The sequence below is a fragment of the Enterococcus timonensis genome (genome assembly GCF_900104595.1).
In the GTDB taxonomy this organism is placed as follows: domain Bacteria; phylum Bacillota; class Bacilli; order Lactobacillales; family Enterococcaceae; genus Enterococcus_J; species Enterococcus_J timonensis.
Genome location: NZ_FNVY01000001.1, coordinates 1 through 57671 on the forward strand (window position 1 = coordinate 1; position 57671 = coordinate 57671).

57 protein-coding genes and 5 pseudogenes (1 of these 62 running past the window's edge) are annotated in these 57671 nt (G+C 36.1%); 42 read left to right on the forward strand and 20 right to left on the reverse strand.

Going from position 1 to position 57671, the window contains the following annotated elements; all coding sequences use genetic code 11:
- Positions 1 to 27: 27 nt before the first annotated feature.
- Positions 28 to 708 (forward strand): IS6-like element IS1216 family transposase, encoded by a 681-nt coding sequence (locus tag BQ5341_RS00005; RefSeq protein ID WP_071130086.1) that lies wholly within the window; start codon positions 28 to 30, stop codon positions 706 to 708.
- Between the two features lie 423 nt (positions 709 to 1131).
- Here BQ5341_RS00005 and BQ5341_RS00010 read toward each other — a convergent pair whose 3' ends face one another.
- Positions 1132 to 2169 (reverse strand): YeiH family protein, encoded by a 1038-nt coding sequence (locus BQ5341_RS00010; protein WP_048729019.1) that lies wholly within the window; start codon positions 2167 to 2169, stop codon positions 1132 to 1134.
- Positions 2170 to 2280: 111 nt separating this feature from the next.
- Between BQ5341_RS00010 and BQ5341_RS00015 the strand changes: the two genes are divergently transcribed.
- Positions 2281 to 3183, forward strand: coding sequence for a LysR substrate-binding domain-containing protein (locus tag BQ5341_RS00015; protein WP_082148264.1), 903 nt, complete (start codon positions 2281 to 2283; stop codon positions 3181 to 3183).
- Here the strand turns inward: BQ5341_RS00015 and BQ5341_RS10230 are convergent.
- From BQ5341_RS10230 to BQ5341_RS00025, 3 genes are all read right to left on the reverse strand, one after another.
- A complete protein-coding gene (locus BQ5341_RS10230; protein ID WP_232222910.1) occupies positions 3097 to 4236 on the reverse strand; it encodes an IS3 family transposase in 1140 nt (379 codons plus the stop codon). The two genes, BQ5341_RS00015 and BQ5341_RS10230, sit on opposite strands and share 87 nt — an antisense overlap.
- A 145-nt stretch (positions 4237 to 4381) precedes the next feature.
- A complete protein-coding gene (locus tag BQ5341_RS10555) occupies positions 4382 to 4552 on the reverse strand; it encodes a hypothetical protein (protein WP_162840221.1) in 171 nt (56 codons plus the stop codon).
- Positions 4553 to 4654: 102 nt separating this feature from the next.
- Positions 4655 to 5284 carry a recombinase family protein gene (locus tag BQ5341_RS00025; protein ID WP_071130047.1) on the reverse strand — a complete coding sequence of 210 codons (630 nt, stop codon included), beginning with the start codon at positions 5282 to 5284 and terminating at the stop codon, positions 4655 to 4657.
- A 156-nt stretch (positions 5285 to 5440) separates the two neighbouring features.
- Here BQ5341_RS00025 and BQ5341_RS00030 point away from each other — a divergent pair, with 156 nt between their 5' ends.
- Together BQ5341_RS00030 and BQ5341_RS00035 are read left to right on the forward strand one after the other, a co-directional pair.
- Complete coding sequence (locus BQ5341_RS00030) at positions 5441 to 5641, forward strand: hypothetical protein (protein ID WP_014748757.1); 201 nt, start codon at positions 5441 to 5443, stop codon at positions 5639 to 5641.
- A gap of 32 nt (positions 5642 to 5673) precedes the next feature.
- Positions 5674 to 5895, forward strand: coding sequence for a hypothetical protein (locus tag BQ5341_RS00035; protein WP_014748756.1), 222 nt, complete (start codon positions 5674 to 5676; stop codon positions 5893 to 5895).
- Positions 5896 to 5910: 15 nt separating this feature from the next.
- On the opposite strand, the gene BQ5341_RS00040 is transcribed toward BQ5341_RS00035, so the two are convergent.
- The 5 genes from BQ5341_RS00040 to BQ5341_RS00060 all read right to left on the reverse strand — a co-directional run bounded on the left by BQ5341_RS00040 (position 5911) and on the right by BQ5341_RS00060 (position 10163).
- The gene (locus tag BQ5341_RS00040) at positions 5911 to 6501 is read right to left on the reverse strand and encodes an SOS response-associated peptidase (protein WP_071130048.1); all 591 of its coding nucleotides are present in this window, start codon (positions 6499 to 6501) and stop codon (positions 5911 to 5913) included.
- A gap of 91 nt (positions 6502 to 6592) precedes the next feature.
- Positions 6593 to 7099 (reverse strand): hypothetical protein, encoded by a 507-nt coding sequence (locus BQ5341_RS00045; protein WP_071130049.1) that lies wholly within the window; start codon positions 7097 to 7099, stop codon positions 6593 to 6595.
- Positions 7083 to 8462 carry a Y-family DNA polymerase gene (locus tag BQ5341_RS00050; protein ID WP_106396141.1) on the reverse strand — a complete coding sequence of 460 codons (1380 nt, stop codon included), beginning with the start codon at positions 8460 to 8462 and terminating at the stop codon, positions 7083 to 7085. Before BQ5341_RS00050 ends, BQ5341_RS00045 begins: the two co-directional genes overlap by 17 nt.
- Before the next feature lie 485 nt (positions 8463 to 8947).
- Positions 8948 to 9304, reverse strand: a complete 357-nt coding sequence (locus tag BQ5341_RS00055; RefSeq protein ID WP_005230882.1) for a hypothetical protein — start codon at positions 9302 to 9304, stop codon at positions 8948 to 8950.
- Between the two features lies 1 nt (position 9305).
- Positions 9306 to 10163 (reverse strand): ParA family protein, encoded by an 858-nt coding sequence (locus tag BQ5341_RS00060; protein ID WP_083378535.1) that lies wholly within the window; start codon positions 10161 to 10163, stop codon positions 9306 to 9308.
- Positions 10164 to 10466: 303 nt separating this feature from the next.
- On the opposite strand from BQ5341_RS00060, the gene BQ5341_RS10445 reads away from it, so the two are divergent.
- From BQ5341_RS10445 to BQ5341_RS00090, 7 genes are all read left to right on the forward strand, one after another.
- A complete protein-coding gene (locus BQ5341_RS10445) occupies positions 10467 to 10643 on the forward strand; it encodes a hypothetical protein (RefSeq protein ID WP_158661715.1) in 177 nt (58 codons plus the stop codon).
- Between the two features lie 181 nt (positions 10644 to 10824).
- Positions 10825 to 12324: a primase C-terminal domain-containing protein gene (locus BQ5341_RS00065; protein ID WP_071130050.1), complete on the forward strand. Its 1500-nt coding sequence runs from the start codon at positions 10825 to 10827 to the stop codon at positions 12322 to 12324.
- Between the two features lie 797 nt (positions 12325 to 13121).
- On the forward strand, positions 13122 to 16781 hold the full coding sequence (locus BQ5341_RS00070; protein ID WP_071130051.1) for a SpaA isopeptide-forming pilin-related protein: 3660 nt from the start codon (positions 13122 to 13124) through the stop codon (positions 16779 to 16781).
- A gap of 1 nt (position 16782) precedes the next feature.
- Positions 16783 to 17514 (forward strand): pilin N-terminal domain-containing protein, encoded by a 732-nt coding sequence (locus BQ5341_RS00075; RefSeq protein WP_071130052.1) that lies wholly within the window; start codon positions 16783 to 16785, stop codon positions 17512 to 17514.
- A 64-nt stretch (positions 17515 to 17578) separates the two neighbouring features.
- Positions 17579 to 19066 (forward strand): SpaH/EbpB family LPXTG-anchored major pilin, encoded by a 1488-nt coding sequence (locus BQ5341_RS00080; protein ID WP_071130053.1) that lies wholly within the window; start codon positions 17579 to 17581, stop codon positions 19064 to 19066.
- Between the two features lie 85 nt (positions 19067 to 19151).
- On the forward strand, positions 19152 to 20348 hold the full coding sequence (locus BQ5341_RS00085) for a class C sortase (RefSeq protein WP_071130054.1): 1197 nt from the start codon (positions 19152 to 19154) through the stop codon (positions 20346 to 20348).
- The gene (locus tag BQ5341_RS00090) at positions 20345 to 21466 is read left to right on the forward strand and encodes a class C sortase (RefSeq protein ID WP_071130055.1); all 1122 of its coding nucleotides are present in this window, start codon (positions 20345 to 20347) and stop codon (positions 21464 to 21466) included. The genes BQ5341_RS00085 and BQ5341_RS00090 overlap by 4 nt, the downstream gene beginning before the upstream one ends.
- Before the next feature lie 2 nt (positions 21467 to 21468).
- On the opposite strand, the pseudogene BQ5341_RS10615 reads toward BQ5341_RS00090, so the two are convergent.
- Positions 21469 to 21816 (reverse strand): annotated as a pseudogene (locus BQ5341_RS10615) (transposase); the annotation flags it as partial.
- Between the two features lie 270 nt (positions 21817 to 22086).
- On the opposite strand from BQ5341_RS10615, the pseudogene BQ5341_RS10240 reads away from it, so the two are divergent.
- From BQ5341_RS10240 to BQ5341_RS00105, 5 genes and pseudogenes are all read left to right on the forward strand, one after another.
- Positions 22087 to 22303: pseudogene (locus BQ5341_RS10240) on the forward strand (PadR family transcriptional regulator); the annotation flags it as partial.
- Between the two features lie 354 nt (positions 22304 to 22657).
- A complete protein-coding gene (locus BQ5341_RS10560; protein WP_000713595.1) occupies positions 22658 to 22828 on the forward strand; it encodes a hypothetical protein in 171 nt (56 codons plus the stop codon).
- A 13-nt stretch (positions 22829 to 22841) separates the two neighbouring features.
- On the forward strand, positions 22842 to 23459 hold the full coding sequence (locus BQ5341_RS00095) for a recombinase family protein (RefSeq protein ID WP_001062588.1): 618 nt from the start codon (positions 22842 to 22844) through the stop codon (positions 23457 to 23459).
- Positions 23459 to 23815, forward strand: a complete 357-nt coding sequence (locus BQ5341_RS00100) for a toprim domain-containing protein (RefSeq protein WP_071130056.1) — start codon at positions 23459 to 23461, stop codon at positions 23813 to 23815. Before BQ5341_RS00095 ends, BQ5341_RS00100 begins: the two co-directional genes overlap by 1 nt.
- Before the next feature lie 146 nt (positions 23816 to 23961).
- Complete coding sequence (locus BQ5341_RS00105; protein WP_003728481.1) at positions 23962 to 25326, forward strand: FAD-dependent oxidoreductase; 1365 nt, start codon at positions 23962 to 23964, stop codon at positions 25324 to 25326.
- Positions 25327 to 25571: 245 nt separating this feature from the next.
- Here BQ5341_RS00105 and BQ5341_RS00110 read toward each other — a convergent pair whose 3' ends face one another.
- The 4 genes and pseudogenes from BQ5341_RS00110 to BQ5341_RS00125 all read right to left on the reverse strand — a co-directional run bounded on the left by BQ5341_RS00110 (position 25572) and on the right by BQ5341_RS00125 (position 29407).
- Positions 25572 to 26441 carry a glycine betaine ABC transporter substrate-binding protein gene (locus BQ5341_RS00110; RefSeq protein ID WP_003728480.1) on the reverse strand — a complete coding sequence of 290 codons (870 nt, stop codon included), beginning with the start codon at positions 26439 to 26441 and terminating at the stop codon, positions 25572 to 25574.
- Between the two features lie 439 nt (positions 26442 to 26880).
- Complete coding sequence (locus tag BQ5341_RS00115) at positions 26881 to 27819, reverse strand: Rossmann-fold NAD(P)-binding domain-containing protein (RefSeq protein WP_071130057.1); 939 nt, start codon at positions 27817 to 27819, stop codon at positions 26881 to 26883.
- Between the two features lie 151 nt (positions 27820 to 27970).
- Positions 27971 to 28201, reverse strand: a pseudogene (locus BQ5341_RS10245) (integrase core domain-containing protein); the annotation flags it as partial.
- A gap of 525 nt (positions 28202 to 28726) precedes the next feature.
- A complete protein-coding gene (locus BQ5341_RS00125; RefSeq protein WP_071130059.1) occupies positions 28727 to 29407 on the reverse strand; it encodes an IS6 family transposase in 681 nt (226 codons plus the stop codon).
- A gap of 70 nt (positions 29408 to 29477) precedes the next feature.
- Here BQ5341_RS00125 and BQ5341_RS00130 point away from each other — a divergent pair.
- From BQ5341_RS00130 to BQ5341_RS00150, 5 genes and pseudogenes are all read left to right on the forward strand, one after another.
- A pseudogene (locus tag BQ5341_RS00130) lies at positions 29478 to 30161 on the forward strand (ParA family protein); the annotation flags it as partial.
- Positions 30162 to 30259: 98 nt separating this feature from the next.
- Positions 30260 to 30475, forward strand: a complete 216-nt coding sequence (locus tag BQ5341_RS00135; protein ID WP_071130060.1) for a peptide-binding protein — start codon at positions 30260 to 30262, stop codon at positions 30473 to 30475.
- A gap of 16 nt (positions 30476 to 30491) precedes the next feature.
- Complete coding sequence (locus BQ5341_RS00140; protein WP_000301765.1) at positions 30492 to 30764, forward strand: antitoxin; 273 nt, start codon at positions 30492 to 30494, stop codon at positions 30762 to 30764.
- A 1-nt stretch (position 30765) separates the two neighbouring features.
- Entirely contained in the window at positions 30766 to 31629 is an 864-nt protein-coding gene (locus BQ5341_RS00145) for a zeta toxin family protein (protein WP_083378538.1), read from the forward strand.
- A gap of 109 nt (positions 31630 to 31738) precedes the next feature.
- Positions 31739 to 32287: a GNAT family N-acetyltransferase gene (locus BQ5341_RS00150; RefSeq protein WP_071130061.1), complete on the forward strand. Its 549-nt coding sequence runs from the start codon at positions 31739 to 31741 to the stop codon at positions 32285 to 32287.
- A gap of 62 nt (positions 32288 to 32349) precedes the next feature.
- Here the strand turns inward: BQ5341_RS00150 and BQ5341_RS00155 are convergent, their stop codons facing one another.
- Positions 32350 to 33030: an IS6-like element IS1216 family transposase gene (locus tag BQ5341_RS00155; RefSeq protein WP_071130062.1), complete on the reverse strand. Its 681-nt coding sequence runs from the start codon at positions 33028 to 33030 to the stop codon at positions 32350 to 32352.
- Positions 33031 to 33034: 4 nt separating this feature from the next.
- Here BQ5341_RS00155 and BQ5341_RS10705 point away from each other — a divergent pair, with 4 nt between their 5' ends.
- From BQ5341_RS10705 to BQ5341_RS00200, 11 genes and pseudogenes are all read left to right on the forward strand, one after another.
- Positions 33035 to 33232 carry an IS3 family transposase gene (locus BQ5341_RS10705; protein ID WP_407920119.1) on the forward strand — a complete coding sequence of 66 codons (198 nt, stop codon included), beginning with the start codon at positions 33035 to 33037 and terminating at the stop codon, positions 33230 to 33232.
- 139 nt (positions 33233 to 33371) lie between these two features.
- Positions 33372 to 36449 carry a type I restriction endonuclease subunit R gene (locus BQ5341_RS00160; protein WP_071130063.1) on the forward strand — a complete coding sequence of 1026 codons (3078 nt, stop codon included), beginning with the start codon at positions 33372 to 33374 and terminating at the stop codon, positions 36447 to 36449.
- Positions 36449 to 38044: a type I restriction-modification system subunit M gene (locus tag BQ5341_RS00165; RefSeq protein WP_071130064.1), complete on the forward strand. Its 1596-nt coding sequence runs from the start codon at positions 36449 to 36451 to the stop codon at positions 38042 to 38044. The genes BQ5341_RS00160 and BQ5341_RS00165 overlap by 1 nt, the downstream gene beginning before the upstream one ends.
- Positions 38034 to 39254 carry a restriction endonuclease subunit S gene (locus tag BQ5341_RS10620; protein ID WP_071130065.1) on the forward strand — a complete coding sequence of 407 codons (1221 nt, stop codon included), beginning with the start codon at positions 38034 to 38036 and terminating at the stop codon, positions 39252 to 39254. The genes BQ5341_RS00165 and BQ5341_RS10620 overlap by 11 nt, the downstream gene beginning before the upstream one ends.
- Before the next feature lie 122 nt (positions 39255 to 39376).
- Positions 39377 to 39538: a hypothetical protein gene (locus BQ5341_RS10625; RefSeq protein WP_235836345.1), complete on the forward strand. Its 162-nt coding sequence runs from the start codon at positions 39377 to 39379 to the stop codon at positions 39536 to 39538.
- 10 nt (positions 39539 to 39548) lie between these two features.
- Positions 39549 to 40208: a GIY-YIG nuclease family protein gene (locus BQ5341_RS00175; RefSeq protein WP_235836346.1), complete on the forward strand. Its 660-nt coding sequence runs from the start codon at positions 39549 to 39551 to the stop codon at positions 40206 to 40208.
- A gap of 5 nt (positions 40209 to 40213) precedes the next feature.
- Complete coding sequence (locus BQ5341_RS00180; RefSeq protein WP_071130066.1) at positions 40214 to 40804, forward strand: site-specific integrase; 591 nt, start codon at positions 40214 to 40216, stop codon at positions 40802 to 40804.
- A gap of 76 nt (positions 40805 to 40880) precedes the next feature.
- Positions 40881 to 41912, forward strand: a complete 1032-nt coding sequence (locus tag BQ5341_RS00185) for a hypothetical protein (RefSeq protein ID WP_071130067.1) — start codon at positions 40881 to 40883, stop codon at positions 41910 to 41912.
- A 1365-nt stretch (positions 41913 to 43277) separates the two neighbouring features.
- Positions 43278 to 43586, forward strand: a pseudogene (locus BQ5341_RS10630) (zeta toxin family protein); the annotation flags it as partial.
- 147 nt (positions 43587 to 43733) lie between these two features.
- A complete protein-coding gene (locus BQ5341_RS00195; protein WP_071130069.1) occupies positions 43734 to 44231 on the forward strand; it encodes a molecular chaperone DnaJ in 498 nt (165 codons plus the stop codon).
- A gap of 34 nt (positions 44232 to 44265) precedes the next feature.
- The gene (locus BQ5341_RS00200) at positions 44266 to 44589 is read left to right on the forward strand and encodes a DpnD/PcfM family protein (protein ID WP_071130070.1); all 324 of its coding nucleotides are present in this window, start codon (positions 44266 to 44268) and stop codon (positions 44587 to 44589) included.
- 28 nt (positions 44590 to 44617) lie between these two features.
- Here BQ5341_RS00200 and BQ5341_RS00205 read toward each other — a convergent pair whose 3' ends face one another.
- Entirely contained in the window at positions 44618 to 44875 is a 258-nt protein-coding gene (locus tag BQ5341_RS00205; RefSeq protein ID WP_071130071.1) for a hypothetical protein, read from the reverse strand.
- 2 nt (positions 44876 to 44877) lie between these two features.
- The gene (locus BQ5341_RS00210) at positions 44878 to 45177 is read right to left on the reverse strand and encodes a hypothetical protein (RefSeq protein ID WP_071130072.1); all 300 of its coding nucleotides are present in this window, start codon (positions 45175 to 45177) and stop codon (positions 44878 to 44880) included.
- Positions 45178 to 45468: 291 nt separating this feature from the next.
- Between BQ5341_RS00210 and mobQ the strand changes: the two genes are divergently transcribed.
- The 4 genes from mobQ to BQ5341_RS00230 all read left to right on the forward strand — a co-directional run bounded on the left by mobQ (position 45469) and on the right by BQ5341_RS00230 (position 49478).
- Positions 45469 to 47454: a MobQ family relaxase gene (gene mobQ / locus BQ5341_RS00215; protein ID WP_071130073.1), complete on the forward strand. Its 1986-nt coding sequence runs from the start codon at positions 45469 to 45471 to the stop codon at positions 47452 to 47454.
- 178 nt (positions 47455 to 47632) lie between these two features.
- Positions 47633 to 48313 carry an IS6-like element IS1216 family transposase gene (locus BQ5341_RS00220; protein ID WP_001015311.1) on the forward strand — a complete coding sequence of 227 codons (681 nt, stop codon included), beginning with the start codon at positions 47633 to 47635 and terminating at the stop codon, positions 48311 to 48313.
- A gap of 171 nt (positions 48314 to 48484) precedes the next feature.
- The gene (locus tag BQ5341_RS00225) at positions 48485 to 48847 is read left to right on the forward strand and encodes an ArsR/SmtB family transcription factor (protein ID WP_071130074.1); all 363 of its coding nucleotides are present in this window, start codon (positions 48485 to 48487) and stop codon (positions 48845 to 48847) included.
- 16 nt (positions 48848 to 48863) lie between these two features.
- Positions 48864 to 49478: a CadD family cadmium resistance transporter gene (locus BQ5341_RS00230; RefSeq protein ID WP_071130075.1), complete on the forward strand. Its 615-nt coding sequence runs from the start codon at positions 48864 to 48866 to the stop codon at positions 49476 to 49478.
- Positions 49479 to 49589: 111 nt separating this feature from the next.
- Here BQ5341_RS00230 and BQ5341_RS00235 read toward each other — a convergent pair whose 3' ends face one another.
- On the reverse strand, positions 49590 to 49910 hold the full coding sequence (locus tag BQ5341_RS00235; protein WP_002301366.1) for an ArsR/SmtB family transcription factor: 321 nt from the start codon (positions 49908 to 49910) through the stop codon (positions 49590 to 49592).
- A gap of 111 nt (positions 49911 to 50021) precedes the next feature.
- On the opposite strand from BQ5341_RS00235, the gene BQ5341_RS00245 reads away from it, so the two are divergent.
- The 4 genes from BQ5341_RS00245 to BQ5341_RS00260 all read left to right on the forward strand — a co-directional run bounded on the left by BQ5341_RS00245 (position 50022) and on the right by BQ5341_RS00260 (position 54047).
- A protein-coding gene (locus BQ5341_RS00245; RefSeq protein ID WP_106396145.1) for an IS3 family transposase occupies positions 50022 to 51193 on the forward strand; the annotation gives its coding sequence in 2 pieces (ribosomal slippage) (positions 50022 to 50298 and positions 50298 to 51193; 1173 coding nt in all).
- Between the two features lie 358 nt (positions 51194 to 51551).
- Positions 51552 to 53459 (forward strand): heavy metal translocating P-type ATPase, encoded by a 1908-nt coding sequence (locus BQ5341_RS00250; protein ID WP_071130078.1) that lies wholly within the window; start codon positions 51552 to 51554, stop codon positions 53457 to 53459.
- A 93-nt stretch (positions 53460 to 53552) separates the two neighbouring features.
- Entirely contained in the window at positions 53553 to 53774 is a 222-nt protein-coding gene (gene relB, locus BQ5341_RS00255; protein WP_002307624.1) for a type II toxin-antitoxin system RelB family antitoxin, read from the forward strand.
- Positions 53775 to 54047, forward strand: coding sequence for a type II toxin-antitoxin system RelE family toxin (locus BQ5341_RS00260; RefSeq protein ID WP_002301363.1), 273 nt, complete (start codon positions 53775 to 53777; stop codon positions 54045 to 54047).
- A gap of 325 nt (positions 54048 to 54372) precedes the next feature.
- On the opposite strand, the gene merA is transcribed toward BQ5341_RS00260, so the two are convergent.
- Positions 54373 to 56013, reverse strand: coding sequence for a mercury(II) reductase (gene merA / locus BQ5341_RS00265; RefSeq protein WP_002316044.1), 1641 nt, complete (start codon positions 56011 to 56013; stop codon positions 54373 to 54375).
- A 13-nt stretch (positions 56014 to 56026) separates the two neighbouring features.
- Positions 56027 to 56425, reverse strand: a complete 399-nt coding sequence (merR, locus tag BQ5341_RS00270) for a mercury resistance transcriptional regulator MerR (protein ID WP_002301360.1) — start codon at positions 56423 to 56425, stop codon at positions 56027 to 56029.
- Positions 56426 to 56747: 322 nt separating this feature from the next.
- On the opposite strand from merR, the gene arsD reads away from it, so the two are divergent.
- On the forward strand, positions 56748 to 57113 hold the full coding sequence (arsD, locus tag BQ5341_RS00275; protein ID WP_071130079.1) for an arsenite efflux transporter metallochaperone ArsD: 366 nt from the start codon (positions 56748 to 56750) through the stop codon (positions 57111 to 57113).
- A gap of 14 nt (positions 57114 to 57127) precedes the next feature.
- Positions 57128 to 57671, forward strand: partial view of an arsenical pump-driving ATPase gene (arsA, locus tag BQ5341_RS00280; protein ID WP_071130080.1) — the 5' end (the start) only. 1193 nt of this gene lie beyond the right edge of the window; 544 of the gene's 1737 nt are visible here — the first part of the coding sequence; the start codon lies at positions 57128 to 57130; the stop codon falls past the right edge of the window.

Genomic DNA, 57671 nt, shown 5'->3' on the forward strand with positions numbered 1-57671 from the left:
TAGAAAAAGATAGCAGGAGGAATGACGATGAATCATTTTAAAGGAAAGCAATTTCAGCAGGATGTGATTATTGTAGCCGTGGGCTACTATCTTCGTTATAACCTTAGCTATCGTGAAGTTCAAGAAATCTTATATGATCGTGGCATTAACGTTTCTCATACGATGATTTATCGTTGGGTGCAAGAATATGGCAAACTACTCTATCAAATTTGGAAAAAGAAAAATAAAAAATCCTTTTATTCATGGAAAATGGATGAAACGTACATCAAAATTAAAGGAAAATGGCATTATTTGTATCGAGCCATCGATGCAGATGGTTTAACCTTGGATATTTGGTTACGTAAAAAACGGGACACACAAGCAGCCTATGCTTTTCTTAAGCGGTTAGTGAAGCAGTTTGATGAACCGAAGGTTGTAGTCACAGATAAAGCCCCCTCTATTACAAGTGCCTTTAAGAAACTAAAAGAATACGGCTTTTATCAAGGGACAGAACATCGTACCATTAAATACCTGAATAATTTGATTGAACAAGACCATCGTCCAGTAAAGAGACGCAATAAATTCTATCGAAGTTTACGCACTGCCTCTACCACGATTAAAGGCATGGAAGCCATTCGAGGATTATATAAGAAAACCCGAAAAGAAGGCACTCTCTTCGGGTTTTCGGTCTGTACTGAAATCAAGGTATTATTGGGAATCCCAGCTTAAATCATAGATACCGTAAGGGATTTTATTCTTTATTTAAAACTTTGCAACAGAACCTATGATTCAATGAAGAATGTAAAATTACATATTGAGATATTAAAAAAATAATTTATTTGGATATTTTGATGGGGTTTAGTTGATATCAAAAAGAGAATAGTTTCATTCTGTTTTTTTATGCCTAAAAATGATTGAGTATACTTTTAAAATAAGAATACTTAGGAAAAGCAGTTCCCTCAAATGTACTGACGGATCTTTTAAGGTAATCAGTCCTGAAAAACAATTGTATTATTATGTTAATTAGCTCTGTTATTTCATTCGCTGAGAGTGTTTAGTTTCACATCAATAGGGTGGTAAAAAAAGTGAATTCAAAAGAAAGAGCAGCGGCTGATATCAGTCGCTGCTTATTTTGAATTATTGTTACCTAAACTAGAACAGCCAAAAAATCAAACCAATTGCTAGAATAATTTGGAAGCAGCCGATCAGTAAGCCATATAACATGGTACGAGGCCCTTCTTTCAAGATATCAGAGAACTTGACCTGAAGACCAATTGCAGCTAAAGCAGTAATCTCAAATTGATTACTGATGACTTCGGAACTGTGAATCATGAAAGAAGGTAAGGGTAGAAAACTTCTAAGCAAGAATAAAATGAAAAATCCTACAATAAACCAGGGAATAGTCAATAGGTTTGTATTTTTTTTCAAATCAGCAGATGTGGAATCAACTGCTGATTTAGAAAATAGCGGTTCTTCCTCTTTAGTGTTTAGTTTACTGAAGGATAAGGCTACTCCGATGATAAGGAGTACTCTCATAAGTTTGAATACTATAGACAGATTAGTGACGTCCATACTCACCAATTTAGCTGAAGCAACGACTTGTCCTATGGATTGGATCGTACCTCCAATCAAAGCTGATGTTTGAACGACTTCGTTGTGGTACAGAACAGAAGCGAGAATAGGCAGTGAGACCATCAATATGGTTCCTGTTACATTAACTATAGTGATGGACATGGCTTTATCTTTCTTATCGGCACCAATTATCGGAGAGACAGTACCAATAGCAGAAGAGCCGCAGACTGCATTGCCGGCACCCATCAACAAAGACATTTTTTTATTGAACTTCATAGTTCGACCGATCCAATAAGCGAATAAAATCGTCAAAACCATTTGAAGAATAACAAAAATAAATCCAGTAAAACCAACTTGCTTGATGATTTGAAAATCTAAGATTATTCCATTTAACACGATCGACCATTCTAAGAGGGATTTTTCAGAAAATTTAGTTCCTCTTTTAAAATAAGGCTTGTTTAAAAAAGTATTTCCCAACAAAATTCCTAAAAAAATTGCGATCAGTGCTGCTCCTAAATTTGGCAGAAGGGCAGATAGATATTGGCTGATTAACGAGATCAAAACACTGATTAGAAGACCGGGTAAAATAGAATAGCTTCTTTTGAATTTTGCGCGCATGTTAAACCTCCTTCAAATATTTATAGTATTATGGTATACCGAAGATTGTATAAAATAAAATAATCATTTATTATATATTTATAAGAAATTGTTATTGAGGAGTGGCATTAGATGTTAGATTACCGGTACCAAACGTTCCTTACTTTGACAGAAGAAATGAATTACACGACCACAGCCAAAAGATTGCACATTACCCAACCGGCTGTCACCCAGCATATTCAGTCTTTGCAACAGGAGTTAGGGGTTGAACTGATTCATTATGAAAAGAGACAATCATCATTAACGGCTAAGGGAAAGCAGCTGCAAAAAGATCTTTATTTGCTCCAAAGAGAGATCGCTAAGGTGGAAGAGCAACTAACTTCTACTGTAGAGCACACTACCCTTTCATTTGGGGCTTCCTTGACGATTGGGGAATACATGATGCCTGGACTAATTGAGTCGTATTTGAACCAATATCCAGTGCACGATATCTCGATGGTAACAGACAATACCCAACATTTGATCGAATTGATGGAACATGGGAAAATTGATTTTGCGGTTGTGGAAGGAGAATTCAATCAATCTGTATTTGAATTCCAGAAAATCGCTGAAGAACCGTTTATCGCTGTCTGTTCAGAAAAAAGTTCTTTATGGAAACAAGAACAGAGCATTAACGACTTATTTTCTACACCTCTTCTAGTCCGTGAAGAAGGATCGGGATCACGCCTGATTTTCGAGACAGCTATAAAAAGTAAAGGAATCCACTTAGACAGCTTTTCGAAAGTTATGACGATTGGGAGCATTGGTGCAACTAAAAAATTGGTCGAAAAAGATTTAGGAATCAGTTTTATTTATCAGATGGCTGTTGAAGAGGAACTCAACAAAGGAATATTGAAAAAGATACCTTTAAGCGATTTTAATGTAATTCATCCGTTTCATTTGATTTATCTAAAAAGAATCCAAGTGAGAGGGATGGAGACGATAAAGAACTTTTTCCTGGAAAACAGGGTAGGTATAATGAACCCCTTGATCTGAGTGGATATACCTTTCCATTACTGGCATATCCTTAATCACATTATTTAATTTATCTAGCGTTTCATAAACTAAATTCATTTTTAAGCTAGTTGAGAAGTGATGTGCAACAATCTCACCGGTAGCACCATCCTTAACTGCTGAAAGATAGGCCCATTGTCCACTTCCATAAGGAAGATAAGTGATATCTGTGAGAAATACTTTGTACGGGATACCTTGATCAAACTGACGATTGACAAGGTTTTTCTTGGTAGCATTTTCTTGGGTTGCCTTCATCATTTTACGGTATGGTTTCGCTGCTCGTATTGATGATATGATGTTATTCTTGCGCAAAATTCTTCTGATTTTTTTATGATTCATTACTACATCGTATTCAGTTTCTAACGCCATTTTTATTTCATCAATCCCACACTTCTTCTTATCCAGAAAAATTCTATATAACAATTGGAAATCTTCCCAATCATTTCGATCACGCTCAGCACGTTTATCGCTACTATTTAGCCAGTAATAGTAGCCGCTTTTACTTACCCCTGCAAGGTCGCATAAATGATTCACCATTCCAGCAAGTTGATTCTCACGAATAATTTGGTTAATTAATCTAAAGCGTTCTTGTTTACTTAAGTCGTTTCTTTTGTCGTTTTTCACGCTCCTCTCGTGCTGTTCTAATTTTTTTACTAGTTCAAGATTCCCCTCTAGATAGGCTATACGGGCATTTGCTTTGTCTAGCGCCTCTTGTAACGATAATTGTTCTCTTGGTCCATAGGGACCATTATTTTTTGAACCACGAGTCTCTTGTAACAATACATCTTCTCCGTGATCTTTATATAATCTTTTCCAACGTGATAGTGATTGATCGGATTTTCCTTTTCCGATTAAATGAGAAGGAAGTCCAGCAAGTTCAAATATCTGAGTGGATTTCATGCCTTGTTTGCTTTGTTTAATGGCCTTTATTTTGAATTCTGATGAATAGGTAATACTTTTCTCTGTCACACTTTTCACATTAGGATTGTTTCTTAAAGATTGAATCTCAGCTTGGCTATATATCTTTTTACTCATCCTGTCCACTCCCTTCTGTATAACTCAAATAGAGTATACCGAAAATTTTGCATAAAAATAACCCGAAAACTTACAACACTCTTTTTTTTTGAGTGTTCAGTTTTCGGGTTGAGATTCATAAACAACATTTCCATAATATGTTTTTTTATTTTTCTCGATCATAAAGCCAGTCGAAGCCTTTTTCTCTCGCTTCTTGTTCTGCATAATAATCAAATTGACTTTCCATGGCGTAAATTAGTTGCTCGGCTTGTTCTCTACTGATGCCTAACTCTTTGCAAGCTAATAAAACATAGCCTTGTGCTTGGTCGTTTGTCATAATTTCCTCTTTTTGTATATTTGTTTACTAATTTACTTGTTTATTAATTTGTTTGTTTACTAATTTACTAATTTACGATGTTTTTTTCAAATTACTCTCACACTATACAAAGGGGGAAGGAGCTGTTGTATCAGTCAATTCCTTCTTGATCCGGTAAACTGTATCCCTTGTTACCCCCGTGTCTTCCGCAATCTGTTTAATTGGTTCCTCTTGCGTCAACTTATTCACGATTACCTGATACGTCATGCGATCTTTTGGATTCTTTGCATTGGCTGAATACTTCACCGGCCGGCCTTTATAGTGGCCTTTCCGTTTAGCTATTTCGATTCCTTGTCGTTGCTTACGCTTGATTTCTTCACGTTCATTTTGAGCCGTCCAGGACAAGAGCTGTACAATCATGTTTCGGATCAACTTTTGGAGATTTGGATCCCCAATCTCTTGGTTCAAAATAGGTAAGTTTAAAACAATGAGTCCTATTTCCTTTTGATCCAACTTCTGAACCATTTGGACAATATCATCGTAGTTTCGTCCTAACCGATCCAACGATTCTACAATCAGAGTATCCTTCTCCCGCAGAAATTGAAGAGCCTTTTGTAGCTCTAGTCGTTCGGTCATGCTTTTTCCGGACATTTTTTCTTGGAAAATTTTTTCCGCCCCTGCTCTTTCCAAGGCTTCCATCTGTCGGTCTAAGTTTTGGTCGGTGGTGGATACACGTGCATAGCCTACTTTCACCTTTTTCACTCCTTTTCTCAGCGCATTTAATAGACACTTATAATCTACATTAAAAAAAGCGAAAAGACAACGTCTTATGTGTGTCTATTTTGGGTACACTTTAAACGTGCAAATATATTTTATCTTTTAGTAGTTTTATAGGTTATAATTAAAGAAATGGATGAAGAACAATCCTATTGGGATTCAGAAGAAAAATCTTATTTTAAAATTCATTATGGGAAAGCATTTGAAAAACATGACGTACCTTTTATCTGTAAAATTTCAGTGGAATATGATGGGAAAGCCTTAATTTTTGAATCAGTAGATTACACTTTAGATTTGAATTACTACACACTAAACGACGTAGAGTATAGTTAGTAGTATCATTTAGTAACCGAGGGCCGCTAATCATGGAAGAAGAAAAAATATTTGAAAGGCGTTGGCAACTAGCTTCAAATGAGCAAAAAGCTAGATACAAAAATCTGATCTCCTCCTACCCCGCTGTTGACTGGAGTTACAAAGAAAAGAAGTATCTGCTTTGGTTGTGTCAGTTAGATATAGATACCTTTGAAACATTTGAAGTGATACTAGATAAAATTAAACATAGCAATGAAAAAAGAGCGAATCTATAAAAGATCCGCTCTTTTTTATTTTGCTACTTCAGTACGAGTTAATTCTGGCATATCAGCTGTAAGATAGTTACGTGCGAAATCCAGATCTGTGATCCAATCTTTTATATGATCTCTTTGAATAATAAGCGGCATACGATCATGTATTGGGGATACAGAATCATTAGGTTTTGTCGTCATAATAATCGATTCCGTTTCAAATCCTGCACCTGTTTTATGCACACGATAAAATCCTCCCAAATAAAAAACATCATTATCCCCTGCAGTAAACAATAGTTTTCGTTTTTCGGAATCCCACTCATAGAATCCGGAGACTGGTATGACGCAGCGAGTTTCTCTGAAGGCTTTAGAAAAAGTCTTCTTTTCTTCTACTGTTTCTGAACGTGCGTTGATCATAAGTTGACCAGGCTTAAATCCTTGGAAACCCCACTGAGTGATTCCTGGTACTACTCTTGAATCCTGATTAAGTCCTAGTGTTACTATATAATTAGTTGGAAAAATTTCATTAAAACCAACACGAATATGTTTACCTGTAGTATTTAAAACGACGTGGTCATAGTAGCTTCTTAATTCATTTGAAGATAAATCAAAAAAATATCTTCCACACATATTCTCCCCCTCCTTTTCTAATTTATTTAAAAAACGTGTGTCAGAGAGCTATTCTAAGGCGATTTCAAAGTCAAATGATGGACAATGATCTTCAATCATCATCTGCAAAGTCCTGATAATACTCATTTTTGATTAGCTCAATCTCTTTTTCTATTTTACTCGCTTTTTTCTTTTGTTTGTTGCGAGAAGACTCTCTGTCCTGAAAATAATCAACTTTAAACCATTTTTCCTCTTTTTTTATGGATACATGTCGGACATCTGTCCAATTGATCGCTTGTTCATTGAGTACAAAATAATCTTCATATGCTTCACCAAGAAATTGTCCTTCGACAGGATCCAAAAATCGCCCAAATTCGTCTTTAGTGTTTAATTGCAGCGATATAGGCTTGTGATAAAGGAACGATTCCGATAGAATTGCGTCGATTTCCTCACGGTTCATTAAATCCAAACCAACAACTTCTTTTGTAGCCCAGGCTTCGTTTTCTAAGACACCTTTCATAAGATCATCCATGGCGTAAGCCGTTGCCCACTTCAATCCGAATGGTCGATCTCTGTATTGATTATAGTCCGTAAAAGTTTTCTTAGTACGTTTTACCATGACCTTCAGCACCTTCAAGTCCAGACATACCACCTGCATGCCCTCCGACAAGGCTGCTGCGAGCGATCGCACGTCCACCTTCCATTATGCTATTTGCATGAACGATCGACTTAAACCCGTATTTTTTGCGTATCGTATCTACCACATAATCGATTTTTAAGTCTTTTACTTGTTCGTCCGGATCTTCAAAGAGATCAAGCTGCAAAGCATTAGAATAAACGAGCTTTGAACAGTTTACTCCTACATTTCGAATATCCTGGTACTTGTAATGACGATCAAATATCTGCAGTAAGTAGTTTGCTATTTGTTTGCTGCTATTGGTTGCTGGTACCTTCATTTGCTGGTGAAACCCTCGACTTCCTGATCGATCGACATAACCCATTGAAAAACCGATCCATAAAGAAATTACCTCAGCTTTCGCTCCTGTACGGCGTAACCTAGTTGCTACTTGGTCGGCCATTTCTTTGATTACAATTTCTATTTCTTTTCGACGTGTATAGTCCCGATTTAAGACCTGACTGTTCCCTATCGACTTAGATTTTACTTTGTATTTCTGACCTAAGAATGATCGATCGATGCCCCAGCTGTGTGCATACAGTTGAGTACCTAAGACACCAAAATTTTGCTTCAGCTGATAGTAATTTGCGTGTGCCAGGTCATGAATAGTAAATATGCCCATTCGGTTCAGTCTGATTGCTGTACGACGTCCGATACCCCACACGTCTGTAATGTTTTCTACAGACCAAAGCTTTTGCTGAACGTCTTCATAGCGCCATTCTGCTTTCATATCTGAATTTTTTTTGCTTTCGAGGTCTAGTGCGAACTTGGCCAAGAGCGGATTGTCACCTATCCCGATTGTTGTGAAGATTCCAGTTCGTCTATAAACGTCTGTTTGAATCATTCTCGCCAGCTCTCTTGCGTCCTTTGCACCGAACAGCTTTAATGAGTCTGTGACGTCCACGAAGCTCTCATCGATGCTGTATACGGAATGATTTTGCTCGTCAGCATACTTCTTGTAAATATTGTTAATCTCCATATTCTTTCTCATATATAGTGCCATCCTCGGTGGTGCAATCACGAGGTCTTCCGGATACGGAAAAGGAAGATCTCGTGATCGACTGACATTAGAAATTCCATAGGCTTTTTTTGCGGCCGGACTCGATGCCAGGATTAGCCCACTTCCTCGCTGAGAAGGATCGTCCGAAGGATAGGACATGACAACTAACTTTGCCTTTAAAGGATTTAGTCCTCTTTCTACGCATTCTACGGATGCATAAAATGACTTACAGTCGATACAGAGAATATCTCGTGAGGGTTCTTTAGTATAGTCAAACCTTGGGTTTACGCCAAATTGCATAACCATGATAAATCACCTTTTCTAAAAAAAAGATACATTTTATATACCGTATTAGAACATATGTTCGCTAATTAAGTCAAGAGAACAGATCAAAATGCTATCATTGCGGTTTTAATGGTTAAGTGTCAAAATACCAAAGTGTCAAAGTGTTTAAATAGATGGACGTCCACAGTTTGGATAATTAAAACAATATACTCCGTAAGTCCCAAAGGTCTTAAGTGTTTTAGTTATAAAGTACTTAAACCCTTAAATATTAAAGAGTCTGAATACAATAATAAACTGCGGAGTCCCTCTAAAATTAATCAAAAAAATAAAGATTACGAAGTTTCGATTGCCTTCGTCGAAAGAAGTCAGTAGCAAAACGTTTTAATGGTTAAGCACTTAAATGGTTAAGTACTTTAATACTAAAAAGTTCGTGTTATGATGATGGTATGAAAAAGACACTTTAGCACTAAACAATAAAAATGTTTTAGTACTAAAGTGTCTCATGTCTATTTGCTATCTTCTTCTAATTTATCAACGTATGAACGGTAGGCTTCTTTAATTTCTGACTCAGTTAGATAGTTATCGAGAATTAAATCTTTCATTACGTCTTTCATATTTCGATCGTCTTGTGCGGCTTTCATTTTAACCATTCGATGAATCTCTTCAGGCAAGTATATCGAAACTTGCTTACCGCCTTTAAAATTTTTGTAATATGAAATTATATCTTCAATTTTTCTAAGAATATTAATTTTCTTTTTAGTTCCATTTTGATCGGAAGTTTGTGGTTTTGAAGTAGGAAATAGTGTGTCGATATCATTTGTTTTAGCTATATTTTTGTCTTTAATAGATACACGTTTAGCCATTTTATACAACTCCTTCTGATACTATTTTCTGTAGAACTGTCACTGCAAGATTATAGTATGCAATGCCAGCTTTATTATTTGAATCAAATTCGTAAGCTGACATGTTAGCAACGCCAGCGTCGGATACTACGATGCTTCTATCGATGATAGAAATAACTTCCGCTTTATCGTCAGATTTAACTTCCTCAATAATTTCGTCACTGTGGTTTGTATTAGTTGCCATAGTGACTACATAGCCAAGTTCCTTTAGATTAGGATTAATTGAATTTTTAACTTTATTGATTGTAGAAAAAAGCAACTCTATACTTACTAGAGCTTGGTACTCGGACTGAACAGGAATTAAGATGTAATCTGATGCACTAAGAGCATTTACAGTAAGCAGTCCTCTTGAAGGAGGGCAATCAATCAAAATAATATCAAATTTTGTCTCAAGGCTCTCTATGTTCTTCTTCAGAATCAGTTCTCTTAATGTAGCGCTAACTAGGTTAAGTTCGGCATCTGATAGACGCAAGGTTGTTGGGGAAATAAATAGATTATTCTTAATCTGATAAGTAATGTTCTCTAACGTTTCTTCCTCTAGCATTACCTGAGTCATTTCTGGTAGATTTTCATCGATGATATTTCTAAGATCAGTTTTTAGGTTAGTTATACTTGACTGTGCGTCTATGTCTACGATATCTGTTATAAGATCGAAACTAGCAAACAGTTCAGCTAGATTATCTACGGTAGCACTTTTTCCAACGCCACCTTTTTGATTTGCAACAGAAATTACAATGGGACCACCTTTTTCACCAACGAGATCTTTTATTTGTTTAACTAGCGAAATAATTTCTGCTGAATTCGATCGATTTTTTTTCATTTTCCTACCTCCTTAAGTTAAGTACTAAAGTGTTAAAATACTTGTATGCAATATAATAATACCACCTAGAAAGTTACGAGTCAATAGAAACTTTAGTATTTAAGTACTTTTAATTCGGCTATGTTTAGAATGTGATTTAACAGCAATTAAATGCAACTTTAAAACGTCATAGTACTTAAGTACTGAAAAAAAGCATCAAAACACTTAAGTACTTAAGTGTTTTAATGCCTAAGGTAATTGTTGATATTAATAGGTTTGTGCGACAATAACTATATTAAATTATAAAAAATAAGAGTTTACAAGATGGAAAAAGTAAGATATGCTATGTTTGTATTTATAGAACTGAAAAAAATAAAAATAAAAAAAGAGACGGATAAAAAAGTGAATTGGGTCACTCTTTCATCTGAATCACATACAACAACTATGTGTTCTCGTTCGTCTCATGGAAATTATGTAAGTGGCTGGAAACCACTTATGTGATTTGAATAAATCTATTCGGACTACCAATCCGAACCTATAGGTTTATTTTACCATTTTTTGACGAGCAACTCAATATATATACGCTTATTTTGTCGTTCCTTTGAGACTTCTAAGCTATTGGGAGAACACAAATCTTTAAGATTATTTGTGTTCTCTTTTAGTTTGGGAAGGAATAACAGTCATGGCAGCTTCTTTGGATGTCGTATATTCGACGGTATTACAAAATGGTATCCGTAAATTCAAATATAAAAACAGCCACCTAAAACCGGTCTCTTTTAGTGATCAGTCGGGGAAGGGGGCTATTTTTGCGTACCGTTCAAAGGAACACATGATCGAGGGGATTGGACTAGTGATCACTTCAGAAGAAGGGGTGATCGAAAACAATAATCGATTCACTCATTGGACACCAAATGTATTTCGCTATGGAACGTATGCTGATGAAGCCAGAATGTTTACAAAAGGCCATTCTGAGGACAATTTACGTCAAATCAATACATTCTTTGTTGATTTTGACACATTGGATCCAAACTTTGACTATGGAGAAATTATCTTGGCCAGTCACGAGATCGGCTTTATGCCGACAATGATTCTACGTACACCGCATGGATTTCAAGCTTTCTATGTACTAGACAAGCCTGCATACGTGACGAAGAAATCAAATTTTAAAGTGATCAATGTGGCCAAAATGATCTCAAAAAATCTAAGAAACAAATTTTCAAATGATTATCGGTTTCCTGTTGATGTAAATGCCAATCATTTTGGGATCACAAGGATGCCTTCTGAAGAGAATGTTTTATTCTTTGAACCACAGTATCGCTATAGTTTTGAAGAATGGATCGACTGGTCAATGAGAGAAGATGCGGACAAAAAAGCGGAGATCAAGAACGTTTTTGTATTACCATCTACTCAAGAATTTCGTCAAGTCGATGAACCATGGTTCCAGCTGTTGCTAAAAAGTCAAAAAATACAAGGTGAAAAGGGCGTATATGGTCGAAATAATGTCATATTCACCTTGTCTTTGGCATACTTTTCGTCAGGATACGAAGTAGAAGCATGTGAATTGACGATGTTAGAATTCAATGACCGCTTGGCTAACCCTTTATCTGATCGAGAATTAACCAGAATCATTCGTTCCGCTTACTCCGGAAAATATCAAGCAGCGCACAGAGAAAAAATTGTCCTATTATGCCAAGAGTGGGTCGATGCAAATCTTTCTGAAGAGCAGCTATTCAATAAAAAACGGGGTTGGTGGAAATTCAAGAAAGAAAGAGCTGTTCGCAAGTATTCACATAGTCATGAATGGGCAGAAGATCTCTTGTCCTATTTGAATGAGCAATCCTATGAAGAACAACCATACATTATTTCTACAAAAAAAGAGTTAACTGAACGTTTAAAGATCCCAAAACGTTCCCTGGACAAAGTACTGAAGCAGTTAAGAGAAGAGAACAAAATTCATTTTCGTGTTCGTGCTGGTCGTAATGGGGGTATTATGTTAGCTTCGATACATGGATTGATGCGCTCCGTTATCCGGCTAAAAAAAGAAAGCCGGGGGGCTTATTTCGCTGCGATCTCAGAAGCTTTTGGAAAAGAATACACGTTTATCCAGACAGCACTGAAACGCTTGATAGATCCCAATAAGATCGGCGTGCAAACAGATCTGTTCATGATCGATACAGGCTGAAATTAAAAGGTGCAAATTGCCTATTACATTATATCTATGATACGTTCCTTCTTTTCTCCGCTTTGCTTGCTGGTCTTAAGAAAGAGTAGTATTGTTATCGCAAACGCAATAATATGGGGGAGGTCTTTCTGACTATGAGTATCAATACCTTTGTATATCCCTACCCGATCATGTATTTATTATTTCGCGGTTAGGTATGATGTTCAACAAGGTTGTAACGTTTTTTTGAGTGTTGTTGTCTTCGGATATCGAATTCAAACAATCACTACTTATCACTAACAAGTCAATTATCAGATTGAACAGAAAAGTGGATTGACAGCTGAAGCATTTGCAGAGCTCAAAGATTACTCAAATAAACAATTTCAAGGCTAGTATATGATACAAAATTCATCATTAGGGTAAAAAGAAGTGTTTGGAGATACGGTACCTTATACGATAAAAGCGACCTATCCATTTTTATTTCTGCTAGACAATATCTCTGTGAAAATCGGAATTGAAGGGTAAGTGCCTTCTCAAGTGAGTTGAAGATATTGGAAAAGATTTTTCCTTAGTGTTACGGCTCGTTTTCAGTTTAGTCGTGGGTGCGCTTCTTCTTAGAGTAGTCATTTATTATCAAGACATCATAAAAGTTGCATGAAAACAGTGGCGGATACAGCAAAGCATAGGAATGTGAAAGCGTTAATAGTAGTATTATCGCTATAAATTGTTTATAATTTAGATGGCAGTATCAAATCTTAGGTAGTACTATTTAAATTTTGTTTAAGAATAGATATCATGTTTTTTAGAGGAGGGAAGAAATGAAGAAGAAAAAATCGGTCTGGTTTATGATGGTTGCTATTTTGATGGGCTTTATCCCGCCAATCTTGACTGCTTGTTCAAGTATCGCACATGCGATAGAAATCCAGCCGGATAAAATTGTAGATCAAGCGGGTTTAAAAGTCATTTCCTCTGTTTCATCAGATGGAAATTCTTTAAACTGGGAACTTCAATATGAAAAAAGTGTAGCAAGTGATGGCAATGATCAAGCACTGAAATTTAAAGTGACGGCTGATGGAGAAGCAATAGCTTTTAATGAAGATGCCAGTTTTGCTACTAATGATGACCAATGGTTTGCGGAAAAAGATTTTTCGAAACAATCGCAGGGTTCTCTTTCATTTACAACGGTGCTAAATGTCTCCAAGGTAGCTCTTGAAATTCAAGCCGATGCAACAAAAACGGATGAAACACAAGCTGTCACTATTAACAAGAATATTTTGACTAGTGCGGTAGAAGGTCCGCATGCGTTGAAATTACCAGCAGTGGCTACACAAAAAACGACAGAAGTAAGTGCTACTTCTCAGACAACAGCTGAAGAAACCACTAGTAGCCAAGCGACCGAAACGACGACACAAACGGAAGAAGCCAGTGAAGCAACGTCGTATGAGATAAATGCCTCGCCGGCAACAGTGGGCGCTAGCAATCTTGAATATCTTAGTGGAATAAGTGCATTTTCTTCCATTAATTACAGCAATATTGCGCCAGAATATACGACAGATGCCACAAAAGGAACTTATCCGACTAATAGCTGGCAACCAGCTGGGCAAACAAATGTGATCAACCACCAAGGGAACAAGGAACGCAACTTTGCCACTTGGGATGGTGTAACTAGCTGGAATGGCGATCCATCAGACACAACACATTCTTATATCCAGTATGGTGAAAAACAAACAGATTTTGCCATTCGGAAGTATGCCAAAGAAACGAGTAAACCAGGGCTTTACGATGTATATTTGAATGTAAAAGGTAATGAGCAACAAGATATCAAACCAGTTGATATTGTTTTGGTAGTGGATATGTCAGGAAGTATGGAATCGAGTCAAAGTAACGGCTGGAATGATCGTGCTGGTGCAGCCAGAAATGGTGTGAAAAATTTCTTGCAAACCATTAAAGACGCAGGCATTGGGGATTACGTCAATGTTGGTTTAGTCGGATTTTCTAGTCCAGGATATGTAACAGGGGCTAACGGTTATCTTACTGTACCGATAGGTAAAGTTTCGGATACTAGTCATATAAATGCAATCAATGATACTTTAAAACCAAAATTTACAGGAGGCACTTACACTCAAATCGGGATCGAGCAAGGTCAGCAGATGCTTGCGGGAAGCTCCAATGAAAACAAAATGATGATCGTATTGACCGATGGGGTTCCTACTTTTTCTAAGAAGGTAACCGCTGCGCAAACGATTGATGGGACTACCTATGCTACTGAATTTGGTAATGGATTGGATGAACCAGGCACTACCTCTAAACTCAATCCTAGTTATGCGGTTGGTTCTCGGGGAAATAGAACAAATATTGATAGTACTTGGCCGGCCACATTAGGGGCAGCTAAAATCGCCAAAGATGCGGGCTTAACTATCCACACGCTGGGAATTCAGCTGAGTAAGGATGGAAATTTTTTAACCGAACAACAAGTTCGCGATAGAGCAAGTCTTATCGCTACACCGGGTAAATACAAAGATGCTGAAACAACAGACGATGTTTCTGATTATTTGAATGAACAAGCTAAAAATGTAGTGAAATCTTTCAACACCATAGTCAATGGTTCGATCAATGATTCTTTGGGTGATCAGTTCTCTTATGAAGGCACTCCAACTGTGAAGAGCATCAGTACAGGGAATAGTGCTGTAACGAATTTACCGACCGTAAACCAGTCGAATGGTAAAGTGACCACTACTGAGTTGAACTTAGGCAAAGATCAAGAAATTCAGATCCATTATCAAGTGCGTATCAATACAGAAGATAAAGATTTCACGCCGGAAAAATGGTATCCGATGAATGGTCAAACAACTTTGACACCAAACGGAGACAATCCGGATAATAAAGTAGACTTTGGCGTTCCTTCCGCAAAGGCACCGGGGGTGAAACTTGATCTGAAAAAGATTTGGGAAGAATACGATAAGGATACGAGTAAACGTCCCGATTCTCTTGATTTCACCTTGAACCGAAAAGATACCACAGAGAGCAATTCTTGGAAGCAAGGTTTTATTCGTCTTTCTAAAAGCGATGTTGCTACAGATACTAATGTCTGGGAAAAGACCAATATTGAAAAAGTAGCCGAAACACAAGGAGCTACTGAATCGCTTTGGTTGCCACAATTCAACAACAAAGGGAAAGATTTTGCTTATAGCTTTGAAGAAGCAACGGTCAATGGCTATGAATCTTCAAGTAATGCTGCTAAAACCATTTGGACCAATAAAAAAATCTACACACCACTTGCTTTAGAGATCACTAAAATTTCTGATCAAGGAAAGACACCTCTTAAAGGAGCAGTCTTTAAACTAAGTGGAGGTAGTTTGCCAAATGCAGGCGTTGAACTTAAGGACAACGGGGATGGAACCTATACGTTGTCTGATGATAAGTACAAGCTGCAATTAAATACTGAGTATACATTGACAGAAGTTACACCACCAGCTGGACATACGGCTACTACAACTAGTTGGAAAGTCAACGTTAGTGCAGAAGGTAAAGTAACCATCAACGATGCTGTAACGGGTATTGAAATCAAAGACAACACTATCAAGTACACCATTGAAAATGAGTTTACCAAACGTCCTTTATTGGTTGAAAAATATAATAAAGATAGTGGTAAAACATTAGACGGTGCGAAGTTCACGTTGAAGCAATATGACGATAAGTGGACGAATGATGGTAAAGTTGTCGGTGATGATTTGATCGGAAATGATGCCAAATCTTTTGCTAGCCTGGCACCAGGCTATTACAGCTTGGAAGAAACGAAGGTACCGACAGGCTATAAGAAAGACGATACAGTCTTTAAGTTCCAAATCGATAGCGCTGGGAAACTACTTGATGCAAATGGCAAAGAAATCACCGCTAACTCAAAACCAACGACAGATGGTTTCTATTTAACGAGTGATAATAAGATTGTTTTAATCAAATACAATGAACTGCGTGATTTTGACTTTTCAATTCTTAAAAAGAACTCGCAAAGCAACAAACCATTAGCAGATACTGAATTCAGCTTAGCCACAAAAGAGGATTCCAATACGCTTTTGGCTACTCTGAAGACCAATGATGAAGGAACGGGTCAGTTTTTAGATGCTTCGGGTAATCATTACGGTGTTCGTCCAGGAACTTACGTTATCAAAGAAACGAAAGCACCAGAAGGGTTTGTCCTTTTAGAAGGGATTTTCGAGGTCACTATAAATGCGGACGGAACTGTCGGCGACGTGACTTATGATGGTAAGGATCTTGATAAAGATGCTATCAAAGTAAATCTAAAAGATGAGGACAATAACGTCATCGAATTGACGGTTGCTAATACACCCAAAGGACAACTGCCAGCAACCGGCGGATCAGGTGTACAGACTTTCATTATAGTAGCCTTAGCTCTTGTCACAGCAGCAGGTGCTCTTACGATCTGCTACTTCTACCGTAATCGAAAGGAGTTGAACTAAGATGAAGAATAAATCATTGTTCATCAAAATCACCTTACTTCTTTCAACTTTGCTGGTAGGGATCTTTACGGGGCAACAAGCCTTTGCGGATGACGGGACGATCGATATTGTGATCCACAAACAATTGTGGGACCAAGCACCTGATGCAGCTATTCAAAATACGGGAGCGGCCGATCAAGATATCAAAGATCCAATCGAAGGGGTCGGCTTTACGATTTATGACATTACAGAGGATTATTATAAATTGGTCAAAGGCTCTGACGAAACAACAACTATTCAAATGATTCAAGAAAATGTTGCTGATTATCAAAAAATTATCAGAGAACAAGGCCTGACTGATGAAAAAGGCACAATCAAATTTACCCAACTACCTAAAAGCAGTGGCGGTAAAAATGCGGTTTACCTGATTGTTGAAACGGCATTGCCTGATCCTGAAAAGGTAAAAGTCGAAAAAGCGGCCGAACCCTTAGTAGTGGCTTTACCAGTATATGAAATGAGCACAGACGGTAAAACCTATACGGACAAAGAATTAGCTACCGTTCACCTTTATCCTAAAAATGTGGGAACAATCGTTGAAAAGCCAGTGACACCAACTAAACCTAAAAAACCAAGTAAACCGAAGAAACGCTTTCCACAAACAGGTGAAGCAAAATCCTTCCTAGGTATATTGGGGATTCTTTTGATCGGTACGGCGATCATTTTATGGCGGAAACACTCTGTACGAAACAATTAATCAAAGGTACAAAAGACTAAGGTCTATTGGAATATTGTACAAAAAATAAAGGAGGAATTAGAAAATGAAGAAATTATGGAAAACACTTTTTGCAGCACTACTTGTAGTACCTTTATTCACCGGCGTGTTTGGTGCGAAAACAGTAAGTGCTGCTGAAGCAACAACGACAAATGTAACGATCAACAAACGAATCTGGAAAGATGGCGAAGCTCCAGCACAAGGTTCCATGCAAAATACTGGGGAAGAAATGGACTTTGGTGGAGATCCACTTGAAGGAGCCGGCTTTACAGCCTATGATGTAACAGATGCTTATCTTGCTCTGATTGCAGGTGGTAAGTCACAAGCAGAAGCAACAAAAGAAATTGCTGATAATGCGTCAGATTACACAACTGTAGCAAAAGCAGAACAAAAAACGGATGCCAATGGTCAAACAACTTTTGAAGGACTTGCTTTAAAAGACGGCGACAAAGATAAAGTCTATATGTTTGTTGAAACAAGCACGCCAGGCAATGTTTCCGTAACGACAAAAGCCGCTCCAATCGTTTTAGCAATGCCAATCTATACGTTTAAAGATGGCAAATATTCAGATACAATCAATACCGACGTTCAAGTCTATCCAAAGAACGAAACCAAGACTGATAAAAAAGAAGTTGCCAATTTAGATAAGTTCACTGAAGTTAAGGATGCTGATGGAAATGTTTTATATCATAACCTTACAACTGGCGATGAAATCGAATATAAATTAACTTTAAATATTCCTGCGGACATTCTGGAAGATGGCGTCACTTACTCTGTAACTGATACGCCAACTGCTGGACTTGCTTATGTAAAAGATTCTTTTGCAGCAACTGGTTTAGTAGCTGGAACTGACTATGAATTAGCTGAAGATTCTGCAACTGGCGGATTTACTGTTACTTTGAAACAAAGTGAAAATGTAGGAAAATTAGCTGGTAGTCAATTGATTGCTACTTACAAAATGAAATTAACTGCTGAAGTAAATCCTGACGATTTAGTAAACAATAGTGCCCAAGTAACAATTGGTAACAACCCTCAAGATAAAATTACACCTCCAACACAATTTGGTACAGGTGGTTATAAATTCGTCAAAAAAGATTCACAATCTGGTGCAACCTTATCTGGTGCGGAATTTGTCGTAAAACAAGACTCTAACTTTGCAATATTTGAAGATGCTAAAAACACTAAAGGTGAATATATCTTTAAAGAATGGACGACTGATGAAGCAAAAGCAACGAAAATCGTTTCTGACGACAAAGGTGAGTTGAAAGTAATTGGTTTGAAAAATGGTGACTATCAATTAGAAGAAAAAGCGACTTCAAGTGATAAATATGTGTTACTTGATGAAGATGTCGATTTCACTGTTGAACACGGTCAATATGGCAGTCAAGAACTAAAGTCTGTTCTTAACACGCCTAAAGGTCTGCTTCCATCAACAGGTGGTAACGGGATCTATGCCTTCTTACTTATCGGTGCTGCTCTTATGATCGGTGCTTACGCTTGGTTCAAGAAATCTAAAACACAAGCTGAAGTCTAAGATATAGTTTTAAAATAGCAAAAGGCAGCTTCATTTCTTGAAGTTGCCTTTTCTTTCTTTTAAATAGGGAGAAGGAGGTGCAAGCATGGATCAGCGCCAAAAAAATGAACGGATCAATTTGATTTTAAAACTGCTAATGGCGATTTTATTTACGACCGGTGCCATTATTTTCAGCTATCCCTTTTTGTCCAATGCGGTGAATTCCTATTATGACCAAAAGATGATGGAAAAAAACTTGGCTGAGATGGCCGCAACAAATACCAAAGAACAAGCAAAAAGGCACCAAGAAATGGCCGAAAAAAATAAAGAGCTAGCTGAAAGTAAGAACATGACCAATATTCCTGGCATGGGACTGGTAGAAGACCCGTTTGAAAATGCGGTCGATGATGCCAAAGATCCGGGTAAAGCCTATTATGAAGAGCATACCGTGGGTGCTATCTATATTCCAAAAATTTCGGTCAGCTTACCTTTATTTGATGAAACCAATGCTGCTCTTTTGGAAAAAGGCGCGACGATTCTACAAGGAACGTCTTATCCGATCGGTGGCGATAGTACCCATTCGGTGATCTCAGGCCACAGTGGCTTGACGGAACGTAAACTTTTTACAGATTTAGAAAAGTTGGTGATTGGCGATGATTTTTATTTGACCATTGCTGGGGAAAAATTGGCTTATGCGGTCGATGACATCCAGATCGTTTTACCGTCGGATATCGACAAGGTGGTCATCCAACCGGGGCGGGACTTGGTGACCTTATTGACTTGTACACCTTATGGCATCAATACCCATCGTTTATTAGTCACTGGACACCGTGTGCCTTATGTGGAGGAAATGGCGGAGGAAGTGACCAGTACCAAAAAAGCGGTCGAACGGCGTTTTCGCTTGTATTTACTACTGATCCCGCTTTTCTTTGCCATGATTTTCTATTGGATGTATCGCAAGTTCGTCTATTATCAAAGTGGCAAACACAGTTATGACTTTTGTTTTTACTTATTGGAAAATGGTCAACCCAAAGCAGGCGTGACTTTTACCTTAGTCCGTAAAAAACGCTGGGCAACAGATGTCACTAACCAACCAGTTGCTGTAAGCCAGGTGGATGGATGGGTGTCTTTCCCTGAGATCAGAGGGGGTCGTTATTATGCCAAGGCGATCGATGGGTCGACAAAACCAGTTAAGGGCAAGGTCCGCCGTTTAAAAGATCGGCAGTTTGTTTTAAGCAGCGTCACGAAGAAAAAGCAAGGTAAGAAAGTTACTTATTATCTGGAGAATGGAGCGAAAAAATGAAGAAAAATCGGCAAGTGATCTCGCAAATTGCGATCATCCTCATTTTTTTGGTCGGCATCTTGACCATGCTCTATCCTTTTTATGTCGATGCGTTGAATAATGTGATCGATCAAGTGCGCGTCGATCGCTATTTGAAGGAAAGCCAGAAAGAATTTGAAGCCGAACGCAAGCGACTGGCGGAAGAAAATAATAAATTGAGCGACAGCGGGTTATCTCCGGGTGCCGATCCGTTTGCGAATCCGAATGGCGGTACGGTTTCAGCTGCTTATTACAAAAAGCATTTGATTGGGACCATCAATCTTCCTGATTTGGCCATTGAGTTACCGCTATTTGATACGACCAATGATGATTTATTGGAACAAGGTGCGACGGTCCTAGATGGCACGTCCTTTCCTGTTGGTGGCGCAAGTACCCATGCGGTGATCTCGGCTCATCGTGGCTTGCCAGAACGGGAACTCTTCACCAATCTGCCGGAGCTTAAAAACGGTGATATTTTTCTGCTAAATGTCTTAGGGGAAACCTTGGCTTATGAAGTGTTTGACAGCCAAGTCGTGACGCCAGATCAGACTTCGGTTTTAAAGATCGAACCAGGCCAAGACTTGGTGACGCTCATGACCTGTACCCCTTATATGATCAATAGTCACCGTTTGTTAGTCACAGGAAAACGCGTGCCATATACACCGGCTGCCGAGAAAAAACAAGTCAAAGGCGATCGTTTTCGTAAGTTGAAACAAATCGCTATCTTGGCGGGGACGGCCCTGTTGATCTTAGCCGCTATTTATCAATTGTATCATGTGATCGCCCGTTACCGATTGCGGAAAGTGCGTTTTGATTTCACTGTTTGCTTAGAAGGCGTGGCAGAACATACGCCAATCGCACTCTATGATAAAAAAGGGAAAAAAGCCCTGCGGCGTAATGGAAAAGCCTATCAAGAACTAACAGATCAAACCGGACAAGTCACTTTTACCGATCTACCAGGGGATTGCTATCGTTTGAAATTGGGCAAGAGTTGGTTGGTGCAGTTTGGTTTGAAGAAAAAAAAGAGGCCATCCAAGATTTGGAAGATAAATAAGAAAAAAGTTATGTTAAAAGAAGAAAGAATGCTAGAAGTCAAATAAAAAATGCTCATGTTATCAAATGATTTAAATCCATAAGATACACGTTTCATTGTTTAATATGGGTATTCTTAGCTTCTATTTTGTCATTGGTATGGGGATAAATCAATGCACTTCGTATACCTTCGTTATATTTGAGTAAATTTTGTAGTTTTTTCTAAATTCTTCGTCTAAACTTTCTGTAAGAAGTGGGAATTTAGGTGCACGGAAACTACACCAAGTTTTTTAATATTCCGTCTGTTTTTAGTTAAGAAACGCCAATTTACTTTCAGTTTCTGTGCTTCATTTTTGAGCCCTTTTAATTGCAGCTTTTTCATCATTCTTACACGAAAGGCTTGAAACGGATGTTCCAGTGACCTCGTTTAGAGCGTACATTTATTCAAGAAAGTTTAAATAAGATATCAAAATGGCCGAAAACAGACACACAACTCGATTTATTTTTTAGGGTGAAGGAGAGAGTAGCACGAAAACTTTTAGTTGGCTTAGACTGAACGAAGTGAGGGAAAGGCTACTAAAACGTCGAGGGCAGTGAGAGCGAAGTGAACACTTGATCTTTTGAATTTTTAATAGAATCTTAGACTATTATCCTAGTGAACCTTTTTCTAATACTTGACTTTCTTTGTATGATTAGAAATCCATATTTACCTTTAACGGAAAGAACTTTTTTATATTATTTTAGTTTTAACTACACCCGTTCATGGATATGCTATTATTCAAGAAATTGATAAGTTAAGTGATGGATCAGTTAAGGTAGCAGCAGGAACTATGTATGGAGCGATTGAAAATTTACTTAAGCTTAATTTGATAGAAGAAATTCCAAGTAGACCTCATCGTCGCAAAGAGGGCAAAAATCCCTTTAAGAGATTTTTACCCTCTTTGCGACGATGAGGCCTTTTTTTTTCGTTCTCGTTTTTTGTTTGATTAACTAGAAGGGATTAAAAGACTGCATTTTGATTTATTTTTTTAGGGTAAAGGAGAGAGTAGCCCGAAAATTTTTAGTTGGCTTGGACTGAACGAAGTGAGGGAAAGGCTACTAAAACGTCGAGGGGCAGTGAGAGCGTAGCGAACACTTGTTTTTTGAATTTCTATCTTTGTTAGGTCAATAGAGTATACTTATTTGTCCTAATATGATTTTAGCAGTATAATTGACTTGGTGAATAGGTCATTTAAGTTGAGCATAATAGGAGGAGTAAAATGAAAAAATTTATTTATCGAGTTTTAGAAAATGACGAAGTGGTAGCTATTTTTAATGAGCAACAATATGCGCAAGATTTTATCGCTTACGAAAAGACAATTTCTGATAAGCAATTTGAAATTGAAAAAGTAGATATAGCTGATTGGTTATTGCAACCGAGAGAATTTTAGAGGTTGGTTGAAAATGGCTAAAATTGGTTATGCACGTGTCAGTAGCAAAGAACAGAACTTAGATCGGCAATTACAAGCGTTACAGGGCGTTTCTAAGGTCTTTTCAGACAAATTAAGCGGTCAATCGGTCGAACGCCCACAATTACAAGCTATGCTTAACTATATTCGTGAAGGGGATATTGTTATTGTTACTGAATTAGATCGATTAGGACGAAATAATAAAGAATTAACAGAATTGATGAATCAAATTCAAATTAAGGGGGCAACCCTGGAAGTCTTAAATTTACCCTCAATGAATGGTATTGAAGATGAAAATTTAAGGCGTTTGATTAATAGCCTTGTCATTGAATTGTACAAGTATCAAGCAGAATCAGAACGAAAAAAAATTAAGGAACGTCAGGCACAAGGAATTGAAATTGCTAAGAAAAAAGGCAAATTCAAAGGTCGGCAACTGAAATTTAAAAAAAATGATCCACGTTTAAAGCATGCTTTCGATTTGTTTTTGAATGGTTTATCCGATAAAGAAGTTGAAGAACAAACTGGAATCAATCGCCGAACGTTTAGAAGGTATCGAGCAAGATATAACGTGACAGTCGATCAAAGAAAAAACAATGAAAAGAGGGATAGTTAATGAGTACGGTTATTTTAGCTGAAAAACCAAGCCAGGCATTAGCCTACGCAAGTGCTTTAAAACAAAGCACCAAAAAAGACGGTTATTTTGAGATCAAAGACCCACTATTTACAGATGAAACGTTTATCACCTTTGGTTTTGGGCATTTAGTGGAATTAGCAGAACCAGGTCATTATGACGAAAAGTGGCAAAATTGGAAACTTGAATCTTTGCCGATTTTTCCTGATCGATACGATTTTGAAGTTGCAAAAGATAAGGGAAAGCAGTTTAAAATTGTTGCAGAACTTCTCAAAAAGGCAAATACAATTATTGTTGCAACAGATAGCGACAGAGAAGGTGAAAATATCGCCATTTGATAGTAGATTTAAAACTTTGCAACGGAACCAAATCTTTTATAAAACTGTGTTGCACTTAATTTGATAATTTAAGACAAAGAAGTGTATACTTAGTTGGGTAAATAAATTCTATTTACGATAAACATTGACCTTTGGAGGTAATACGAATGAAATACGTTATAGTAGGAACTTCGCATGCTGGTTTTGAAGCTGTGCAAACTCTATTGAAAAAAGACTCAGATGCAGAAATCGTTGTATTTGAAGCTGGATCAACCGCTTCTTTCTTATCATGTGGTATTCAGTCCTATCTAGAAGACATTTCAAAATCTTTGGATGAATTACACTACGCAAATGAAGCATCATATAAAGAACAAGGCGTTGATATCCGCATGAACACAAGTGTGATTGCCATCAACCCAGAGACAAAAGAAATTACAACACGCACTACTGACGGTGTGGAAGCTACAGAAAGTTACGACAAACTATTGCTTTCTCCAGGTGGTGTACCAGGTACAATCCCGAATGTAGATGACCAACACGAAAACATCTTCTACTTACGTGGTAGAAACTGGGCAGATAAAGTGAAAAATCGTATGTCTTCAGCTAAAAAAGCTGTAGTTGTTGGTGCTGGTTACATCGGTATCGAAGCAGCAATTGCTTACGCACAAGCTGGCATCGACGTAACAGTAGTCGACTTTGTTGATTCAATCTTACCAACTTACCTTGACAGTGAATTCACTAGTCTTCTAACAAAACATATGGAAGAAAAAGGTATGAAGATTAAAACTGGCGAAGGTGTGAAAGAATTTAAAGTCAACGAAAACAACGAAGTAACTGCTGTTGTCACTGACAAAGGCACTTACGAAGCAGATACAGTTATTATCAGTGTTGGGGTTCGTCCAAACACACAATGGTTGAAAGACACTTTAACCCTTGATGGTCGCGGCTTTGTTGAAGTCAACGAACACATGGAAACTTCAGTTAAAGATGTTTACGCTGCAGGTGATGCAACTGCTATTCCTTTTGCACCTACAAACGACAAAGCTTACATTGCTTTAGCAACTAACGCTCGTCGCCAAGGTGTCATCATGGCTCGTCACGCAAGTGGTGATGCAGACGCTAAAATTGGTCGCGTAAACGGTACATCAGGTCTTGCTGTATTTGACTACAAATTCGCTACTACTGGTATCAAGGATGCTAACGCAAACTCTTACCAAGGAAATGTGAAATCTGTTTACAAAGAAGACTTAATCCGTCCTTCATTTATGCATGACGAAGAAAAAGTTTTAATGAAGCTTCATTACGATGCAGATAACGGTCGTATATTAGGTGCTCAATTAATGTCAACTTATGACATTCTTCAAGCTATTAATGCTGTATCTGTTGCGATTGAAGCTGAATGGACTGTAGACCAATTAGCGCAAGCTGATTTCTTCTTCCAACCAGAATTCAGCCGTCCTTGGAACTTCTTAAATGTCTTAGCGCAAGAAGCTCAAGGTCAACCATACGGCGCAGACACAATGCTTTTCTAATCCAAACGAAAGCCACTTTTTCACTACAGATATATAACATTCTTTATAACAAATAAAAGACAGGCGGTAGACTCTCATTTAATCTACTCGCCTGTCTTTTTCTTCTATTATGTAGCTCACGATATCCGGTTCCAAAGGTCAAACTCTTCCAACACTTCCCAAAATACGCCAATTACTTAGCAGTACTTGTTCGGCTTTTGCTCCAGCGCGCCGAGTCTTAGCGACTTTTGTCACACCTCTAATTTTTACTCTAACCAACCATCAACTGTTTCACGATTGGCTTCAATCCAATTATCTGCTGCTTCTTCTGGTTCTACATCTGTCGCTAATTCTTCCATAACAGAAGACATATCTTCAACTTCCCAGTAGAAGTTATCAATAATCTTATAGGCTTCTGGATTATCTTCCTTTAGCCCTTCTCTTGCGTATGAATGAATTTCCTCGTAGCCACCAAAGACATTTTCTGGATCGTCAAGCATCTTAAGATCATAATCCATGAACATCCAATGCGGCTTCCAACCAACCACAACTATATCCTCTTCATTATTGATAGCCTGATCTAATTCAGCAATCATAGCACCTGTTGAACTCACAGAAACCTCCCAATCGGATAGATTGTCATACTCCTTAACAGCATTTTGGGCACTGTTGGTAACACCTGCCCCTGGTTCAATTGCTGTAATAGTTGAATCATTTTCATCCGTGAGGTCGGTAATCGAATTGATATCTTCCATATATGTTGGAACAGTTAATGCTGAAATAGCACCTTCTAGGTTAGCCCCTAAATCAACCATCGAGTCACCATATTTCTCTGCATAGGCCTGGTGCGTTGTAGGCACCCAACCGCCGACCATAGCATCCAACTGCCCTTCTGCAACCGAACTAAACATGATGGCCGGGTCTACTGTTGTAATTTGTACGTTGAACCCTGCTTCTTTTAGCACCTGTGCCAGGACATTTGTTGAAGCTATTTCAGACTCCCAATTCACAGTTGCTAGAGTCACTGTTTGGCCACCAGAATCAGCACCTACAGTCGTTTTATACGAATCTTCACTGCCAAAGGTAAATAATAGCCCTATAACTGTTGCTACTAATAAACTCATTTTCTTAAACATTTTTACACGTCCCAAAAAATGTTTGAATTGGAAAACACCTTATGAAATCTTTTATAAAACTGTGTTGCACTTAATTTGACAATTCAAGAAACATAAACGTGTACAGGATAAAAGTTAATCATTGTTTTCACATCCTCGTGGTATTCAATAACCATAACATCAAAAAGACCTCTAATGTGGATACTAGGAACAACGTAAGTAAAACGTAACAACGACCATGATTGACGAACAAAACCAGCTGTTTCCGCAACTGGCTTAGAGCTAAAATGATGTACTTCGACTGTTTCTTTAGCTCTGCATTAGTATAACACGTATATTTTTGAGAAGTTTATAAATGTTCTAACGAACATCAGATGAGTCGGCTACTCAACCTAGCAATAATATCTGAAATAAGATTTGAAAAATATTGCCAGTGGAGTTGAACTATTGTTCAACATTACTATTTGTCTTCAATTTCATCAATGAAGGCTGAAATATCATTTTTGAAAATGTACTTACTAAATTGTTCGCTTAGGATTTGGCTGACATTTCGGTAAGCGAAGGTAGGCGTGTTAGGTAAAGTATAGTAATAAATACCATTTTTTTGATAGATCGGATCAGGCACGGTCGTTGTCTGATTTCCTTCAATTGCATTTCCAGCGTCCGCTGCTATATCAATAATAAAGGCCCCCGTTTTTAACTGCCCTTGCTCTGCAATAGTCATAATGGGCTTACCCGAATCGCCCACTTCAATGCCGTTAATGATAATCGAGTATTTAGAAAGTTGTTGTTTGAATTGCGGAAGTGTTTTTCGATAAAAAAGTCGGACAGAAGAAGAAATTTTTGAGATCGCATGGAAAGCACCTTGAGCTGCATTTCCGGACCCTAAAATAGCAATCTCACAATTACTATTTGGTAATAAGCCAAAACTCAAGAGAGCATGTAATACTCCGGCATAACCAGCATAGAAGCTGTTTTGATAAACGAAGTTTCTAGGAATCAACTGTGTAGGATAAGCATTTTCCTGATAGTACATCATGGGTCTTTGATTATCGATATCAAGAATATAGAGATTTTTAGGAATTGCTTGAGTCTCCATAAATTCTTTACCTGATCCCAGTGGATGAGTCCAACCAATAATCATCTGATTTTGACGAATCAAGTCGTAATCAGATGGTTGGAGGAGTTTGAGAGAGAAGATTCCCTCACAAGAGGCAAAAATTTCAGAACGGGTTAAAATAGTGCAACCTGCTTTTCGATAATTATCATCAGGGATACTTAGCGAGTCACCAAAACCATTCTCGATATAAATTGAATTGGCGAATTGCTTGATATGTTCAGGTAACAAAGGGACGCGACGCTCATTTGGAAAATTTGACTTTATAAAACCTAATTTCATAATTCCAACTCCATTTCAATTTTAGTTTTTGTATGGATTTGTTCTCAGAGAAATGTTTCATGAGGCTGTTTTCGTACATCTTCAGTCTAACACAGTTTTGAGGTGGAATTGGATTTGAGTCAATATCTTGGACACATTTTAGTAGAGACGGTTATGTCATTTTTTCTTTTGCCAAATCTTCAAACTCCTGAGGGGTTAGATAGTGAATCGAACTATGAAGTCGATTCCGGTTATAAAATCCCTCAATATAGCTAAATAGTGCACGATTTGCTTCTTCAAAATTTGAGTAGCTAGTCGTGTAAACTTCTTCCTTTTTCAATGAGGCGTGGAAAGATTCGATTCCTGCGTTATCATAAGGTGTTCCCTTTCTACTATAGGAATGCCTTATGATAACGCAGGAATGCAGACTGTTAAAAAAGTAGATAAAATCACTGTATTTCTAAAACTTAGTGATTTTGATAATCCTGTCCTACCAGTAACGATTTACTCTGGTATATACTTGAATACTAATAGTAATGCATACACGGCTATTGAGGAAAAACTCATGCGCTTTACAACTTATCTAGACATAATTCAAAACAAAACAGCAAATTAGTTAAGTAGACACTATCTTAGTGTCCCTTTTTTTATTAAGCTAGTCCTCTAAAGGTACGTACTATAGATTGATTATTTCAATCTCCTTGTGATAAAGTAGCCCGATTTCGTGTTTTAACATTTGCAAAAGCACTTGTCATAGAAACGAATGCAATGCAAACCGAATGTGGAATTTTCCGAAAAAAAGCGGCATACAGTCATGGGGATAATATAGAAAAAACGCTAAAAAGGCCTTTAAAAATCGGTTAATACTTGTCCGGTTCTGTTGCAAAGCGTCTCTAGCTAAAGACAATTTCCTTAAGCTTACTATCGATCAAGCCGGGATGCCTAGTAATCCTTTGATTTCAAGACACACTGAAAAACCAAAAAGGGACCCTTCTTTTCGGCTTTTCTTATATAGTCCTCGAATGGTTTCCATCCCTTTGATCGTGGTCGCAGCGGTACGTAAGCTTCGATAGAATTTATTTCTACGCTTGATTGGTCGATGATCTTGTTCAATCAAATTGTTTAAATATTTTACGGTTCGATGTTCTGTATGTTGATAAAACCCATGATTCTGCAACTTTTTGAAGGCACAGGAAATCGACGGTGCTTTATCAGTAACGAGAACCTTTGGTTCTCCAAAATGGTTGAACAGTCTCTTTAAGAACGCATACGCAGCTTGTGTATTGCGTTTTTTTCGTAGCCATATATCTAAGGTTAAGCCATCTGCATCGATGGCTCGATACAGATAATGCCACTTGCCTTTAATTTTGATATAGGTTTCGTCCATCTTCCATGAATAAAAAGACTGCTTGTTTTTCTTTTTCCAGATCTGATAAAGTAACTTTCCGTATTCCTTAACCCAACGGTAAATGGTTGTATGACAGACCTCAATGCCACGATCATAGAGAATTTCTTGAACTTCACGATAACTGAGGTTATAGCGAAGATAATAACCGACAGCCACAATAATCACGTCTTCTTGGAATTGTTTTCCTTTAAAAGGGTTCATATCTTCGTTCCTCCCGGGTCATTTTAGTTAGATTTTACACTAAAAGGTCTTGATTGAAAAACTTTGCAACAGAACCGACTTACAAGCAACATTGACAAAAGACTTAGCAAAAACGTTTAAAGTAGAATTGCCACGTGTCAATTTTTATGAAGGACTGAAAAATGGAAACTTGGCTTCTTCTATTTTTCATTTGACTGATAATTTAGACTTGATCCCTGGCACGTTTGATTTGATGTTACTGCCAAAATTAACTTGCTCATGGACTTTTGAAAATGAAAGTAGATTGCTTGCTACTCTTTTAGCACCTTTAAAAAGTGACTATGATCTCATTATTATTGATACTGTACCAACGCCAAGCGTTTATACAAATAATGCAATCGTGGCAAGTGATTACGTTATGATCCCTTTACAAGCAGAAGAAGAAAGTACAAACAACATTCAAAACTATATTTCCTATTTGATTGATTTACAAGAACAGTTTAACCCTGGACTAGATATGATCGGTTTTGTTCCTTATTTAGTTGAGACGGACAGCGCAACGATAAAATCAAACCTGGAAGAACTGTACAAGCAACATAAAGAAGATAACTTGGTTTTCCAAAATATTATCAAGCGAAGTAATAAAGTAAGTACCTGGTCTAAAAACGGAATTACAGAACACAAAGGCTATGACAAAAAAGTTTTATCCATGTATGAGAACGTATTTTTTGAAATGCTTGAGCGAATTATTCAATTAGAAAACGAAAAAGAATAGAATCACAAATCACAAGTGATTAATCACAAATCACAAATCACTTGTGATTTGTGATTGTTGATGATAAAATAAGAATAAGAAGAAATAGAAAGAAGTGAGTGATTGTGGGAAATTTAGGCGCACAAAAAGCAAAACGAAATGATACACCAATCAGTGCAAAAAAAGATATAATGGGAGATAAGACGGTTCGTGTTCGTGCTGACTTGCACCATATCATAAAAATCGAAACAGCAAAGAATGGCGGAAACATAAAAGAAGTTATGGATCAAGCCTTAGAAGAATATATACGGAAATATTTACCTGACAAACTTTAAAAGGAGTGAAAATGAAATGGCAGTTACGTATGAAAAAACATTTGAAATAGAGATCATTAACGAATTATCGGCAAGCGTTTATAATCGAGTATTAAACTATGTTTTGAACCATGAATTAAATAAAAATGACTCTCAATTATTGGAAGTCAATTTATTAAACCAATTAAAGCTTGCAAAACGTGTAAATCTTTTTGATTATTCTTTAGAAGAATTACAAGCCGTTCATGAGTATTGGCGGTCAATGAATCGTTACTCAAAACAAGTTTTGAATAAAGAGAAAGTGGCTTAATATGGCAAATATAGTCAATTTTACTGACAAACAATTTGAGAATCGCTTAAATGATAATTTAGAAGAATTGATTCAAGGAAAAAAAGCGGTTGAATCGCCAACCGCTTTTTTACTTGGTGGGCAACCAGGGTCAGGGAAAACCAGTTTGCGATCAGCAATTCTTGAAGAAACACAAGGGAATGTTATTGTCATTGATAATGATACCTTTAAACAACAGCACCCTAATTTTGATGAACTAGTGAAGCTTTATGAAAAAGACGTAGTAAAACACGTGACGCCTTATTCTAATCGCATGACAGAAGCAATCATAAGCCGTTTGAGCGATCAAGGGTATAACTTGGTGATTGAAGGTACAGGACGAACAACAGACGTTCCCATTCAAACTGCAACAATGCTTCAAGCCAAAGGTTATGAAACAAAAATGTATGTCATGGCAGTACCTAAAATCAACTCATATTTAGGAACGATTGAACGATATGAAACCATGTATGCAGATGAACCTATGACAGCCAGGGCAACACCAAAGCAAGCACATGATATTGTTGTTAAAAATCTACCTAACAATTTAGAATTGCTTAAAAAAACGGGCTTATTTAGCGATATAAGGCTATATAACAGAGAAGGAGTGAAACTCTATTCAAGTTTGGAAACACCTTCTATTAGTCCAAAAGAAACCTTAGAAAAAGAATTAAATCGTAAAGTATCAAGTAAAGAAATTCAACCGACTTTAGAACGAATAGAGCAAAAAATGGTTCAAAATCAACACCAAGAAACCCCTGAATTTAAAGCAATTCAACAAAAATTGGAAAGCTTGCAGCCACCTACACCACCAATACCAAAAATACCTAAGCTTCCAGGACTTTAAACCTTAAAATATGATAATATATCTTTAATAAGGAGACGTGATAATACGACAATAGCAGATTTTATGGAAAATAAAGCAAACTTGGTAATAGTTACGAAAGGACAACTTTATGAAATATTATTACGAACATATACTTCCAAATGGAGTACATGTCATTATTAGAAGTGCGAATCCGAATGATGCAATTGAGTTGCATCACTTATTCAATAAAACTCACAGTGAAACAGATTTTTTAACAACCTATCCTGATGAATCTCATTTTGATTTAGAGAAAGAAATGGATAGTTACCAGAAATTAAACGATAGCGAAAATTCTTGTGAAATTTTAGCAGTAATTGATAATAAAATTATTGGAAGTGCTAGCCTAAACTCTGTTAGTCTAAAAGATAAGGAAAAACATAGAGGTGTAATCGGTCTTTCAATTTTAAAAGAATACTGGGGTCTTGGAATTGGCAATATCTTATTTTCTACAATAATAGAGTTGGGTAAAAAAGCCCAATACAAACAATTAGAACTTCAAGTAGTGTCCAATAATACTAGTGCAATATCATTGTATAAAAAATACAATTTCATCAAATATGGTGAAAACCCTAAAGCCTTTTTAAATAGACAAAATAAATATCAATCAATTGATTATATGAGACTAGAGATAGAATAACAAAATGTGGTTCTGTTGCAAAGTTTTAAATAAAGAATAAAATTCCTTACGGTATCTATGATTTAAGCTGGGATTCCCAATAATACCTTGATTTCAGTACAGACCGAAAACCCGAAGAGAGTGCCTTCTTTTCGGGTTTTCTTATATAATCCTCGGATGGCTTCCATGCCTTTAATCGTGGTAGAGGCAGTGCGTAAACTTCGATAGAATTTATTGCGTCTCTTTACTGGACGATGGTCTTGTTCAATCAAATTATTCAGGTATTTAATGGTACGATGTTCTGTCCCTTGATAAAAGCCGTATTCTTTTAGTTTCTTAAAGGCACTTGTAATAGAGGGGGCTTTATCTGTGACTACAACCTTCGGTTCATCAAACTGCTTCACTAACCGCTTAAGAAAAGCATAGGCTGCTTGTGTGTCCCGTTTTTTACGTAACCAAATATCCAAGGTTAAACCATCTGCATCGATGGCTCGATACAAATGATGCCATTTTCCTTTAATTTTGATGTACGTTTCATCCATTTTCCATGAATAAAAGGATTTTTTATTTTTCTTTTTCCAAATTTGATAGAGTAGTTTGCCATATTCTTGCACCCAACGATAAATCGTCGTATGAGAAACGTTAATACCACGATCATATAAGATTTCTTGAACTTCATGATAGCTAAGGTTATAACGAAGATAGTAGCCCACGGCTACAATAATCACATCCTGCTGAAATTGCTTTCCTTTAAAATGATTCATCGTCATTCCTCCTGCTATCTTTTTCTATTATTCTACCTTATTTGATAGTAGATTTAAAACTTTGCAACAGAACCCTTTTACTAGCTTTGAGGAATTGAAGCAAACAATTATTAAATGGATTGATTATTATAATACGAAACGAATCAAGCAGAAATTAGATTGGCTTTCTCCAACCGAATACCGATTAAAAATGATACAATAACAAAAAGCTCAAGCAATAATTATGCTTGAGTATTAGTCCAGGTTATGGGGAGCACTACATGAAAAGTCTATATTTTGGGGGTCACTACAAAAAATAGAATCTAAAAAATGGTGGCAACTATGGAAATGAGGGGGATCAAATGAGTCATTTGGAACAAATGATTGAAAACCAGTTCATACAAATCTTAAGTGAGAAAGAAAATCAGTGGACTTATCGTCCGGACTTGAAGTCGGAAGAAGCACTTTGGCAAAACTTTAGAGGTCATTTGAACCGAATTAATTTAGCAGTATTGGAAGAGCAACTATTAACGGACAAAGAATTTAAGCAAGTCAAAGTCGAGTTTTCACGTTTGACCGGAACACCTTTTTTAGCTTCTCAATGGCTTAGAGGAGAAAACGGGGTGGCTCAAGTTTTATTAGAGCGAGAAGATGGGAAAAAAGTGACTTTAGAAGCCTTTAGAAATAAGGATATCTCAGGAGGAACTTCTTCTTATGAGGTAGTTCACCAAGTGGTCCCAGATTCCTCTAGAGTAGATCGAGGAGATGTGAGTTTGCTGATTAATGGGCTCCCAATCATTCATATTGAGCTCAAAAAAGAGTCTGCTAAAGACGGTTTTATGCAAGCTTATTATCAAATTCAGCGTTATGCAGAAGATGGATTTTTTAAAGGGATTTACGCAACCACTCAAATCATGGTGATTTCCAATAAAGTCGATACCCGATACTTTGCAAGACCTAGTGAAGATACCGCTGAAGCCTATGCTCGGATGAAGAAGTTTTTATTTAATTGGCGGACTGAAGACAATCAAACGGTTTCCGATTTGTTTGATTTTACTCGTACAGTTTTGCGGATACCCGATGCCCATGAATTGATTAGCCAATATACCATTCTCGTCGATGATCAAAAAAATCAAAAATTCCTCATGGCTTTAAGACCTTACCAAATTCATGCTATTCGTAAGATTCGTCAAAAAGCGGCACAGCATGAAGGAGGATTCATTTGGCATGCGACAGGTTCAGGAAAGACCATTACCAGTTTTGTCGCAACGAAATTATTAGCTCAAAATGCGATCGGTGTCGATCGTACGGTCATGGTTGTTGATAGAACAGACTTAGATGCTCAAACGCAGGATGAGTTTACGAAGTTTGCCTCGGAATATCATACCGGACAAACGACCGGAAATTCGGTAGCCAATACTTTGATTGTTGGGATCAAAAATCAAAAACAGTTGGCTCGAAACCTCCTTTCATCAAAAAATAATAATACGATTTTAGTGACCACGATTCAAAAACTCTCTGCCGCTATGCGGAGTGCCCAACAAGAGAGTGAAGAAAAAGGCTCCAATCAATTTGAGAAGCTACGGCAAGAACATATTGTTTTTATTGTTGATGAGGCTCATCGTGCGGTTAGTGATGAGGAAATGAAACGAATTAAGAAAATATTACCCAATTCAACCTGGTTTGGATTAACGGGGACGCCTATTTTTGAAGAAAATAAAAAGCAAGAAAATGGAACCTTTGCCAGAACGACGAGCCAGCAATACGGGCCACTCCTTCACTCCTATACAACCAAAAATGCCATGGATGATGGGGCTGTGTTAGGCTTTCAAGTCGAGTATCATTCACTGATTTCAGAAGAGGATCAAGAGGTGATTGTCACCCAACTCAATAAAGGAAAGTTGCCAGACGATGCCCTCCAACAAGAAAAATTATTGCCTACGGAACTTTATGAAAAAGATGAACATATTCGTACCATATTACAAAAAATCTTTAATCGGAGGAGTGTGGTCAAAAAGTTCAAGGTAAAGAATGGTTTTCCTACGATGTCAGCCATTCTTACCACTCACTCGATTGCTCAAGCCAAACATATTTACCGGATTTTAAAGGAAATGAAAGATAATGGGACACTCTTGAATGGGCGACAATTTGATGAACGTCATCAACTGATTGATAAAGATTTCCCAAGAGTAGCTATTACCTTCTCAACCAATCCGGATCAATTAGAAAAAAATGAACAAGACGATGAATTAGTAGAGATCATGAAAGAGTATGCGAAACAGTTTGATGCCTCTCCTTATCAAGATGAGAAACTCTACAATCAAAATATTAATAAACGGTTGGCCCGTAAGGAAAAGCAATATCAATCGGATGGTCAGTGGCTAGATTTTGTTATTGTTGTCGATCGTTTATTGACAGGCTTTGATTCTCCAACGATTCAAACCTTATATATTGATCGAGAAATGAACTATCAAAAGCTCCTTCAAGCGTTCTCAAGAACCAACCGTATTTATACAGGAAAAGATTCTGGGTTGATTGTCTCTTTTAGAAAGCCCTTCACCATGAAAGAAAATGTGAAAAACACGTTTCGTCTATTCTCAAATGAAAAGCAAAACTTTGATCAACTGATTCCAAAAGAATATGAAGAAGTCAAAAAAGAATTTATCGAATGTTCAACACTTTATAAACAAAGCGAAGCCGACCTATCGGATAATCCCAACGATCTTAAAACGATGATTGCGCAAGTGAGTGCTTATCAAAAGCTAGAAAAGAGTTATAAAGCGCTCCGAAGCTATGATCAATACGAAGAAGACTTTGAAGCATTTTCAGAAGTGGTGGAGCAGTTGCCACAATATCAAGGTAAAACGGAAAATGTTAAAACAAAGATTAAAGAAATGATCGAGGATGAGGGGCATCCTGAGGAAGACTTCGAGAAGCTTTTACAAGAGATTGCTTTTTCTTCGCAGCTCAATGCGACACATAAAGACGTCGTGGATAGTTTTTATATTAATCAACTTTTGAAAGCGATCCAATTAAACGAAGCAGGGGCCGTTGAAAAATTTGAAAAAGAAATCCAACAAAAGGATCCTCAAATCCAAAAGATGTATCACACCTTGAAAGATCAACTCGTCAATACTACTGAAGAGATCGATGTGGCTCAATTAAAAGAGACTTCAATTCAAAATGAAATTCAAAGACAACTTCAAAATGAAGCTGAAGAATTTGGATTATCCTTCGACTTTTTACAGTCTGCAATGAATGAGTATCAAGGCGATAAGAAAACAATCCCTTATTTAACCCATTTACTGGATTCGATGACCCTCAGTAAAGAAGAGTTTGAAGCCAAAACGGGTGAAAAATACAGAAGAAGAACAAAAGTTTTAGAAGAACGACTACAACAAAATTTTGAACAAATTCAAAAATGGAAAGAAGAATTATAATGGCGACAGGTTTAAATCAACAACTATGGGCTTCTGCGGATATCTTACGTGGGAAGATGGATGCAAGTGAGTACAAAAACTACTTACTGGGATTAATTTTCTATAAGTACTTGTCTGATGCGCAGCTTAGAGAAGTTTATGAACAAGAAAATGGAAAAACAGATACCTTCCCAGAACGTTCCACTCAGTATGCAGGATTCATGGAGTGGTACGAAGAAGACAAAGACGATTTAATCGAAAATATCCAACCCAAACAAGGTTACTTTATCCAACCCGATCAATTGTTTTATCACTACCGCATCAAAGCAGACAACTATGAATTTAATTTGACCGACTTACAAGCAGGTTTTAATGAGTTGGAACGTCAAGGAGAAGAATTTAGTGGATTGTTTGCGGATATTGATTTAAACTCCACAAAATTAGGCTCAAATGCACAACAACGTAATGTGACGATTACTGAGGTCTTGCGTGCCTTAGATGAGATTGATTTATTTGAACACAATGGCGATGTGATTGGGGACGCTTATGAGTATTTAATCGGGATGTTTGCGGCAGGTGCAGGTAAAAAAGCAGGAGAGTTTTATACCCCTCAAGCTGTTTCACGCATCATGTCAGAAATTACGTCGATCGGACAAGAATCTCGAGCGCCTTTTCATATTTACGATCCTGCGATGGGATCAGGTTCTTTGATGCTTAATATCCGTCGCTATCTCATCAATCCAAATCAAGTCCATTATCATGGCCAAGAGCTAAATACGACGACCTTTAACTTAGCACGTATGAACTTAATTCTTCATGGGGTAGATAAAGAACGCATGAACCTGAATAACGGAGATACTTTAGACGCCGATTGGCCCTCAGAAGAGCCTTATCAGTTTGATTCCGTAGTCATGAATCCACCTTATTCTGCAAAATGGTCAGCGGCAGATAAATTTCTCTCTGACCCTCGTTTTGAGCGTTTTGGAAAATTAGCGCCTAAATCTAAAGCAGACTTTGCCTTTCTCCTTCATGGTTTTTACCATTTGAAAGAATCGGGAACAATGGGGATTGTCCTGCCGCATGGCGTTCTCTTTAGAGGAGCCGCAGAAGGAACCATTCGTCAGGCCCTTTTAGAAATGGGAGCCATTGATGCGGTCATTGGATTGCCGGCCAATATCTTTTTTGGAACCAGTATTCCGACAACGGTTATTATTTTGAAGAAAAACCGCTCTCGTCGTGATGTCTTGTTTATTGATGCTTCTCAAGACTTTGAAAAACAAAAAAATCAAAATGTCCTGTTGGATGAACATATTGATAAAATTGTTTCTATCTACAAAAAACGAGAAGATATTGAAAGATATGCTCATGTTGCAAGTTTTGATGAGATCCAAGAAAATGACTTTAACTTAAATATCCCTCGTTATGTCGATACCTTTGAGGAAGAAGAACCGGTTGATTTGGTTGCAGTGAATACCAATCTCCTTAAGATCAATGAAGAATTAGTTCAACAAGAGCAAGTGCTCTTATCGTTGATTGACAATTTTTCAGAAAGTGAAGAGAATCAAGCATTGATTGATTCGATGCGTCTTCTTTTGAGAGGTGGGCATGATGAGTAAAAAGAGTCCACAATTAAGGTTTGAAGGTTTTACGGATGATTGGGAACAGCGTAAGCTTGGCGATGTGATTTCAATATCATCTGAAAAAAATGGCAATCAATTCTCTAGGGCCGACGTGCTTTCGGTATCTCGTGAAGCTGGAGTTGTTAATCAAATTGAATATCAGGGGCGTTCATTTGCAGGAGCATCTATTGCAAATTATCGTGTAGTCCATAAAGGCGATCTAATTTATACTAAAAGCCCTTTAAAAGGAGCTCCCAACGGTATTTTTAAAACCAGCGAAGCAGAAGGCATTGTTTCCCCTCTGTATGCCGTCTATCAGTCTCGCGAGGCAAATGCTGCTTTCGTCGGTTGGCTACTGTCAAATGACAATTTTGCAACCCATTACTTGTACCCCTTAGTTAATAAAGGCTCGAAGAATACACTGCTTGTGTCAGATGCAGATGCGATATCTGGACATTTGAGTTTCCCAAATATCGAGGAGCAAGCTAAAATCGTTTCATTCTTTACGCAACTTGATAACCTTATCGCTCTTCATCAACGTAAGTTGGATTTGTTGAAAGAACAGAAAAAAGGCTACTTGCAAAAAATGTTCCCTAAAAATGGGGAAAAAGTTCCTGAATTGCGATTTGCGGGGTTTGCTGACGATTGGGAACAGCGTAAGCTAGGAGATATGGTTGAGTTTTTTTCAGGATTAACATATTCTCCCGATAATGTTATTAAACAACCTGGCACTCTTGTACTTCGTTCTTCAAATGTTCAAAATGGTGAAATTGTAAATGCGGATAACGTTTATGTTGATAACGAAGTAGTTAATTCCGATAATGTCCAAGTAGGAGATATTGCTGTAGTAGTCCGTAATGGTTCCAGAAGTTTAATCGGAAAACATGCTGCTATCAAGTATCCGATGAAAGATACTGTTATTGGAGCATTTATGACAGGAGTACGTTCAGATACTCCTTCATTTACAAATGCGCTATTAGATACTCAACAATTTGAGACCGAAATAGCTAAGAATCTTGGAGCTACTATAAATCAAATAACGACTGGAAATTTCAAAAAAATGATCTTTAATTTTCCAGAAATTGATGAACGATTAAGAATAGGTGATTTTTTCAACCAACTAGACAATACTATCGCTCTTCATCAACGTAAGTTAGATTTGTTGAAAGAACAGAAAAAAGGCTTTTTACAAAAGATGTTTGTTTAGGGTCTATAATTAGATAATAACCCCTATGAAATCAAATAAAAACAGCCCCTATAATCCAAATTCTAGATTATAGGGGCTGTTTATTTATTTTAATGATATAATCACCCTAAAAGGAGGACGTTATGCCATACCATATATTTATTAATCGAGAATCTGGAAATGATAATATTTCTATTTTTTATGATGAACCTACTTTTGTAGTTATTGCCAATAAAGACGATTTACCAGCAATTCAATTAATTGAGGAATCTCAAAAACCAGGTATATATATTACTAGGAGATAATAAACGTTATGTGGGTCAAGCCTCTAATTCTATTTTTTCTAGGTTACAACAACACAATACAAATAAACCCTGGTGGAACAAATTAATATTTTTTGGACGTGAAGATGGGCATCTATCTAAAGCACAACTAGATCTTTTAGAACGTTTAATCATTGAAAAAATGAATACTGCTAATATTGATTTAGATAATAGCACTCAAGGAAATAAAAGCTATATTGATAAATTAAGCAAATTTTCAGCTCTGTCATTATGGAATAAGGTTGAGAAACTATTGAATGATGTTGCCAATATCGATTTATTTGATTCAGAACACATTCAAACTGAAGATAATAGTGACAACTCAACTCTAAATAGTCATATATCAATCATATTTGGAGAATCATTATATACTGGGAAATCATATAGAGATGTATTTACGCAATTAGTTTCTAATTTAGTATTATCCGCAGAGTTGGATAAATTGATTCCTTTAATGAGTCCTAATGAACCCAATACAGTACAAATACTTGGCAATAGAGAACATATATCAGCTAAAGGGACGAAGTTGACTAAACCAATAGAACTAACTAAATACCATATGTATGTTAATTTTTCAAAAATAGGCTTATACAATCAAATCAAAAAATTAGCTGAACTGACTGGAAAAAAAGTTATATTTGAAAGGTGGTAATTCATATGGTTAAACAAATCGTTCTTCCCATCAAAGATTCGAATGTCTTAAAAATGGTCCAAGATACGTTACTTGATAGTTTTCGGGCTGGGCGTCGTAACTACACGATCTTTCAAGTCGGTAAGGCCACACTACTCCGTGTGAGTGATGTCATGAAATTAAAAAAATCCGATGTCTTTAACGCAGATGGTTCTATCAAAAGCACGGCTTTTATTCATGATAAAAAAACAGGAAAAGCGAATACGTTATATTTGAAACCAGTACAACAAGATTTATTGATTTATCATGATTGGCTGGTCCAACAAAATCTTAATTCTGAATGGTTATTTCCATCAACCTCTCGCCCAGAGCGTCATATCACTGAAAAGCAATTTTATAAGGTCATGGCGCACGTTGGCGATCTTTTAGGAATCAACTATTTAGGAACACATACCATGCGTAAAACAGGCGCTTATCGTGTTTATACGCAGTCGAATTATAATATTGGTTTAGTGATGCATTTACTAAACCATTCAAGCGAAGCAATGACTTTAACTTATCTCGGTTTAGATCAAGCCAGTCGTGAAACAATGTTAGACCAAATCGATTTTGGATAGTTTTGAAAGAAAGAAACCGGAGTTATACTATCAAGCATGATATAATTAGAATCATCGATCTACAAGGAGGTCTAGGATGAGTGAGTTTGAGATAGCATTACCAAGCAATCAAGACACCGATATTGACGTTACCAATCAAGGTTTATACAACTACGACTTTAATTCTTACTCTTTGGCTCCGCTGCAAAAAGCGGCTGGTTTATCTCTTTCGGAGAAAATACGAACAAGTGTTTTTTCTCACATTTCAGAGGCAAAACTTATCGAAGAATTGTCGAACAAGGGTGAGGTCGAATATGTAGCAAAGCTGTCTGATTATGTTAAGGAAAAGCTGAAATCTGGTGAGTGGGCCTTAGGTATCCGTAAGAAGACAGGAGAAACGTATGCAGTCATTAAAGATGTTTCAACCGGGAAGAGCCAAAGCTTTGTAACTCTAGATAAAAAGGTCGTTCAGAATTTAGGTAATTTGCCTGAATTATCTGCTATTCAAGGGCAGTTGGCTGATATTGTCGAGAAAATAGAGAATTTGAATCGCTTGGTTGAAAGAGTTGAACAAGGACAATACAATGACAGATATGCTGGCTTTTTTAGTGCTCGACAGCAGGTCGTGGAAGCCTTGTCAGCAGATGACGAGACAGTAAAAAAGGAATTGTTGATTTCAGCTGTCAAAACAAATAACGACACTATCGCGAAGTTGATGCTAGCCATTCATCATGATGCACTAGCCTTCATTGATACCAAAATCAAACCCAAAGAGGCACAACGAATCGATAATCACCTTCAAAATTCAATTGGTTATTTAAATTCAACTGTCCAATTAAACCTTGTCGCTCACACTGCATTAGGCGAGCAACAAGCATTGATTGCAACACTAATGAACTATAAGTCATTCATAGGACAGACATTACTTGAAGAAGTTGGTGATACTGAAAGAACGCTTGCCTGGCAGATTGACAATGCGCACAAAGGTATGGACGGAAAGTTTGATGAAATTTCCCTAGATGTGACTGACAGAATCACCTATTTAGTTGATGAAGTGATAAATAAAAGGATTGGAGAGCAGGATTATGAGAGAATCGAAACCGAAAAAATGCATGATGCCGAGCTGTGATAAAGAAACTTTTGATAAGAAAGCCTTCTTTTGTCGTGAGCACACTCGAGTATTCGAGTCATTTATGAGTACTGCGAAAAAAGTTGCAGTAGTTGCAGTACCTGCGGCGCCGCTTGTGGCAAAAGTTATTAGTCGTAAGAAAAAATAGTATTAAAAAAGAAGAGATTTACCTCCTCTTTTTTACTTAAATTAGAGCTGATTTAGTGTCTAGTTATTTGATACTAATCCAGTTTAGAACTTAGTAGTCGTCCAAAAACGACTACTTTTTTTGTTGAATCGTCCAAGGACGATTCGATGCTTTTGACTTGTAAGAACAGGATTGAATGAAGCCATACTGTTCGCATATTTTTAGTGGATGATCAAACAAAATACGAGAGTTTTTTTGTTCGTTCATCCATGGTTTTAGAAAAAAGAGGGACGATTTCGGAAGAAGAAAATCGTCTCTTTTTTTCTTCTTTTTGTATGACAAAAAGAAAGATCTTTTGCCCATTTTATTTTTATAAAATGGGCAGGTGGCGTTTGCGTAAAGCAAATCGACACAATCCAAAGGGGATAAAAGGGGAAAGTGAAACTTCCCCCTTTTCAAGCCACATTGTAATACAAGAACGTAGTAATTTGTATTACAATGTGATAGCTTGCAGTATTTATGGTTTTATATGGTCTATTTTGTTATGAGGATTGTAACCGAATAGGACGCAATTCTTATTACAAAATCAATGACAAAGGGCGATTGAGGAATAAGCGCTGGGGCATCTTATATTTGAGTAAGTTATTGATGGATCAGAAAAATGTATCACAAATTTAAACAAAGACACACTCATTTAAGAGACACTACTAGCATGAAATTTTGTTGTTGCGATAAGCAACTTCTGATGCACGATTTTTAGCCATTACATCACTCGTTTTTAGAGTGATGTGTAAGTGCGCATTGCACTCTTTTTTAACGAAACAAGCCGACCAGCGTTTGAAACTTTTTAGTTTTTCATCATTCTATTTTAAAACGCTCTAAAACTCGATTTAAGCGGCTTTAATTCGAAACTGTCTATTTTGTTCAAAGGGAGCATTAAGAATGCTTAAACGAGCTTTTAAGTGGGTTTAAATTGATTTTGAGTTGAATAGCTTGTTGTAAGTTGTAAAAAAATAAGTTAAACAAAGTATCGGTTTTCCATTTAAGGGTTGTTAGGGCTTGCCCTGACCGTCTGTAAGACGCTTGATTGCATGATATGAGTATTTAGCTAGTCAAACAGTTAAAACAGCTTATATGAGCAATTAGAGGGAATCCAATAAATTCCTAAAAGTGGTTTTGATCTTTTCTTTTAGCGAGTGAACGCTGCAAGTAAAATGTGAGCGTGGTTTTCGCTCACTCCTTACAATTTAGAATTGCTTAAAAAAACGGGCTTATTTAGCGATATAAGGCTACATAACAGAGAAGGAGTGAAACTCTATTCAAGTTTGGAAACACCTTCTATTAGTCCAAAAGAAACCTTATAAAAAGAATTAAATCGTAAAGTATCAAGTAAAGAAATTCAACCGACTTTAGAACGAATAGAGCAAAAAATGGTTCTAAATAAACACCAAGAAGCCCCTGAATTTAAAGCAATTCAACAAAAATTGGAAAGCTTGCAGCCACCTACAACACCAACACCAAAAATACCTAAGCTTCCAGGACTTTAAACCTTAAAAAAGGAAAAAGAGTAGTTACCAAAAAACGGTAACTACTCTTTTTTTATAAAAAATGAGGAAAACAGCTTCACTCCTCAAAACGCCTAACAAAAATGGTTGTCAAAAAGCCAAAAATCAAAAAGAAAAGGAATGATAAAAATGAAATACATTAAAAACGTTGAAACACTTGAGGAATTGAAAAAAGCCTACAAAAAGTTAGCTTTGAAGTTGCACCCCGATTGTGGTGGTAGCAATGAAGAAATGGCGCAACTAAACAATGAATATGATGAATTGTTTATCAAACTAAAAAACACTCACAAGAACAAAGACGGCAAAACCTATACAAAAGAAACGACTGAAACGACCGAACAATTTAAGGACATTATAAATCAACTTTTCAATCTGAAAATGGACGGTGTATCAATTGAAATCGTGGGAACTTTTATATGGTTAACAGGCAACACAAAACCTTATAAGGACGACATAAAAGCCCTAGAATTTCGTTATTCACCAAAAAAATACGCATGGTATAAAGCACCAAGCGATTATAAAAAACGTAGTCGAAAAAATTATGATATGGACACAATAAGGGGAATGTATGGAAGTCAAAAGGTGAAGGAAGATAAAAAAGAAAAAAAATACTTACAAGCCCGATAGGGTTTGTAAGTTATAAAGAAAGGAAGAAAACATTATGTTTTATAAAATAAGAATAATTGAAACATTGGAAAAGGAATTTGAAATTGAAGCAAAGAACGAAAAAGAAGTCTTAGAAAAAATACAAATAGCTTATGATAATGAAGAAATTATACTTTATCCTGAAGATTTAGACCATAAAGAAATGAAAATTGTCGGTTATAAAGATACCTTTATTGAAGAATATGAAACATTGAAACGTGCATTTTACGATTATGACACATCTTATATTTTATTAAGATATGGTTGTTTAGAGAAAGCAGAAAAAAGGTTAATAGAGCTTGAAATGATAGTTAGTGTTGATAAATTTATGAATGAATAATCTCTAAAAAAAGGAAGATTATCTATAACTAATCTTCCTTTTTTTTAAATTTTATTGGCTTGTTTGCCTTTATATACTCAGAAAAAATTTTTAAAAATTCTTCCGTTTCTTCTACAGTTAAATAGTCAATTTCAAAATACTTTTCTAACAAAGCACCTTTTTCAATTAGACGCTTTGTTCTTCTTTTTCTGTTAATATTTTCCTCGCTATTCGCTCGCAAAATATTTTTTTGAATTTTTAGTTTTTCTATTCTTTTGTTGATGTCATTTAAATCATTATTTGCCATAACTATTTAAGTAATTCAGAAAAATTTTGACTATTCGCATTTAATAAAGTTTCTAATTCGTCATAGAATAATTCTTTGTTTTCTTCAATAGATTCAATAGAAATATCATTTTTTAAAAGAGTAGAAAGGACAAAATCACCAATATCTGCTTTAGACTTTAGAATTAATTCTTCTTTTTTCTTTTGTAATTCTTTAATTTGAAGTTCAATATCAGAAACAGTTTTCTTCTTTCTTTTTTTTGGCTTCGTTTTAGAATTAAAATTACCATTAATTGCATTAATATTTTGATCTTGATTTTCCATGAAATACGCCTCCTAATATATTGTGTAACTCTATCATATTATATTATTTTTCTAAAATCAATAAATATAAATGGAAATGTCAGGTTAAACATATTTACTTTTATAATGATAAGTGGTAAAATTAATTTATCAAGGATTCCCTTAGATTATTTACTAAGGGCGCACTTATACCCCTAAATTTTATTTAGTGGTAATTGTGCTATAAAACTTAATTTACATTTCGTTTTATCGTCAAGCGTGTTTGTTAAAATTCGCTACGCTCATGTTTGAAAAGAAAGAGAGGTGATACAATTGGCAATCTTCCATTTATCTATGACAATAGCAAAAAGAGAAGGCGGAAAAAGAAGTTTAATTGCAATGGCTTCTTATCGAAGCGGTGAAAAATTGTATAGTGAACTATACGAGAAAACAAATCTATATAACCATAGAACTATTAAACCAGAAGCTTTTATTTTAAAGCCTGATTATGTACCTAATGAATTTTTAGATAGACAGACTTTATGGAACAAAATGGAATTAGCAGAAAAACAGGTGAATTCTCAAATTTGCCGAGAAGTAAATGTAGCATTGCCAATTGAATTAAATAATACAGATCAACGATCACTGATAGAAGAATTTGTTAAAGATAATTTTGTCAGTGAAGGAATGATTGCAGATGTAGCTATTCATAGAGATGATGAAAACAATCCCCATGCTCATATTATGTTAACAATGAGAGAAGTAGATAGTGAAGGAAATATTCTTAACAAGCGAAAAAAGATACCTAAACTAGATGAAAATAGAAACCCGATTTTATTAGAAAATGGTAAAATTAAAATGGTTTCTATTAAAACAAATGATTGGGATAGAAAATCTCTTGTTTCTGAAATTCGTAAAGATTGGGCTGATAAAGTTAACCAATATTTAAAAGCTAGAAATATCGATCAACAAATTACAGAAAAATCTCATGAGGAACTTGGAAAAAAAGAACTACCAACAATTCATGAAGGTTTTTACTCAAAAAAATTAGAAGAAAAAGGAGTTATAAGTGAGTTAAAAAGAAAAAATTTAGAGATTCAAAGTTACAATGATATCCTAGCCGAACTTGATAAACTTGAAAATCAAGAGAAAATATTAAAACAAGACCAAAACTTCACTTTAAAATTTGAAAAAACTTTCTCACCTTTAGAAAAAGGAGAACTGAAAAATCTTTCAAAAGAATTGAAATTATTTATTAATGATGAAAACATTGATAAACGATTAGGTGAATTAAAACGATGGGAAAATTCACTTATCTTTAATAATAAAATGGAAATTCAAAAACAACGTTTGATGTTAAGTAAAATTAGTAGTGAACGAGATATGCTTACAAAGGCAAATGAAATTTTAGATAAACAAGCAGAAAGATTCTTCAAAAAATCTTATCCAAGTTTGAATATTGACAAATTTTCAAATCACGAAGTTAGAGCAATGGTTAATGAAACCCTATTTAGAAAACAGTTATTGAATAAAGACCAGTTAGCAGAGGTCATTTACAATGAAAGAGTAATAGAAAAAGAAGAAAGTAAAAAGATTTTTAAAGAAAAACCCTTTCAAACTAGCCGTTATCTTGATTCAAAAATTAAACAAGTTGAAGATAGTATAACAAAAGAAAATAACCCTGAAAGAAAAGAAATTTTATCAATTAAAAAAGAAAAACTAATAGGAATAAAACAAGGATTGATAGAATATGTTCAATCAGAAGTTGAAAGAAAATTCGATAAAAATGTTTCAATAGATTCAGTCATAGAAGGCGAAATGTTACTTGCAAAAGCTGACTATTACAAAACAACTGATTTTTCTAAAGTCGAAGGAGTTGCTAGATTCAGCAGTGAGGAAATTAATTCCATGTTGGAACAATCAAAAGGCTTCTTAACTAACATTCAGACAGTGAAAATTCCTAATGATTGTCAAGGTGTATTTTTTGTTCAAGATAGCATGAAGTATATTGATGAACTAAGCCCATTAGCAAAACATAATCTGAAAAAGGTCGTTAATCGCAATGCTTATTTACCTGATTCTGATAAACTTGAATTAAGTAAGAAAATTGAAAATACTAATAAAGATCAATCCCAAGAATTGGAAAAAAATGAACCTGAAAAAAATGAAGTGTCTGTAAAAATGTTCCAATTTGCGAAATCAATTAATCGTTTGTTGAGTGGTAACCAACCGCAGAAAAAACGAAACTTAGACAAATTGATTAAGCAAACAAAAGCAAAAGAAAATCAATCATCACAAAGGAATATTCCTTTGCGATAAAATAAAAACAAGAGGTGTATAAAATGAAAAAAAATTATCAAAAATACAAAGTTTAAGCTTGAAAGTGCGGTTATTGCATTAGGTACATTATTTATTACTGATCCGGTTCTGTTGCAAAGTTTTAAATCTACTATTAAATAAGGTAGAATATTAGAAAAAGATAGCAGGAGGAATGACGATGAATCATTTTAAAGGAAAGCAATTTCAGCAGGATGTGATTATTGTAGCCGTGGGCTACTATCTTCGTTATAACCTTAGCTATCGTGAAGTTCAAGAAATCTTATATGATCGTGGCATTAACGTTTCTCATACGACGATTTATCGTTGGGTGCAAGAATATGGCAAACTACTCTATCAAATTTGGAAAAAGAAAAATAAAAAATCCTTTTATTCATGGAAAATGGATGAAACGTACATCAAAATTAAAGGAAAATGGCATTATTTGTATCGAGCCATCGATGCAGATGGTTTAACCTTGGATATTTGGTTACGTAAAAAACGGGACACACAAGCAGCCTATGCTTTTCTTAAGCGGTTAGTGAAGCAGTTTGATGAACCGAAGGTTGTAGTCACAGATAAAGCCCCCTCTATTACAAGTGCCTTTAAGAAACTAAAAGAATACGGCTTTTATCAAGGGACAGAACATCGTACCATTAAATACCTGAATAATTTGATTGAACAAGACCATCGTCCAGTAAAGAGACGCAATAAATTCTATCGAAGTTTACGCACTGCCTCTACCACGATTAAAGGCATGGAAGCCATTCGAGGATTATATAAGAAAACCCGAAAAGAAGGCACTCTCTTCGGGTTTTCGGTCTGTACTGAAATCAAGGTATTATTGGGAATCCCAGCTTAAATCATAGATACCGTAAGGGATTTTATTCTTTATTTAAAACTTTGCAACAGAACCAAGTTGTAACACATGAAATTGCTTATAATAGTGTATTGGAATTAAGATAGATTGACAAAAGAGTGATCAAATAGGTATACTTCATTCAAATAATTGTTTGAATGTGAGGTGAGATGAATGGAAAACGTTTGCCAAGTGACTATCGTACATAAAGAAAAAGTAACTATAATAAAAAATAAATTGGATCAAAAAGATTTTTCAAATTTACTTGTGTTAGGTAAATGTTTCAGCGATTCTTCTAGAATTAAAATTTTTTATGCTTTAGAAACCTATAAGGAAATGTGTGTCTGTGATTTAGCAGAAATACTTAATGCTAGTGTCGCTACAACGTCACACCATTTACGTTTTTTAAAAAAACATGGAATGGCAAAATCACGTCAAGATGGAAAAGTAGTTTATTACTCTTTAGCGAATGAAGACATCCTTTCCGCTATTCATGTTTTTTTAAAGTTATCAGAAAATCTATCTATGAAATCTTAGTTTGGAGGAAGTTATTTTGTTACAAAGTATTTTTTCAGCTATCGCTGTTTATATTTCTACCAGCATTGATTATTTGTTTATCTTGCTGATTATTTTTTCTCAAAGTCATACAAAAAAAGGGCTCCGTCAGATTTTTTGGGGTCAATATCTAGGAACAGGTATCTTAGTAGCCGTAAGTTTATTTGCAGCATATGTGCTGAATTTCATTCCGCAAGATTGGATCATTGGGCTTCTCGGTCTAATTCCGATTTTCTTAGGAATCAGAGTGGCATTGGTTGGCGAAGAGGAGGAAGAAGAAGAGGAAGTCGTTGAAAAGCTTGAATCAAGAGGAACAAACCGCTTCTTTTGGACCGTTGCCTTAATAACAATTGCTTCTGGTGGCGATAACTTAGGGATTTATATTCCTTACTTTTCCTCGTTATCTTTTTCAGAGATTGTCACCGCTCTAATCGTATTTGCTATTTCTGTTGCGGTTCTTTGCTATATCAGTTACAAATTAGCCAAGATTTCTTTTGTTTCCGAAACCTTAGAAAAATATGAACGAATCCTTGTTCCTATAGTGTTTATTGGCTTAGGAATTTATATTTTGATAGAAAATGGGACGATTCAAACACTATTAAATTTTATATAAACAACTACGATAGTGAAGTTCAAATAAAAAAAGACAGCGAGATTTTAACTCGCTGTCTTTTTTTATTTGAACTAATGAATTGTAAAATCATTTTAACCTTGTAGTTTGTCTTTATTTTTCTTTTTCTTGTTCTTCGATATGAGTTGAAACTTGCTCAAGAATACTAAAAATATGAAGATCGTCAAGGCTATAAATCATATTTTTACCAGCTCTTTTTGATTTTACTAATCTTGAAGTCTTTAAAGTTTTTAACTGGTGAGAAATTGCTGATTGTTCCATACTCAAAGAATGCGCAATAGCTCCAACGCTAAGTTCTTCTTTCTGCAGAAGAAATAAAATTGAAAGTCGGGTAGGGTCACTGATCATTTTAAATATTTTACTTACCTCTTGGATAGATTCATTTTTTAATGGAGAAGTTGATAATGAATTCATAAGAATTTCTCTCCTTCATATGTTTGTTTATTCACATTGAATCGGCTACACTAGACTAGACAAAAAAAATAAGGTGTGTAGAATAGAAAAAAACACACTGGAGGAATTTTTATGTCAAGACGTCCACGAAGAACTTATTCAAAAGAATTTAAACAACAGGTAGTCGATCTATATCTAGCCGGAAAATCACGGGTAGAAATTATTCGTGAGTATGAATTAACCGCTTCTTCTTTTGATAAATGGATTAAACAAGCAGAAACCTCTGGTTCTTTCAAAGAGAAAGATAACTTGACCCCAGAACAAAAAGAAATGATCGCTTTGCGCAAGCGAAACCAACAGCTAGAAATGGAAAATGATATTTTAAAGCAAGCAGCGCTGATATTCGGACGAAAAGACAAGTAATTGATGCCAATAAGCACAAATACTCGATATCAGCGATGTGTAAAGTCTTAGGAATTTCCCGTCAAACGTATTATTACCAGCCAAAACTCGTAAAAAATGAAGCTGAATTGGAAGAAGCTATCACAGAAGAATTTGTTCGTAATCGCAAGGCTTACGGCACAAGAAAATTAAAACAAATCTTAGCGAATCGCGACATCCAAGTGAGTCGTCGGAGAATCGGTCGCATCATGAAACAACGGGGATTGAAATCGAGCTATACTTTGGCTCATTTCAAAAACCATTCCTCTTCCTGTAATGAATCAAAAACAGATAATATTTTAGCTCGAGATTTTAGAAATAAAGAGCCTCTGGAAGCTATTGTCACTGATTTAACTTATGTACGTGTTGGGAAAAAATGGCATTATATTTGTTTGATTCTTGATTTGTTCAATCGAGAAATTATTGGGTATTCTTGTGGCAAAAGAAAAGATGCAAGCTTGGTCAAGCGGGCTTTTACTCGTATTTCTTATCCATTGACAGAAGTGCAGCTCTTCCACACCGATCGTGGAAAAGAATTTGACAATCAAACGATTGAAGAGATTATTGGAGCCTTTGGCATTACTCGCTCTCTGAGCAAAAAAGGTTGTCCTTATGATAATGCAGTAGCTGAATCTACATACAAGTCAGTGAAGGTAGAATTTGTTCATCAATTTCGGTTTGAGTCTTTGGAACAGTTAGAATTAGAATTATTTGACTACGTCAATTGGTGGAATCATTTACGATTGCATGGGACACTTGGTTACGAGACACCAATTGGATTTCGTTATCAGAGATTGGCGAAGCGAACCCTTGATAATGAGCGCGGATATGATACACCGAGTGAGGCGGCTTCATTCATTTGAGTGAGCTTCTGCCGTAGAGAATCATATCCGAGGAGGCTCATTGTCAAGGGCAATCGGAATAATAACACGAGACAAAAAATGACACCTTATAAATTTTGTCAAAAAAAGTGTTGCCATTTCACATTTAGATTATCATAATATTTTTATAAAGCAAGATTTTTTGTATAAGGGTAGCTATTTTAGAGTCCTATTTTTTTTATCACCTAAATAAGATAACTATTTTTTTGACAAATTAGATAGAGCGATATAAAATGAATGTATAGACATATGAATGTATAGACATATGAATGTTCGTTCAAACGTAATTCGTAAGCATTACGATTTCTAAAAAAAAGTTTTATTAAGAAAGGTGATAGAAATGAAAGAGATTCAAGAGCAACACTCACACGAAAATAATAGTCACGATCATGGGAAAATGCCAATTATTTTGTACTTTATTGGTTTAGCATTGTCGCTCATTGCGTTATTTGTAAACGGAGAAAATAATTTAATCCAAAACACTTTGTTTTCAATTGCTTCAATTAGTGCTGGTTATCATGTCATTATTCTTGAAGGAATTGGAGAAACGATTGAAAACTCAAAAAGACAACACAAATTTACCCCTAATTCTCATATTTTAATGGGAATAGCTGCAATAGGTGCTTCTCTGATAGGAAATTTTTGGGAAGGAACGTTATTGGTTCTTATTTTCTCTGGAGCACATTTTCTTGAAGATTATGCTGAAGGAAGAAGTAAAAGAGAAATTACCAAGTTATTAGAAATGAATCCAACAACAGCTAGGCTAATCATGCAAGATGGCAATACAACAATCGTTAATGTTAGTGAGTTGAATGTAGGAGATCAACTTCAAGTGTTAAACGGTGACCAAGTACCGATTGACGGAGTAATAGTATCAGGCTCTACTTCGATTGACGAATCTTCTATTAATGGTGAGAGTATACCTAAAGAGAAATCAAAGGGAGACGGAGTTTTTGGGAGTACAATTAATGGAACGGGTACCTTTACTATGGAAGTCACAAAAGAAACTAACGATACTGTCTTTTCAAAGATTTTACAACTAGTGAATCAAAATCAAGAGAATCAAACAAAAGCGTCTAGTATTATCCAAAAGTTTGAGCCTAAGTATGTTAAATTTGTTTTAATTGCAATCCCACTCTTCATTTTACTTGCTCCTATGCTGTTTGATTTGACATGGTCACAAAGTATTTATAGAGGATTAGTCCTTTTAGTCGCAGCTTCTCCGTGTGCTTTAGCAGCAGCTACCGTATCCGTAACATTGTCAGCCACTTCTAATCTAGCAAAAAGAGGCGTACTTTCAAAAGGAAGTGCCTATTTGTCCCAATTAGCGGATATTCAAGCCATTGCCTTTGATAAAACAGGAACATTAACTAAAGGGAAACCGGAAGTAACCAATTATTACTTTTCTGATTCTGTGAACGAGGAAAATATGATTGATATCGTAGTGGCTCTTGAAAAAGAATCAAATCACCCGTTAGCAAGTGCTATTTTAGACAAGTTTGAACCAAAAAATAAACTAGCTATTGAAGTGGAAAATCAGATTGGAAAAGGTTTAATAGGCGATTATAACGAAAACACTTATCGTATAGGTAAACCAACTTCTTTTGAGGCTGTATCGGATGACTATACACGTTTGAATAAAGAATGGGCTTCAGAAGGTAATACGGTTGTATATGTATCAGAAAATGAAAAAGTAATCGGCCTGATAGCATTAATGGATATTCCAAGTGAACATGCGAAAGCAACTATAGATTACTTTAAGAAGTGTGGTATCCATACCACTTTAATTACTGGGGATTCTGAAATGACAGGGCAAGCTGTTGGTAAACAATTAGGAGTAGATCAAGTAATTGCAAACGTCATGCCAGAAGATAAATCTAACATTATCAATGAACAAAAAGAAACCTATGGTATAACCGCTATGGTGGGAGATGGTATAAACGACGCACCTGCTCTTGTGAAGGCAGATGTTGGAATTGCTATGGGAGAGGGTACGGATGTTGCAGTAGATGTATCTGATCTAGTATTAATGAAAAATGATTTGTCTAAATTGGTAAAAGCTCATGAAATTTCTTTAAAAATGAATCGAGTTATTTGGCAAAATATTATTTTCTCAATGGTAGTTGTCGCTTTTCTAATTACCGTAAGCTTAGTAGGATTAACGGATATAGCCATTAGTGTGATTGTTCATGAAGGAAGTACCTTAGTCGTGATATTAAATGGTCTTCGATTATTAAAGTCTAAATAAATACATGAAATTGGATAAAATCATGTATCTAAAGTTTGCAGCCTCTCTAATTTTGTATTACAATGTATATACAAAAAGAAGGGGGTGATTCTAATGACTGTCATATCGCTCAGAATTGATACTCAGGAAGATAAATTAATTAAAGAATATGCTAAGGCGAAGAATATTTCGGTTTCGGCTCTGATTAGAAGTTCTGTCTTGGAAAAAATCGAGGATGAAATTGATTTGGGCCTATATAATCAAGCCATGAAGGATCATAAAGAGAATCCGAAAAGTATTTCTTTTGAAGACATGCTAAAGGAGCTATCTGATTAAATGAGCTCAGGTTATCAAGTCGAGTTTGAAAAAGGAGCTCAAAAAGCGTTAAAAAAAATGGACAAATACCAATCCCTTTTAATTATGGGATGGATTCAAAAGAATCTAGTGAATTGTACCGATCCTAGGCAGCATGGAAAAGGATTAACCGTCAATCGATCAGGCGAATGGCGCTATAGAATCGGTGATTATCGCTTAATAGCTGATATCAATGACGAGACCGTAACCATTTTAATGTTAGAGATTGGTCATAGAAAAAATATTTACAAATAAACCATTCAAATTGAGTGCAAGCATGTTTAATAAAAAAGGATTCTACTGCTTTTTAAGCGGTAGAATCCTTTTTTGATACGATTTAATTATCTATATTAAGCACGTAAGGCAACAATCGCATCTTCAATAATATCTTGCTGCGTTGCCTAAATGAGCAATTGCGTTTCTAAATAGTCTTTTATTTCTTCAACCTCCACTAGAATAGAGCTATTAATTGACACGTAGACGTTTGCTGATGTCATAATCTTCAACTCCTATCGTTATAGATAATAACGAAAGATAAACCAAGGTGTTACCAGCTACTACAAGAAACTAAATAGAAATATTAACCTGCACAACAAGATAATTTCGAAATATCTTTATCAAAGGCTAGAGCTGCTAACTTTAAGCCTTCTGACATTGTTAGATAAGGCGCTAAAGTATCTTTTAAATCAGCTACGGTCAATCCAAATTTAACGGCTAAGGATGCTCCATAAATAACTTCTCCTGCATTTTCAGAAACGATATGAACTCCCAAAATCTTCTGTGTTTTTCTATCAACCACAAGTTTAAACACCCCTGTCGTATTATGATTGACAATCGCTCTAGGAACATTTTCTAATGACAATACCGCTTTTTTTACTTCGTATCCTTTTTCTTTCGCTTGTTGTTGTGTTAACCCAACAGTTGCAAATTGCGGACTGGTAAATGATACTCCAGGAACTACCGATAAATCGATTGCTTTATTTAACCCACCAATTGCATTTCCTGCTGCAATTCCTCCTTCATAGGCTGCTACATAGACAAACTGAGGTCCTAATGTCACGTCTCCTGCTGCATAAATTTTTCTATTACTTGTCTGAGCAAAAGCATTTATCTTGATTTCATTGTTTGGCCCAACTTGAACGCCTGCTGCGCTCAAGTTCAATACTTCTGTATTCGGTTTTCTTCCTGTTCCAACTAGTAGCTCGTCTGACTCAATGACCTTATTTTTGCCGTTTACAATAATATGAACTTTTTTAATATTTCCGTCTTGCTCTACTCGTTCATAAGTTGCTCCGGAAATGAGCTTTATTCCTTGTTCGATTAAAGCTTTCTCCATTGCTTCAGAAATCTCTGGATCATACTCTTTTAAAAGTCGTTTGCTTCTTTGAATAAGGGTAACCTCAGAACCCAGATTGTGGAAGAGCTGTCCCAGTTCTCTTCCAATATAACCCGATCCAATAATTGTTAATCGTTTTGGTACTTTTCTTAGTTCAAGGAGGGTTGTGCTAGTTAAATAATCTACTTCTTTAAGTCCAGTAATACGAGGTAAGAGTGGAGAAGCACCCGTTGCGATTAAAAACCGTTGGGCAGAATATGTTTGCCCACTAACTGTCACAGTGTTTTCGTCAATGAATTTTGCTTCTCCTTTAATTAAATCAAAACCATAGTCGTCAATTAAATTAGTGTATTTTTGTTTGCGTAAATCATCAACTAGTTCATTTTTTTGATCGACTAAGCGGTCTAATTCTACTTCTCCCGTAGAAGTGTGCAATCCTTCAAAAATATTTACATGTGCTGATTGATTGATTTCTCCAGCTCGAAGCAGCGTTTTTGAAGGGATACAACCAATGTTCACACAGGTTCCGCCTACAGTTCCGCGTTCAATCATGCCCACCTTTGATCCATACTCGACTGCTTTTATAGCTGCTGAAAAAGCTGCTCCACCAGAACCGATAATGAGCAAATCATAATCTTCCTTGTTATTAGTCATCACGCGTTTTTGAACAGGTAACTTTTCTACTTCTTCGGGCTGATAATTTATTTTTTTAACTGCTTCTATCGCGTTTTCTATTGCATAGTCGTCTGGTAATTGAAATACCGCTTCGCTTTGACTGAAATCTGCTTTAGCGTTGAGAGCTCCCATGCTCTCAAGCGCTTTTTCTATATGTTTTTCACAGCCAGTACAGGTCATTCCTTGAATGCGCATTCTAAATTGATTCATTTTCCTACCCCCGTTAATTTTCTATTAATACTTCTATGATAGGACACGCGTATAGTTCTTTTTCATCTGGACATCTTGCTCGTAAATCTTTTAGCATATATTCTATTCTATTCAAATTCTCGATTTTTTTTTGAATTTCTCTTTCTTTCTTAGAGACAAATTCAAACATACCTTCACAACGAATGTTGTCTTTATCTACAACACCAAGTAATTTATAAATTTCATTTAAAGAAAAGCCAATTTCTTGTAGGTGTTTAATGAATTTTACTCGTTTTACATCTTCCTCTGAATAAACTCGATAACCGGAATTAGTCCGATCGGGTTCTGGTAGTAAGTTTTTTCGTTCGTAATATCGAATGGATTCCTTATTTACACCACATTTTTCAGAGAAGGAGCTAATAAAATAAGCCATGCTATCACATCCTTTTTTTAATTATAAACCATGTACTTAGGTACATGTCCAACCAAAAATAATACGAAGGGGGGAATATCATTTTCCTTCTTATTTACTTTCAAAAATGAAGTGAAAATTAAATGTGGTACCAATAAATTTTGAGACTTCTTTTATAATAAATAATATCGGACCTAAATACATGAAATTACCTAAAGTTATGTATCATAAAAATCGTTGTCCTAAATCTTATGCTGAAAGTTCATCTTTTATTGACTATATATAGATAATGTTCTATATTATATATAGAACATTATCTATATATAAAAGGAGCAGATAAAACATGACAGAATTAGCATTATTTGAACCAGCAATGTGCTGTAGCACAGGTGTATGTGGACCATCTGTAAATGAAGACTTATTACAAATTACTTCAGTTATGAACGCTTTAGATACATTAGAGGGATTTCAAGCTAAAAGATACAATTTATCTAGTGATCCTCAAACATTTGTAGAAAACGAACAAATGAGTAAATTATTGCAAGAAAAGGGCGCTGATGCGTTGCCAGCAACACTATTAAATGGTGAAATAGTTAAATTTGGAGGATACCCTTCAATCGAAGAAATAACTGCTTTTACAGGAGTTAGATTTGTCCCAATGGAATCAAATGACGGTGGCAGTTGCGGACCAAACTCAGGATGTTGTTAGGAGGATTTTAACTGATGAAAAATTATCAACCAGAACAATTAAACCTTACAAAATATCTTTTCTTTACTGGTAAAGGCGGAGTAGGAAAAACATCTACAGCTTGTGCTACTGCAGTTTCTTTAGCGGATAGTGGGAAGAACGTAATGTTAGTGAGTACGGATCCTGCTAGTAATTTACAAGATGTTTTTGAGAAAGAATTAACGAATAACGGCTTAGAAATTCCAGAAGTTAAGGGCTTAACAGTAGCGAACTTTGATCCAATTACTGCTGCACGTGACTATATGGAAAGCGTTGTTGGACCATATAGAGGGGTTTTACCTGAATCAGCTGTAGCCAACATGGAAGAACAATTATTAGGTTCTTGTACCGTTGAAATTGCGTCATTTAATGAATTTGCTGGCTTTTTAACGAATCCAGAAGTTGAAGCTCAATATGATCACATTATTTTTGATACTGCCCCTACGGGACATACATTAAGAATGTTGCAACTGCCTTCTGCTTGGAGTAACTTTTTGGATGAAAACACTACTGGTGTTTCATGTATGGGTCAGCTCTCTG

Excerpts from the sequence above, each read along its gene's own strand:
- BQ5341_RS00035 (WP_014748756.1), top strand. The coding sequence starts at position 5,674 with ATGGAAGAAGAAAAAATATTTGAAAGGCGTTGGCAACTAGCTTCAAAT.
- arsD (WP_071130079.1), top strand. The coding sequence starts at position 56,748 with ATGACAGAATTAGCATTATTTGAACCAGCAATGTGCTGTAGCACAGGT.
- BQ5341_RS00090 (WP_071130055.1), top strand. The coding sequence starts at position 20,345 with ATGAAGAAAAATCGGCAAGTGATCTCGCAAATTGCGATCATCCTCATT.
- BQ5341_RS00065 (WP_071130050.1), top strand. The coding sequence starts at position 10,825 with ATGGCAGCTTCTTTGGATGTCGTATATTCGACGGTATTACAAAATGGT.
- BQ5341_RS00165 (WP_071130064.1), top strand. The coding sequence starts at position 36,449 with ATGGCGACAGGTTTAAATCAACAACTATGGGCTTCTGCGGATATCTTA.
- BQ5341_RS00200 (WP_071130070.1), top strand. The coding sequence starts at position 44,266 with ATGTTTTATAAAATAAGAATAATTGAAACATTGGAAAAGGAATTTGAA.
- BQ5341_RS00160 (WP_071130063.1), top strand. The coding sequence starts at position 33,372 with ATGAGTCATTTGGAACAAATGATTGAAAACCAGTTCATACAAATCTTA.
- BQ5341_RS00145 (WP_083378538.1), top strand. The coding sequence starts at position 30,766 with ATGGCAAATATAGTCAATTTTACTGACAAACAATTTGAGAATCGCTTA.
- BQ5341_RS00045 (WP_071130049.1), bottom strand. The coding sequence starts at position 7,099 with ATGGTAAAACGTACTAAGAAAACTTTTACGGACTATAATCAATACAGA.
- BQ5341_RS00060 (WP_083378535.1), bottom strand. The coding sequence starts at position 10,163 with ATGAAAAAAAATCGATCGAATTCAGCAGAAATTATTTCGCTAGTTAAA.
- BQ5341_RS00110 (WP_003728480.1), bottom strand. The coding sequence starts at position 26,441 with ATGTTTAAGAAAATGAGTTTATTAGTAGCAACAGTTATAGGGCTATTA.
- BQ5341_RS00070 (WP_071130051.1), top strand. The coding sequence starts at position 13,122 with ATGAAGAAGAAAAAATCGGTCTGGTTTATGATGGTTGCTATTTTGATG.
- BQ5341_RS00105 (WP_003728481.1), top strand. The coding sequence starts at position 23,962 with ATGAAATACGTTATAGTAGGAACTTCGCATGCTGGTTTTGAAGCTGTG.
- BQ5341_RS00040 (WP_071130048.1), bottom strand. The coding sequence starts at position 6,501 with ATGTGTGGAAGATATTTTTTTGATTTATCTTCAAATGAATTAAGAAGC.
- BQ5341_RS00210 (WP_071130072.1), bottom strand. The coding sequence starts at position 45,177 with ATGGAAAATCAAGATCAAAATATTAATGCAATTAATGGTAATTTTAAT.
- BQ5341_RS00080 (WP_071130053.1), top strand. The coding sequence starts at position 17,579 with ATGAAGAAATTATGGAAAACACTTTTTGCAGCACTACTTGTAGTACCT.
- BQ5341_RS00220 (WP_001015311.1), top strand. The coding sequence starts at position 47,633 with ATGAATCATTTTAAAGGAAAGCAATTTCAGCAGGATGTGATTATTGTA.
- BQ5341_RS00180 (WP_071130066.1), top strand. The coding sequence starts at position 40,214 with ATGGTTAAACAAATCGTTCTTCCCATCAAAGATTCGAATGTCTTAAAA.
- BQ5341_RS10625 (WP_235836345.1), top strand. The coding sequence starts at position 39,377 with ATGCCATACCATATATTTATTAATCGAGAATCTGGAAATGATAATATT.
- BQ5341_RS00030 (WP_014748757.1), top strand. The coding sequence starts at position 5,441 with ATGGATGAAGAACAATCCTATTGGGATTCAGAAGAAAAATCTTATTTT.
- BQ5341_RS00005 (WP_071130086.1), top strand. The coding sequence starts at position 28 with ATGAATCATTTTAAAGGAAAGCAATTTCAGCAGGATGTGATTATTGTA.
- BQ5341_RS10620 (WP_071130065.1), top strand. The coding sequence starts at position 38,034 with ATGATGAGTAAAAAGAGTCCACAATTAAGGTTTGAAGGTTTTACGGAT.
- BQ5341_RS00260 (WP_002301363.1), top strand. The coding sequence starts at position 53,775 with ATGAGCTCAGGTTATCAAGTCGAGTTTGAAAAAGGAGCTCAAAAAGCG.
- BQ5341_RS00225 (WP_071130074.1), top strand. The coding sequence starts at position 48,485 with ATGGAAAACGTTTGCCAAGTGACTATCGTACATAAAGAAAAAGTAACT.
- BQ5341_RS00100 (WP_071130056.1), top strand. The coding sequence starts at position 23,459 with ATGAGTACGGTTATTTTAGCTGAAAAACCAAGCCAGGCATTAGCCTAC.
- BQ5341_RS10555 (WP_162840221.1), bottom strand. The coding sequence starts at position 4,552 with ATGACAAACGACCAAGCACAAGGCTATGTTTTATTAGCTTGCAAAGAG.
- BQ5341_RS00095 (WP_001062588.1), top strand. The coding sequence starts at position 22,842 with ATGGCTAAAATTGGTTATGCACGTGTCAGTAGCAAAGAACAGAACTTA.
- BQ5341_RS00150 (WP_071130061.1), top strand. The coding sequence starts at position 31,739 with ATGAAATATTATTACGAACATATACTTCCAAATGGAGTACATGTCATT.
- merR (WP_002301360.1), bottom strand. The coding sequence starts at position 56,425 with ATGGCTTATTTTATTAGCTCCTTCTCTGAAAAATGTGGTGTAAATAAG.
- BQ5341_RS10445 (WP_158661715.1), top strand. The coding sequence starts at position 10,467 with ATGGAAAAAGTAAGATATGCTATGTTTGTATTTATAGAACTGAAAAAA.
- BQ5341_RS00155 (WP_071130062.1), bottom strand. The coding sequence starts at position 33,030 with ATGAATCATTTTAAAGGAAAGCAATTTCAGCAGGATGTGATTATTGTA.
- BQ5341_RS00010 (WP_048729019.1), bottom strand. The coding sequence starts at position 2,169 with ATGCGCGCAAAATTCAAAAGAAGCTATTCTATTTTACCCGGTCTTCTA.
- BQ5341_RS00195 (WP_071130069.1), top strand. The coding sequence starts at position 43,734 with ATGAAATACATTAAAAACGTTGAAACACTTGAGGAATTGAAAAAAGCC.
- BQ5341_RS00125 (WP_071130059.1), bottom strand. The coding sequence starts at position 29,407 with ATGAACCCTTTTAAAGGAAAACAATTCCAAGAAGACGTGATTATTGTG.
- BQ5341_RS00050 (WP_106396141.1), bottom strand. The coding sequence starts at position 8,462 with ATGGTTATGCAATTTGGCGTAAACCCAAGGTTTGACTATACTAAAGAA.
- BQ5341_RS00115 (WP_071130057.1), bottom strand. The coding sequence starts at position 27,819 with ATGAAATTAGGTTTTATAAAGTCAAATTTTCCAAATGAGCGTCGCGTC.
- BQ5341_RS00250 (WP_071130078.1), top strand. The coding sequence starts at position 51,552 with ATGAAAGAGATTCAAGAGCAACACTCACACGAAAATAATAGTCACGAT.
- relB (WP_002307624.1), top strand. The coding sequence starts at position 53,553 with ATGACTGTCATATCGCTCAGAATTGATACTCAGGAAGATAAATTAATT.
- BQ5341_RS00055 (WP_005230882.1), bottom strand. The coding sequence starts at position 9,304 with ATGGCTAAACGTGTATCTATTAAAGACAAAAATATAGCTAAAACAAAT.
- BQ5341_RS00085 (WP_071130054.1), top strand. The coding sequence starts at position 19,152 with ATGGATCAGCGCCAAAAAAATGAACGGATCAATTTGATTTTAAAACTG.
- BQ5341_RS10230 (WP_232222910.1), bottom strand. The coding sequence starts at position 4,236 with ATGAGTAAAAAGATATATAGCCAAGCTGAGATTCAATCTTTAAGAAAC.
- BQ5341_RS00015 (WP_082148264.1), top strand. The coding sequence starts at position 2,281 with ATGTTAGATTACCGGTACCAAACGTTCCTTACTTTGACAGAAGAAATG.
- BQ5341_RS00205 (WP_071130071.1), bottom strand. The coding sequence starts at position 44,875 with ATGGCAAATAATGATTTAAATGACATCAACAAAAGAATAGAAAAACTA.
- BQ5341_RS00185 (WP_071130067.1), top strand. The coding sequence starts at position 40,881 with ATGAGTGAGTTTGAGATAGCATTACCAAGCAATCAAGACACCGATATT.
- BQ5341_RS10560 (WP_000713595.1), top strand. The coding sequence starts at position 22,658 with ATGAAAAAATTTATTTATCGAGTTTTAGAAAATGACGAAGTGGTAGCT.
- BQ5341_RS00075 (WP_071130052.1), top strand. The coding sequence starts at position 16,783 with ATGAAGAATAAATCATTGTTCATCAAAATCACCTTACTTCTTTCAACT.
- merA (WP_002316044.1), bottom strand. The coding sequence starts at position 56,013 with ATGAATCAATTTAGAATGCGCATTCAAGGAATGACCTGTACTGGCTGT.
- BQ5341_RS00235 (WP_002301366.1), bottom strand. The coding sequence starts at position 49,910 with ATGAATTCATTATCAACTTCTCCATTAAAAAATGAATCTATCCAAGAG.
- BQ5341_RS00140 (WP_000301765.1), top strand. The coding sequence starts at position 30,492 with ATGGCAGTTACGTATGAAAAAACATTTGAAATAGAGATCATTAACGAA.